Origin of the sequence: Corynebacterium sp. c25Ua_47, assembly GCF_039907205.1 — a bacterium.
GTDB classification, from domain to species: Bacteria; Actinomycetota; Actinomycetes; order Mycobacteriales; family Mycobacteriaceae; genus Corynebacterium; species Corynebacterium hiratae.
In genome coordinates, this window is record NZ_JASBOH010000018.1 from 1 (window position 1) to 41,924 (window position 41,924).

A 41,924-nucleotide genomic window follows, 5' to 3' on the forward strand; every position below is an offset into this window, starting at 1 on the left:
AGCAGAAAAGAAATAGCTGCCTAACCCCTAGGTAGCTCCACTACGTGTCCACAATTTGCGGGCAACCCCAAACCGCTTAGCCAAACTCCGGACTTAATATCGAGCCGAAAGCACAAACGGCTACACCACTACACGGGCTTAACCTTTACTGCTGCAGTCCACCACACCCGCATCATCTTTGCTGATTGGCTTAAACAGCGCACCTACCGCAGTGCTATACCGGCAGGCCAAGTACCGAAATGGGTCAGCGCTAACCAGAAATGGTGGTACACCCACCGCAACGCCCGCAGGGCTCTAAAACGTTTGGAAAAACTCATCCACGCCGGACAATTATTTACCTTCCTTGACCCGCCTGAAGGTGTCACACAGGACTTAAAAGCCACCACAAACCTATTAGAAGGCGGCATCAACAAACAGCTCAAAGACTTAGCCGGAAACCATCGTGGCATGTTCGATGAACATCAGCGCATCACCATGGACTGGTGGCTCTACACCCACACCGAAGACCCGGTAGCGCCGCTGGAGTTAGCCAAGCAACAAGACTTCGGACGCCAAGGAGAAAAAGCAGCACGCGCAGCCTGGGCAAAAGAAGAACTTAAACGACGCGGCCACCCAGACGGGCGACCCGTCACATTCGACACCGGCATCGACAACGAATGGAACCCCAGCTTAGGCATAAGAAAAGGCTGGGCCGGACGCTCCTAAATCCACACGAAATGTCCCTTAGCGCGACACGCCGCAAATCCACACGAAATGTCTCTTAAGCCTCTTAAGCCGGCTTAAGGGACACAGAAACGCAAAAGCCGCCTGCTATCAGGCGGCTTATTTGCTCCTCCAACTGGGCTCGAACCAGTGACCCTTCGATTAACAGTCGAATGCTCTGCCAACTGAGCTATGGAGGATTATGCGTATGCTGCCAAGCAAGTGACCTTGCTCTGTGCAACGAGATGTAACTATATAAGGTCTTCTCCAAAGAACACAAATCGCCTGCACAGAGCACATATTAAATGCGCTTAGCTCGGCACTTTTCCTTCCTGTTTTCAAGCAAAGGTAGACTGTCATCAGTTAACACTCGTAGGCAAGGGGTAGAGGTTTCTTCATGTTCGTTGGGCACACTCGCTTTAGTCTCTTCGTCCCGGATGCGGCGTCGTGGCGCGCGAGCAACGAACAGACTGGATTCTCGGAAGATGAATACCGCGACTACCTCTACGACGGTGCAGCCTGTCGCTGCGCACTGACATTTTCCTCAACCTCACCGTGCCAACACTTGCGAAGGCCGCCGAAGGCTTCGACGTGAAACATGTTTTCTCCTTCTCTGAATCTTGCCACAGAAATTCAAGGAGCAGCTGCAGAAGGCGGCTGACAGCTTCGGCGTATTGCACTTCGATGAGCTTCCAGATGGTGATAGTGGGTGAACAGCGGTGCGCCGCTACGCTCAAAAACTGGGTTTAAAGGCACGTTCGGCCGCTACCGCCTCGATGATGATGACGTTCTGTCCGCGCACTTTTCCGAACCACTGCCCCATATATCACCCCGGAGTTTGAAGGCATGCTGGTCAGCATGCCACTCGGCATTGAGGCAGTCTACGCGGACGGTCAGTTCTTCCACCTGCGTGATGCCCACACACCGATGAACTCGATGGGCTTAATGTCTATCTGCTCGGTGAAGGAAGATGGCACCGTTGTGGAACCCCAAAGCGGGCCACACGATAAATCAGGCCGCTATGCACCGGTGATTCTGGACGCCTCCCAGGTAGGGTACTTACGCGCTATCCACGCGGGGCAGGACAATGACATGCGCCACGAGCCAAGCGTGGTCATGGCGCGCCTCATGGAGAATATGGCGGCGCTCTCTCCTTCTACAGACGTGGCTGCTTTAGAAGCAGCTTTTCCGACAGTGACGAAGCAAATGCAAATCATGAGCACGCCATTGAGCATTGATGACACCGTTGGAAATGGTCAGCACTACCTTCTTCAGCCAGCTAGTGGAGACGTCAGCTTCATCATCCTTGGGGAATCAAAGGATGAACTCGACAACGAGCTCCTCGTGAGCCTATGGATTGAGGATTCCCGTGGTCGGCGCGTCCCCTCATACAAAGTAGTCGAGGGGTTTGCTGCCTCGACTAACCCGAGTATCGGGCATTTCATGTATGTTCCTACTAAGAGCGGAATCTTTCGGACCCTGGTGAGTCTTCATCTGGAGCATGGCTACATCCCTCGCGGCTTCCGTATTCTGGCGCAAATGAGCGGGCTGAGAGGGTTCGGGTCTTAAAAATTGTCATGCAACAGCAAGGCGGGAAGGCGCGTTTCGTTAGCACCGAGGACTGGGAATCAGCACGAAGCCAAGGCGTGCGTGGCCTAGTTGACCAAGCCATAGACAGTGTTTATCAGAACCGGACGAACATCGTGGCTAATGTTCGCAGCGTTCTCGGGGAGGACCGTGCCAACAAGGTCATCGCGCGCTTGGATCAGCTAAATAAGAAGATACGCAAGTAAAAGCCCCTTCTGGGAATAGGAACCATCAGCTTTAAGCTAACTCCTACCGCTTCACCACGTGCACATCTACCCCACCAAATAGGCTGAAGCAGTTCACCACTACTTCAGGGGCGCTGGCAGGCAGTTCTGCGGGGTCGATGGCGCCACGTTCGACCTTGATGTCATGGCCGCCAAAGAGGCCGACGCCGTTGACACGAACGCGGAATCCTTCCGGGACCCAAACATCGACGCCGCCGAATACCCCGACCGCTTGGATTGTCGTGACGCGTTCTTTGAGGGAGGCACCGCGAAGGTCTACATCGGTGCCGCCGAAGATGCCCATCGTGGTGTGATGAGCGGCGATGGGAATGCCGCGCACAGTGCTGCCGCCGAAGATGCCGAGGGAGAGCCCCTGCGAACCCTGCGCAGAGGGTTCTATTTGGGCTAAAGCCTGGTCAACGGCGGTGGAGGTTCCTTGGTTGGCGGCCTTGACCTCCTTCGACCGTTGACGCGCTACCTGGTGGCTGCCGAACAGGACTTGTTCTGGGGCTTCAATAAGGTCGGAAACAAGGTCAACCAACTCGCCGCGTGTCGTGGCATCGGCGCAGCGGCTAGAGCGCTCCTCGAATTCGGTGACGCTGAGCTGGCCTACCGACATCGCATCCGCCAACACCTGTGAAGCGGTGGTGCGCTCAGAGTTCGTGCATTTGATGTCTCGTGATTCCATGACTTGATTTTACGTGGAAGCACGCTTTTTAGCGCGGCGTAAAGTTCTGAAGACTTCGCCGCGCTTATTCGTTCGTTCCTGGGTTCTTGTTAGGACTCGATCTCGGGAGCGAAATCGGGCAGGCGCTCCCCTACTCCAAGGAGCTCAGCGATAGCTGCCACAGCGCGCTCAGCGGCCTTGCCATCGCCGTAGGGGTTGACAGCGTTGGCCATGGCCTCGTATGCAGCAGCATCATCAAGGAGCAGCTTAGCCTCCGCCACGATGAGGCTACGGTTGGTGCCCACAAGCTTCACGGTGCCGGCCACAACGGCTTCCGGGCGCTCGGTGTTCTGACGCATGACCAAGACCGGCTTGCCCAGAGCCGGGGCTTCCTCCTGAACTCCTCCCGAGTCGGTGAGGATAATGGTTGCACGATCCAGAAGCTTGGTGAACTGGTCATAGGGCAGCGGATCCGTGATGATGACGTTTGGCAGGGATTCAACCTCCGGAAGCACGGCCTCACGGACCTTGGGGTTGAGGTGCAGGGGAAGAACAAAGTTAATGTCTGGGTAGGCCTCCGCCAGATCCTTGACCGCCCCACCGATTTCCTTCATGGCTTCAAGGTTTTCGCGGCGATGGGTGGTGACCACCACGAGGCGCTTAGCTGACTGAGCTGCTTCCTGCACTGCGGGGTCTTCAAACTCGGTATCCCAGCTTGCAGCCTCAAGTAGCGCATCGATGACGGTATTGCCGGTGACCGCGATGTCCTTGGAACGAACATTTTCGCGGCGCAGGTTCTCCATCGAGCCTGCCGTGGGAGCAAGGTGCAGCTCCGCAACCTGGCCGATCAGCTTACGGTTGGCCTCTTCCGGGAAGGGCGAGTGAATATCGCCGGTGCGCAGGCCTGCTTCCAGGTGCACGATTTTCACACCGCGGTGGAAACCAGCAAGCGCGGCGGTCATGGCCGTAGAAGTATCGCCCTGGGAGATGATGACGTCAGGCTGTTCGGCATCGATGATCTCGTCTAGCCCCATGAGCGCGCGGGAGACAATCTCGTTGAGGCCCTGGCCCGGCTTCATCAGGTGCAGGTCCAGCTTCGGCTCAATCCCAAACATGGTGTTAACCTGCTCCAGCATTTCCTTGTGCTGGCCAGTGGAGACAGCAACCGATTCGAAGCGCTCGTCCTTCTCCAATGCCTTAATGACTGGGGCTACCTTGATCGCCTCGGGGCGGGTGCCGTACACGGTCATAATCTTCGGCTTAGACATAAATTTCCTTCATTTATTACCGGGAGAGAATCTCCACAAGAGTCTACAGTGCTCGTGCCACGTGCACATGGTCCGGTGATTGCGAAGAGTAGAACGCTAGTCCTCACTCACGGTGACTTCTCGTGGCTCTTCGAAAGCAGCCACGCGCGGCTCAGCTGCCGTCACGCTGGCTGTTAATAGCGCTGACATCGCCACGGCTGCCGAGACCGCGTGCGTACGCTTCGAACTCTCCACAGAACTTAAGTTAACCGAAGCGAATGGTCTTTGGGAAGAGTTCGCACAATATCTATTCGCCCCACGGCTGCACTGCCACCCACGCCGGTGGGCTTGGGCAGGTAGGCTGATCGTAAGAATTGCACGTTGCCCGTACGTTGTACGCAAACGCTGGCCGCTGCGCCGGCTTGAAGTAAGGGGATGACTAGTTTCCAATGATCCAATTTGTTGTGGGTGCTGCCGCCGGATACGTCTTTGGAACCAAGGCTGGGCGCAAGCGCTACCACCAAATTAAGGGCGCTTATGAAAAGGCTGTGAACTCCCCCGCCACCAAGGCCGCGGTGCGTTCAGCACGCAAGGCCGTGGCCAACCGCTTGGATCCGGAGCCACGTATGCGCGAGCTCAAGGACTACAACAAGGGGCGCCGCGGCAAGCGCGGCGCCGCGGATGGAGTGCAACCGGATCGGATCTACGAGCCGGACGAGGATTAACGCGCTGGTTAGCGCACGCCGCGGAAGGCACGGTCGTTGAGCTCGCGGCGGGCTTGCTCGAGTGCGACGAGGTCGGCGAAGAGTGAGTTATAGGACTCTTCGTCGTCGGAGGGGCGCATGCGGCCTAGTTGGGCCTTGAGTTGTGCTACTTGGTCGCCCACGCGGGCTTCTTGCAAGCGGGAGAGCACGGAATCGGCGTAGGCCTCAAGGTCGGTGTCGGGGTTGCCGGTCTCCCCCAGCTTGATGGGTTCCACGGCCAGCTCAGAAACGAAGTTGCGGGCCATGAGATCCGGCATTTCGCCGGCCACGGCGGCCAGCCATTCCACGCCGGGCTGCTCGGCCCCGGCGGTGACACCACCGAGGGTGGAGATGGCGCGGCGGATGGTGCGGTAGGCCTCGTTGGAGTAGGCGTCCTCCGTAATACCGTCGAAGTAGCTGCCGGCGATCTGCGGGTACTGCAGGGCCAGCTTGAGGGCTTCGCGCTGCGGCCACAGGTGCGGTTCGCGGGGGCCGGGGATGTGCATGACGGGGGCGTTGGTCTGCGCGGACACAGTGGAGGTCTGCTCCAGGGAAGCAAAGCGCGGACGCTGTTCCTTCTTCGGCTTGCGGGCTTCTTGGCGTACTTGGTGGAGTACTTCCTCCGGGTCGGGCCAGCCCACCCAGCCGGCCAAGCGGCGGGCGTATTCGCGCTGCAGGGGTTGATCCCGGATTTGGGCAACGACGGGCACGGCGCGGCGCAGGGCCTGGAGGCGGCCTTCGGCCGAGTCGATGCTGAACTCCGAGATGACGGAGCGGATGACGAACTCGAACATGGGGATGCGGTCCGCCACCAAGTCGCGCACGGCGGCATCGCCGCGCGCAAGGCGCAGATCGCAGGGATCCATGCCGTCGGGGGCCACGGAAACGAAGGACTGGCCGGTGAATTTCTGCTCGCCCTCGAAGGCGCGCATGGCGGCCTTCTGACCGGCCTCGTCACCGTCGAAGGTGTAGATGAGCTCGCCGTGGAAGTAGGAATCATCCAGCATGAGGCGGCGCAGCACCTGCAGGTGGTCCGGGCCGAAGGCGGTGCCACAGGAGGCCACGGCGGTCTTGACACCCGCGGCGTACATGGCCATGACATCCGTGTAGCCTTCCACCACCACGGCTTGGTGTTGCTCCGCGATGTTGCGCTTGGCCAAATCCAGGCCGAAGAGCACCTTGGACTTGTGATAGAGCATGGTCTCGGGCGTGTTCATGTACTTGCCCAGCTTGTCATCGTCGTAAAGCTTGCGTGCGCCAAAGCCGATGACGTTGCCGGACAGGTCCTTGATGGGCCACAGCAGGCGCCGGTGGAAGCGGTCGATGGGACCGCGCTTGCCCATCTTGGAAATGCCGGCGGCCTCCAGCTCCTCAAAGGAAAAACCCATGCGCAGCAGGTGCTTGGTGGCGGTATCCCAGCCCTCCGGGGCATAACCGCACTCAAATTCGTAGATGATCTCCTTGGAAAATCCGCGGTCGAGGAGGAACTCGCGCCCGGCGGCGGCCTGCGGGGTTTCCAGCTGCTGGCGGTAGAACTCGTGCGCGGCCTTGTTGGCGGCGATGAGCCGGCGGCGCGTGCCGGGCTTCTCGTCGCGCGCACCGGTGGAGCCACCCTGGTAGTTGATGTGGTAGCCAATCTTTTGGGCCACAGCTTCGACCGCCTCCGGGAAGGAGACCTGCTCCATCTCCATGAGGAAGCTGAAGACATCCCCGCCCTTGCCGGTGGAGAAGCAGTGATAGTAGCCGCGCTGCGGGCGCACGTGGAAGGATGGGGTCTTCTCATCCTTGAAGGGGCTCAGGCCCTTCAAAGAGTCATAGCCAGCGGGCTTGAGCTGGACGTATTCGCCCACGATCTCATCAATAGGCGCGCGTTCGCGGATAGCTTGGATATCGCTGTCCGGAATTCTGCCTCGTGCCATGCGTACAGACTACCCCGCCCACGCAAGGTACAGGTACCCACGGCTGGGTGGGCAAGAGCCGCGAGTCCCACATCCTGGAAGAACCCATATGTGGGAATCGGAATAGTACAGGTTCTTGATTTCTATTTCGGCCCCCGCACCTGCAATGATGGGGGCCATGGCCCAATCCTCCCCCTCCAAAAAATCGCTGCCGGCTCTCATCGGTGGCGCGGTTCTCGTCCTCGTAGCGGGTTACTTCGGCATCGACCTCGGTGGCTCCAGCGATGGCGCGGACCAGAAGGCAGCGTCCTCATCGGATACGCCTGATGCGTCCGCTGCATCGGGCGCATCCTCTGCCGCTGATGCGTCTGGTGGGGATGAGGGGGACGTCGCCAAGCAGGGCGGCTCAGACCTGCCCACCTGTTCGATGGATTCCTTGCCCCAGGAGGCGCACGAGACGGCCGAGGATATTCTGGCCGGCGGCCCCTATGACTACCCGGATAATGACAACGTGCGGTTTGGCAACTATGAGGGCGTGCTGCCGCAGCAGGACAGGAAGTACTACCGTGAATACACGGTGGAAACGCCGGGGATTGGGCACCGCGGGGCCAAGCGGATTGTCACCGGTGGCGGGAGCGAGACCGACCCGGATGTCTGGTACTACACCGATGATCACTACGACAGCTTCTGCAGCATCCCGGACGCGGAGGACTAAGACATGCAGCGCATCCTGATTACTGAACCTATCCGCACGCGCGAGGACTTTTATGGTGCGCTCGGCCGCCTGCGCGGCTGCCAGTCCGGTGCCCCGCGCAACCTTGATGCCCTGGCGGACTTCCTCCGCGAGCAGCACATCGTGGCGATCATCGCTGCGGATTTCGACATGGTGGAAGAAGACCTGGCCCCGATCAGCATGGTGCTGAAGGACCAGGGTGTCGCGCTCGTGCGCTAACTCTCAGGCGCTAGCTCTCCGTTCTAGCTAAGGAAACCAAAAAGGTCGGCGCTGCGCTGCGCCAGGCGCTCCAGGCGGGATTCTGTCATGGAGGCAATCTGGTCGATGATGGCGCGGTCACGCTCCAGATCGGTGTCGGCTTGCTTCCACCACAGGGCGAAGGTGGCATCCAGCGAGCCCGGCGCGCCGGCCACCAGGTAGTCGTAGACGCGGTAGATGCGCTCGCGCTGGCGGTCTTGGCGGGCCAGATGGGCGGGCTCATCCATGACGTAGAGCACGGCGATGGTTTTCAGCAGCGTTACCTCCGCCACTGCGCCGGGTGGGACGGCGAGGTCGCCGTGCATGCGGCCGAGGGGGCCGTCGTTGGCCGCCAGCGTGGCGGAGACGGTGGCGCCGACGTAGCGGCCGACAAGCTCCGAGGTCATCTTCTTTAAGTTGGCATAAGAGCGCAGGGAGTAGTCGAAGTTACCGATGGCGTTGATGACATCCAGCTGGCGCAGGCGGTCGGCTGCCTCGAGGAGCTCGTCGGCGGTACCGCCGAAGGCTTTTGCGCCCTTGTCCGCGAGGTTGGCCAGCTCCACCAGATCCCAGAGCACACCCAAAGAGATGCGGCGGGAGATGATGCCGTCTTCGACGTCGTGGACGGAATAGGCGATGTCATCCGACCAGTCCATGACCTGGGCCTCCATCGACTTGCGCTTATCGCTATGCCCCTGGCGCAGCCACTCCAGGACGTCTGTGTCTTCGTCGTAGGCGCCGTATTTGCGGTTGGTCGTGCCATCCGGGTTGGTCTTGGTCCAGGGGTATTTGCAGGCGGCATCGAGTGAGGCGCGGGTGAGGTTGAGGCCATAGCTGCGCGGGCCCGCCGGGGTATCCAGCACCACCTTGGGCTCCAGTTTGGTCAGGATGCGCAAGGTCTGGGCATTGCCCTCGAAGCCACCGAGCGCAACCTCGTTGAGGGCATTCTCGCCGTTGTGGCCGTAGGGCGGGTGGCCAATGTCATGCGTCAGGCCCGCCATATCGCACAAGTCCGGGTCCAGGCCCAAGCCTGCACCGATGCTGCGGGCAATCTGACTGACCTCCAGGGAGTGTGTCAGCCGCGTGCGCGGGGTATCGCCATCGCGCGGGCCCACCACTTGGGTCTTATCCGCTAGGCGGCGCAGCGCCGCGGAGTGCAGGACGCGGGCGCGGTCCCTGGAGAAGGCGCCGCGGTGTTCCTCGGTTTTTAGCAGGGCCGAGCCTTTCGGCGACTCGGAGGCGAGGCGGGCGACGTCTTCTGCGCAATAGGTATAGCTCACGGGTTTTAAGCTTAGGCGGAGTCCTGGTCTTCCTGGGTCTGCCTCGCGCCAATAACACGGTGGCGCAGGGCCTGGTTGGGGCGGATGAGGCGCTCGATGCGGTAGAAGGCCGCACGCACGCCCTCGGTGCGCTCCTCCCCCAGCAGGGTGCGCAGGCCCAGGTAGGCCAAACCACCCAGCTCGTGAGCCAGGTAGCGCCACCAGGGGATGGAAAAACGCGGGGAAGGATAATAGGGCGTGCCCAGCACGGTGGCGCGGATGTCTTCCTGGCGGGCGATGAGGAAAGTGCGCAGGCGGTGCAGCGGGTCGGTGACGATGACGGCCTCGCTCACACCAAGCTTTTCCCGCGCGGCGGCCAGTTCGCTGCGGGTGTCGAGGCCTTCTTCGAGGGCGGTGACTCTAAGGGGGTCGTCGTCAAGCATGCGCTTGGCTACGCCGGCCTCGGTGAACCTATCGCCGGGCAAGTTCCCGCCCACCGTGATGATGGGCAGGTTGTGCGCGGTGGCGTACTCGGCGGCGAAGCGCACACGGCCGCGAAGGATGCGGGAGGGGCGCCCGTCGTATTGCGCGGCGCCGAGGACAATAACGTACTTCACTGCCTGTCCACTTTAGCGTTGGGTGGCAGGTATCGTGGTGCGCATGACTACTGCTGCTCGTATTGGACGCGCCGCCCTCGCCGCCCTCGTGCTGGGGTTGGCCACTGCTAGCCCGGCCTTGGCTGCGGACTTCGTTGTTGCCGCGCCGGAGGCGGCCTCGCTCACGGATAAGGTGACGGATGAGGCGGGGGTTCTCTCGGACTCGGAGAAGTCCGAGTTGGAGGACAAGATTGCCGCGCTGCAGCAGGAGAACCACGTGGTGATTTTCGTGGTCTTTGCTTCTTCGCTGCCGGAGGGTGCGGAGAGCTATGCGGGTGAGATTGTGCAGTCCAAGGGCCCGAATTCTGCGGCCTATGTGGTGGGTGTGGATGATTCCACCGTGGGCGTGCAGACGGGCAATGACTGGCCGCGCGGGCGCCTGGATGTGATGTATGAGGCGGCCTACGCCAAGCTTGCCGACGGCCGCCAGTTCGGTGCTTCCGCACTCGCGCTTGTCGACGCTGCCGCTTCTGGTTCTTCTTCCTCTTCTGGCACGGGTGGTTCTTCTGCTGACTCCGATGGGTCGGGTGGTTTGTGGCTAGCTGGCGGCGCGGGTGCCCTGGCTCTTGCCGGCGGTGGCATCGCGGTGGCGAGCCGACGCAAAACCAAGAAGGACTCGGCGGCCACTCTGGAGTCCGCGCGCCAGATTGAGCCGAGCAATACCGCGCAGCTCGACCGCCTGGATATGGCGACCTTGGAGAAGCTGGCCCAGGAGGAGCTGGTCTCCACCGATGAATCGATTCGCCGCGGTAAGGAGGAGCTGGATATCGCGGTGGCCGAGTTCGGCCCCGAGCGCACTCGCCCGTTCACGCGCGCGATGAACCATTCCACGCTGACCCTGCAGAAGGCGTTCCAGCTGCAGCAAAAGCTGCAAGATAACCTGCCGGAAACCACGGCGGAGCGCCGCCAGATGCTGGTGGAGATTATCTCCTCCTGCGGGCAGGCCGACGATGCCTTGGATGAGCAGGCGGCGGACTTTGCCAAGATGCGTGACTTGCTCATTAACGCCAGCTCCAAGCTGGATGAGCTCACCCGCCGGGTGGTTGACCTGCGCGGGCGCTTGCCGCAGGCGCGCGCGACCTTGTCCACTCTCCGGGGCTCCTATTCCGAGGAGGTGTTGTCCTCCATTGCGGATAACCCGGAGATGGCGGAGGTCTCGCTCAATGAGGCAGAGAAGCTGTTGGAGCGCGGCCGTTCTCTGCAGTCCCAGCCCGCTGGCCAACAGGGCCCTTTGGTGGGCTATATCCGCGATGCCGAGCACGCACTGGAGGTCTCCGACCGCCTGCTGAATGGCGTGGAGAATGCGGAGAACTCGATCACCGCGGCTCGCGATAACCTGCCTGCGCTCATCGATGAGGTCGAGGAGGAAGTCGCCGAAGCCCAGCACCTCGAACAGCGCGGCAAGGCCCAGGGCTCGACTGCTGATTGGGTCGCCTTGGAGGAGTTGCTAGCCCGCGCCCGGGAGGCTCTGCGCGCAGCCCGCGAACACGGTCAGGGCGATCCGCTGGGTCAGTACACGGCGCTGACGGCTATCGATGGCGAGCTTGACCAGCAGCTGGATACAGTCCGCGAAACCAACGCCACCCGCGAGCGCCAGATTGCGCTGTACCGCCAGCAGATTGCCGCGGCCGAGTCCGCCATCCAGGCAGCTGAGGACTTGCTCTCCTCGCGTGGTCGCGTGGTGGGCCCCGATGCGCGTGTGGCTCTTGCCGATGCCACCCGCCTCTTCGCCCAAGCCCAGAACTCCGCCTCGAAGGACTTGCGCGCGGCGCTCAACTACTCCCGCGATGCCGCGTCTGCCGCACAGACCTCGCTCAACCGCGCGAAGGAAGACCTGGAGGCCTACCGCCGCCAGGAACAGCGCCGCCAGGCCACCGATGCCGCAGGCAACATCCTCACCGGCATGGTTATTGGCCAAATCCTCGGCGGCGGCAGCTCCCGCGGCCACGGTGGCGGCTTCGGCGGTGGCTTCTCCGGAGGAGGCGGCTTTGGTGGCGGTGGCTTCTCGGGCGGCGGCGGTGGAGGCGGCTTCCGCGGCGGCTCCTTCTAGCAGTCCTCTCCCCCTTCCCCGCGCTAGCCCCTCCCAGCCGTCTTCACCCACTTCTCCATCCTCTCTCCCCGCACCAGCTCCTCCCAGCCGGCTTCACCCACTTCCCCGCGCGAGCCCTCGAGACCCGCGGCCCACACCCGGCATCTCATAACCAGGGCGGTGCCACATGGCATCTCGCACAAGGCGCCTTGCAAAAGGCATCTGGCAAAAGGCATCTTCTAGAAGGCGTTTTCACAGCTAAAAACGCCTTTTGCACCCTCTACATGGCGTTTTCAGCCCCAAAAGCGCCTTTTGACAGACGCCATTTGCCAGATGCCTTCTGCCGGACTGTCGGTTGCCGTTTGCGAGATGCCTTCTGCCGGATGCCCTTGCACACATCGGGCGGTTGGATACCGACTCGGTTGTCGGCCAAGTAGATCCACGGATACGGGATTGGTGCACGTACATGGTTGGGTCAACCGGTCATGCACATGGTTCTAGTCAAACGGTTCGCCTCAGATGGTTGCAGTCAAGCGGCTTACTTGGGGGCAAGTAAACCTTCTGCAATGCGCTAGATGGTTCGTTTGGGGGCAAGCAAACCTTATGACTGCAACCATCTGACTCGAACCCTCTACCGGCGTACCAGCCCGAGCAAGCACACTCAGAGAGCTCCTCTTCGAAGACAAACTCCACTACTCGCATGTCGGTGGAGGTTATATCGCGGAAGGTCCTTTTAGTTTGGTGCCTTTATTCTGGTCCCTTTGCCCAGTAAAGGGACCATCTATCAGGCGAAAAGCTGCGCCACATGGTCCCTTTGCACTCATAAAGGACCAGAGTAGAGGGACCAAACTAGAAGGACCGTCTGTGGGAGAGCGGAAAGTAGGGCCGGTCAGGCAGGCAGCAAGAAGGCGAAGTGGGGTTAAGTGCGGAAGGGGCGGACGGAGCCGTCGAGAAGCAGGCAACAGTAGCTGGTGAAGGCGGCGTCCGTGAGGGGTAGTTCGCCCACCGCAACTTCGAGGTCGCGGCCGCGCGGGGTGGTGCGGGCGACCTCGGCAGCGGGGCCAGACAGAGCGAGAATGCGGCGCTCGCGGCGGAATGGATTCGTGCGCTCAAGCAGGTACTCGCGGCCCTGGCAGATCGCGCGCAGCTTGTTGACCGTAAAGCTGGTTTGTTTCGCCGAAAAGTCGGGCCCGCGCACGGTAAAGCGGCGCGCGCCCGGGATGTGCTCGAAGGCGATGGTGGTGCCCGTCCCGGGCAGCAGCAGGCCCGTCGGTCTCACGCGGGCGATGACCTCGCCCGCGCCATCCACCAGCGCCCCATCGCGCCACACCCAGCGTTGCATCAGAGGAGCACCGCAATGATGGCGACGATGGTCATGAGCAACAGCGTGGCGATGATCGGGATCGCGGTCTTTTGCGTCCGAGCCTCCAAAATGACGCGGGTAAACCAGCTCAAAGCCGCAATCTCCGAGTGGTTGAGATCATCGGAGTCATCGCTGTTCTCGCCCTCGAACTCGAGGATGGCCTTGCGCACGCCAGAGTTCTTGGAGGAGAACTGGGCGATCTTCAGCCCCTCGTGGTCCTCAACAATCCAGTCACCGCCGGCCTCGTTGATGAAGGCAAAGGTGCGCCCGTCCAGCGAGGCCTCCAAGCGCTTATCGCGCTTGGGGTTGCCCGCTAGGCGGTAGACACGGTCATCTTCCAAGGTCACCGACGCGCCCAGGTCATCGAGGCCCAAGCGCCAGTGCTCGCCTTCCACATCTGCCGAGCGTTCCTGGAACATGCCCAACGACGCCGGACCCTCCCCCACGAGGAGGACCGGGTTCTGGCGGTCGCTGCGGTCCCAGCTGGTGTAGTGCATTAGCAGCCAGCCAGGCGGGCAGCCAGGTAAGCCTCAAGCTCGTCGAGCTTGACGCGCTCCTGCTCCATCGAGTCGCGCTCACGCACGGTGACCGCGTTGTCCTCGAGGGTGTCGAAGTCATAGGTCACGCAGAACGGCGTACCAATCTCGTCCTGGCGGCGGTAGCGGCGGCCGATGGCGCCAGAGACATCGAACTCCACGTTCCAGTTGGCGCGCAGCTTGTTGGCCAGCTCGCGGGCCGGTGTGGACAGCTCCTCCTTCTTCGACAGCGGCAGCACGGCCACCTTGACCGGCGCCAGACGGCGGTCCAGGCGCAGCACGACGCGCTTATCGGTACCGCCCTTGGCGTTCGGGGCCTCCTCTTCGTCGTAGGCATCGATGAGGAAGGCCATCATGGCGCGGCCCAGGCCGGCAGCCGGCTCGATGACGTACGGGGTCCAGCGCTCGCCGGACTCCTGGTCAAAGTAGGACAGGTCCTCGCCCGAACCCTTGGTGTGCACGGAAAGGTCGTAGTCCGTACGGTTGGCCACGCCTTCCAGCTCGCCCCACTTGGAGCCCTTGAAGTTGTAGGCGTACTCCACGTCCACGGTGCGCTTGGAGTAGTGGGACAGCTTCTCCTGCGGGTGCTCGTAGAGGCGCAGGTTCTCTTCCTTGATACCGAGGTCGATGTACCAGTTGAAGCGGTCATCGATCCAGTACTGGTGCCACTCTTCATCCTCGCCCGGCTTGACGAAGAACTCCATCTCCATCTGCTCGAACTCACGGGTGCGGAAGATGAAGTTGCCCGGGGTGATCTCGTTGCGGAAGGACTTACCGATGTTCGCGATACCGAACGGCGGCTTCATACGCGCCGAGGTCATCACGTTCTTGAAGTTCACGAAGATGCCCTGCGCGGTCTCCGGGCGCAGGTAGTGCAGACCCTGCTCATCGTCGACCGGGCCCAGGAAGGTCTTGAGCAGACCGGAGAAGGCCTTCGGCTCGGTCCAGTCACCCGGCTGGCCCGTCTCCGGATCGTTGATATCCGCGAGGCCGTTGGCAGGCTCATGGCCGTGCTTTTCCTCGTAGGCCTCGATGAGGTGGTCAGCGCGGTAGCGCTTACCGGTGTGCTTGGATTCCACCAGCGGGTCGGTGAAGACCTCGACGTGACCGGAGGACACCCACACCTGGCGCGGCTGGATCACGGACGTATCGACACCCACGACGTCATCGCGGGACTGCACCATGTGGCGCCACCACTGGCGCTTGATGTTTTCCTTGAGCTCGACGCCAAGCGGACCGTAATCCCACGCAGAGCGGGAACCGCCATAAATTTCACCTGCCTGGTAGACCAAGCCGCGGCGCTTACACAGGCTGACGACGGTATCAATGACGGATGCCATAGCTAATGGGACTCCTCTGGTAGGGGACAGTCTTTATACAGTGCGGCCTAGTCTAGCGTGCCCCTCACCGCCGCGTGCCGTCACCCCAAAAGTGTGGTGCATTTTATACACATTTCCGCATTCTTCGGCTATAGTACCGATAGCTCTCTTTTTAACTCTCCATCAATAGATATGACTGAAGGTGAATGGCGTGACCAACACCCAGAGCGAAGCTCTCCCTTTCGATCGTGCCGCGGCTGCCACCGTGATTAGCGCTTTGGATTCACCACTGCGCATCGATATCATTCAGCGCCTCTCCGAGCGCGACCATTACGTCCACGAGCTGGTGTCCGCGACCGGCAAATCGCAGCCGCTTATCAGCCAGCACCTGCGGGTTCTCAAGCGCGCGCAGATCGTCGACAGTGAGCGCACCGGCCGCGAGGTTCGCTATTCTCTGGTGGCGCCTAAGGTGCTGCCCTTGCTTCGCGACGCCTCACTGGCCACCGCTTAATGGAAGTGTGTTGATAAACTAGGCGCCATGTCCATCCACGACAGTATTCCCAAACTCGGTGCTCGCAATACCCGCCAGCGCACCGCCGTCGTTGAGGTCCTGCGTAGTCTCGACAAGTTCGTCTCTGCCAAGGACATTCACCAGGCGCTTATCGACGGTAACCAAAAAGTCGGCCTCACCACCGTCTACCGCACGCTCCAATCACTCTCGGAGATCGACGCTGTCGACGCGCTCCACATGCCCTCCGGTGAAACTCTCTACCGCCACTGCGAAAGCGATGCGCACCACCACCACCTGGTGTGCACGAAATGCGGCCGCACCGAGGAAATCGACGGCGGCCCTATTGAAGAGTGGGCCTCCTCGGTAGCCAAGAAGCACGACTTCGAGCTGACCGGGCACGATGCCGAAATCTTCGGCATCTGCGCCAACTGCTCCGCTGCGTCATAGAAGCTTTTTACCGCGCCTAGCCTTTCCCGTGTAGGGAGTCTTTCTTTCGCAGAAAACCTGTCCCCTCAGCCAGCCCTAAACTAGCGGCGGCTGAGGATTTTTCTTTTGCCCACTACCAGCGACAACCCCTTTCCCGTCAGGCAAGCCAGGTAAAGCACCCTTTACAGTAAAGGACACTTGACATATAGTGTCAGTAAAGCACGCTTTACAGACATCGCTGACAGGAGAACCATGCGCACCACTCGTTTTGGCCGCCCCAAATTTGGCGGCACCCAAGCCAAACTCATCGTCCTTTCCCTAGCCGCGGGCCTAGCTCTCGCCACGACAGCCGGAGCTGCCATTGCTGCATTCGTGCATCAAGAAGCGCCGTGGCTCGCTTTTGCGGTCTACGCTTTGTGCCTTCTCCCAGTAACCACGGTGGCTAGCTGGGCATTCATGGTGGATCGCTCCACTATCGACGGGGCCACGCCAGACCCAGAGAACTCCATCGAGTCCCACTGGTATTCGCAGGCTTCCGAAAACACACTGCACGCCATGCTTTTTGCCATCGGTGGACTAGGCGTCATCTCCTCCTTCTGGGAGTTCCACGTTTCCGGCACTCTGCTCACTATCATCCTGGGCGTTTTTGTTACTGGCACCTTTGGTATCAGCTACGCCGCGCACAAGAAGGCTGCGAGTTAAGCCGTGGATAATCGGCTCAAGGAAATACGAGAAGAACACGGGCTCTCACAGCAAGGTCTTGCCACCGAATTAGGAGTCTCGCGCCAAACCATCATCAGCATTGAAAAAGGGCGCTACGATCCATCGCTTCCCCTCGCTTTTCAGATCGCGCGTCACTTTTCCTGCCGCATCGAGGACATTTTCATCCCAGATGCCTAAAAGCGCGCGGCAACCCCCCCGCGCGCTCCTTCGCTCCCCAACGGCGCTACTTGACGCCGCCGAAGCGGCGGTCGCGCCGCGCGTACTCCTCCACCGCGGCAAACAAGTCCTCCGGAGTGAAATCCGGGAAGAGCTTGTCCTGGTAAATCATCTCTGCATAAGCCGACTGCCAGAGCAGGAAGTTGGAGGTGCGCTTCTCACCGGAGGGGCGCAAGAACAGATCCACGTCCGGCATATCGGGGTCATACATCACCGAGCTCACCGTCTTCTCGTTGATGGAGCGCGGGTCCAGCTCGCCGCGGGAGACTTGCTCGGCGAGTTCCCGGATGCCGTCGACAAGCTCGGCGCGCCCACCGTAATTCACGCACATCACCAGGGTCATCGTGGTGTTGTCCTTGGTGAGCTCCTCGGCGGCCTCGAGCTCCTTGATAACGGAGCGCCACAGGCGCGGGCGGCGGCCGGCCCACACCACGCGCACTCCTCTCTCGTTGAGCCAGTGGCGCTGGCGGCGCAGCACGTCGCGGTTAAAGCCCATGAGGAAGCGGACTTCCTCCGCGCTGCGGCGCCAGTTTTCCGTGGAGAAGGCGTAGGCGGACAGGTAGGGAACGCCGAGGGAAAGACAGGCATCGACGACATCGAGAAGCACGGCTTCCCCGCGCCGGTGGCCTTCGGTGCGCTTCATGCCGCGCTCCTCCGCCCAGCGGCCGTTGCCGTCCATGACCAGTGCGATGTGGCGCGGCAGGAACTCCTGCGGGATAGCGGGCGGATGAAGGACTCGGTTCGGGTCAGGCGTAATCACGGGTTACAGTCTACTGTTCCATGATCCCCAGCGCGCCAACGGAGCGCTCGAGGTGCCATTGCAGGTGGGCGCGGGTGAGGCGATGGGCCTCTTGGGCTTGGGCATTGGTCGGCTGGCTGGGGTGGTCGTGGGCGATGAGCCACATGTGGTGCAGGGTCTCCGGGTCCACCTCCGCGGCGCCTGGTGGGCGGCATTGGTGGCAGGCAGCACCCCCGACGGCTGGGTGGAAGGCGTGGTGGGGGCCGGGCCTTTGGCACTGGGCGCAATCGAAAAGGCTGGGTGCCCAGCCGGCGTGGGACATGGCTTTGAGGAGGAAGGCGTCGAGAAGCATGAGCGGATCGCCGTGCTGGAGTTGGTTGAGGATATCGACGCAGGCCTCATAAAGATAGGGATCCCCGGGGGCATCGGCAGCGGCGAGGCGCTCGGCGGATTCGAGCGCAGCACACGCGGCGGTGTAGCGCTCGTAGTCCTCGATGATGCGCGCGCCGAAGTAGTCCACGGTATCGGCCTGGGAAATGGTGTAGAGGTTGCGGCCCGGATAAAGCTGCACGTCGAGGTTAACGAAGAGCTGCAGGCGCGAGCCGAAGCGCGATTTGGCGCGGCGAACGCCCTTGGCCACCCCGCGCACGAGGCCGTGGTGGCGGGTCAAGAGCACGATGATGCGATCCGCCTCGCCGAAATCATAGGTGCGGATGACGAGGGCGCGGTCGCGGAAATTCTCGCGCATGTGGAAGCTCGCCAGCTCTTAGAAGCCCAGGCGGCCCAGCGCCTTCGGGTCCGACTGCCAGTTCTTCAAAACCTTCATGCGCAGGTCAAGGTAGACGTTTTGGCCGAGCAGTTGGATGATTTCCTTGCGGGCGGTGCCCACGATGCGGCGGAAGCGGCGGCCGTCTTTGCCCTCGATGATGCGCTTTTGGCCGGGGCGCTCCAGGTAGAGGATGGCGTGGACGTTGAGGACGTCGGGGCGTTCCTGGCTAGGCAGGATCTCATCGACCTCGACGGCGACCGAGTGCGGCAGCTCGTATTTCAGGCCGGACAGCGCGGACTCGCGGATCAGCTCTGCGATGCGCTTGGACTGGTCTTCGTCGGTGACATGGTCATCGGGGTAGAACTTGGGGCCTTCGGGGAGGTGGTCCACGATGACCTGGGTCAGCTCATCCAGCTGCACGCGCTCGGTGGCGGAAACTGGGATGACCACGGCATCGGGGTTCTCTTCGGCGAGCAGCTCATGCAGGGCGAGCAGCTGGGCGCCAACCTGGTCCTTGGAGGCTTTGTCCAGCTTGGTGACGACACCAAGGATTGGGGTCTTCGGGGCGACCTTGCGGACGTTCTCGAGGATCCAGCGGTCACCGGGGCCAATCTTCTCATCCGCGGGGATGGTCAGGCCGATGACGTCGACGTCCGCATACGTGTCTTTGACAACCTCGTTGAGGCGCTCGCCGAGCAGAGTGCGCGGGCGGTGCAGGCCGGGTGTGTCAACGAGAACGATTTGCGCATCCTCACGGTGCACCAAGCCGCGGATGGGGTGGCGGGTGGTTTCCGGCTGGTCGGCGGTGATGGCGATCTTCTGCCCCACCAGCGCGTTGGTCAGGGTGGACTTGCCGGTGTTGGGGCGGCCGACGAAAGACACGAAACCGGAGCGGAAGCCCTCAGGCGTGTCGGTATATTGCGAATAGTCGGCGGCGTTGGCTTCGCCCTCGGCTGGCAGGTCGGCGAAGGCGGCATCGAAATCAGTGCTCATATTGCCTCATATCATAACGCACGAGCTGTCGAGTCCCGTTCTTCCTGTATGGCCCTGCTCTGACTCTCGACGTGCGGCCCCGAGAGCTTCCTGCCGATGCGCCGGCAGATGGTCCTTGTAGTTTGGTCCTTCTACTCTGGTCCCTTCTCTGTGCAAAGGGACCATCTGGTGCCGGTTTTCGCGTGCTAAATGGTCCCTTTAGTGTGCGAAGGGACCAGACTAAAGGGACCTTCTGTGCTCCTCCGGGGGTCATCCGCCCTGCAGATGGTTCGAGTCAGGCGGTTCTAGTCATAAGGTTTCCTTGCCCCCAAACGAACCATCTAGCGGCCTCCAGAAGGTTTGTTTGCCCCCAAGAGAACCTTCTGACCCGAACCGTTTGAGTAGAACCTTATAGCTGGAAACGACATCGTTGAAGGTGGGCCGCGAAAGCAGCAACGAGGTGCGGGTGAAGGTTGGTGGCGCGAGGTTATCCGCCGCATGTTGACTGCGAAAAAGCTTGCGCCACATGGCATCTTGCAAACGGCATCTTCCGAAAGGCGTCTTTGGTAGGAAAAACGCCATCTGGACGCCGCAAAAGGCGTTTTCAGGAGTGAAAACGCCTTCTGACAGATGCCTTCTGCGGGATGCCATTTGCCGGACGCCTTTTGCGGGGCTAAGGATCAGACTGGCGCGCGAGACCAAGCAAAACCAAGGATCAGGCTGGTGCGCGAGACCAAGAAAACCAGACAGAGCCCAAGGCTGCAAAGGCGCGCGGGCAGCGAAAGAGGCGTGAAAGCTAGAGCTCCGTGACCTGGAACTGCAGCTGCGGGTGAGCGAAGACGTCCTGCGACTCGATGAGCAGCAGTTCCTGGGAATCCGCCTCGTAGGTGTTCTGCAGCAAGTCGAAGACGGAAGACGCGGTGCGCTTGAGCGCTTCCTTCGCATCATGCGTCTCCACGTAGTGGCCGGTGAAAAGCGAGGCCGTGACATCGCCCGAGCCGTTGCGCTTGAACGGCAGCTTGGGGGTGGTAACCAGGAAGGCGCGCTCGCCATCAACGGCGAGCATCTCAATCTCGTCCTCGCTGGTCTCTGGGCGCTGCACCGAGGTCACCAGCACAGTCTTCGGTCCGATCTCCTGAGCGCGCTTCACCGCGGCGAGGGTCTGCTTCAAGGTGCCGACCTCGGAGTCCGTCAAGTAGCCCAGCTCAAACTGGTTCGGGGTGATGATGTCCGCGACGGGAACGACCTTATCGCGCAGCAGCGGCGGGATTTCATCGGAGACGAAGCAGCCGGACTTGGCGTTGCCCATCACCGGGTCGCAGGCATAGAGGGCACTCGGGTTAACCGCCTTGATGCGGTTCACGGCATCCACGATGGCGCCGGCGATGTCCGGGCCGCCCTGGTAGCCAGACAAAATCGCATCAATGCGCGGAAAGGCGCCGCGCTTCTCGATGCCGTCCACAATCGCCGTGACCTCTTCCGCCGGGATCATCGGCCCGCCCCAATCGCCATAACCGGTGTGGTTGGAGAAGTTCACCGTGTGAATCGGCCACACCTCATGGCCAGCGCGCTGAAGTGGAAAGACTGCTGCGGAGTTGCCCACGTGGCCGAAGGTGACGTGGGACTGAATGGAGAGGATGTTCATAATCCCCTATTGTGCTACGCCCCACGCAGCACCTCAACGATTGGCCTCATTTAAGCAAAGAAACTGTTTTAGAGTGACCGTGTCTGGAGTGGCGCTAAACCCGCGCCGAGTCACTTTAGATTCCGCCGCCGGGGACTTCCTTGTCCAGTTCGGCACGCTCGGCCGCATCCGGGAAGGCCTTCGGGCCAGAAGGCTTGGGCTGGTAGCTCACGCCGCGTGCTGCCAAGTCCTCGTACCAGTCCGCCAGCAGCTCATTCTGCAGGCCGAACATTTCCTTTTCCTCCGCCGCAGTCGTGTGGTCATAGCCCAGCAGGTGCAGGCAACCATGCACGGTGAGCAGAGCCAGCTCGTGGCCCAGTGAGTGGCCGGCGGCCGTGGCCTGGCGCTGAGCAAACTCCGGGCAGAGCACAATATCGCCCAGCATCGCAGGTCCGGCCTCCACCGCGTCGGGGCGGCCAGCGGTAGCACCCGGGGTGAGCTCATCCATGGGGAAGCTCATCACATCGGTCGGGCCCTCTAGGTCCATCCAGCGCACGTGCAGCTCCGCGATGGTATCCAGATCCACCGCAGTAATCGTGCACTCGGCATCCGGATTCACGTCGAGGCGGCCGAGGGCGTAGGAGCAGACGTCGATCAGCATCTCCTCGTTGACGCCGTCATAACCGGACTCGTTAATAAACTCGATGCTCATTTCTTCTCCTCCTGCTCAGCAAAGTTATCGTAGGCCTCGACAATGCGCCCGACCAGCTGGTGGCGCACCACATCAGCAGAGCCCAGCTCCGCGAAGTGGATATCCGGCACGCCCTTCAGAATGCGGCGCACCAGGCGCAGACCGGAGACCTGGCCACCGGGCAAGTCCACCTGGGAAATATCGCCGGTCACCACGATGGTGGAGCCAAAGCCCAGGCGCGTCAGGAACATCTTCATCTGCGCCGGGGTGGTGTTTTGGGCCTCGTCGAGGATGACGAAGGCATCGTTGAGCGTGCGGCCACGCATATAGGCCAGGGGTGCGACCTCAATGATGCCGGCCTCCATGAGCTTTGGAATCATCTCCGGATCGATCATGTCCCGCAAAGCGTCGTACAGCGGGCGCAGGTAAGGGTCGATCTTGTCGTTGAGGGTGCCGGGCAGAAAGCCCAGCTTCTCCCCCGCTTCAACTGCCGGGCGGGTCAAGATAATGCGGCTGACCTGCTTGGCGCGCAGGGCCTGCACCGCTTTCGCCACCGCCAAGTAGGTCTTACCGGTACCGGCCGGACCGATACCGAAGACAATCGTGTTCTCATCGATGGCCTGCACATAGCGCGATTGGCCAAGAGTTTTCGGGCGCACGGCCTTGCCGCGGCGCGAGACGATATCCGCCGCGAGCGTCTCAGACACAGAGGCTGGGGCATCCACCGTGACCAGGTCCAGGGTGTGCTTCACGGTATCGGTGCTCACCGGGTGCCCACGGCGGGCAATCGCCTCGAGCTCTTCGAGGACCTTGCGCGCGCGGGCCACCTCATAGTCCGGGCCGGCGGCGGTGACTGTGGTGCCGCGAGCGAAAAGGTCCACGCCCACGAGGTTGCCCAAAACGCGCAGGTTATCGTCCGCCGGACCGAGCACCGTGGCGAGGTAGGCGGAATCGAGATCAAACTTGGTGGTGATAATAGGCACGCCCAAAAGGCTACCAGCGCGCGGTCAGGGTGCCGATGCTGGCCAACGCCACCATGCTTGCCGACGCCGTCCGCAACACCTCCGGCCCCAACTTGATCGCCGTCGCACCGGCGTCCTGTAGGCGGGCTAGTTCCTCCGCGCCGATGCCGCCCTCCGGGCCCACCAGCAGGTAGATGGTCTCGGCGGAGTCGAGGTCAGCAAGATCCTTGAGCCGAGCCTCGGCGTCCTCGTGGAGGACCAGCGCGCGAGCACCGGAGATTTCCTGGCACAGCTGGCGGGTGGTCAGCGGGCCGCGCACGGCCGGCACGCGCGCGCGGCGCGATTGCTTGGCGGCTGCCACGGCCGCAGATTCCCACTTGGCTAGCGCCTTCGGGGCCTTCTTGGCATCCCACTTGGACACGCAGCGGTCTGCCTGCCAGGCGATGATCTCATCCGCTCCGGCCTGGGTGGCCAGGTCGACGGCGAGCTCGGAGCGCTCCGACTTCGGGATGGCCTGGACCACGATGACGCGCGGGGAGGGTTCGGGGATGATCGCGAGGTCGTCGACAAGCGCGGCCAGCGTGTCCTTGCCCTGCGTATCGGTGATGGTCGCGGTGGCGCGGCGCCCGGACCCATCGATCAGGACTAGATGCTCCCCTGGTCCCATGCGCTTGACGGTGACCGCGTGGCGGCCCTCCGCGCCGTCGAGGCCCACGGGCTGGCCGACCTCAGCAAGGGACAGGTCCGGGTGGAGGAAAACAGGCAGAGACATTAGCGGCGGAACTTATCGCGGAAGCGGCTAAAGAGGGACTCGCCGTGGTCATCGTCGGCGCGGTGCACCTCGGTGCCGCCGTGGCCGGCAGCCCGGACCTTTTCGAGGGCCTCGCGGGTCTTCTTATCCAGGTCGGTCGGGACGACGACGTCGACGTGGGCAAAAAGATTGCCATAACCATCAGTGCGCAGGCGCGGCATGCCCTTGCCCTGCACGGTAATGGACTCGCCCGGCTGGGTGCCCGGAGCGATATCGATGGTGAGCTCTTCGCCGTCAAGCTGCTCGACGGTGCAGGAAGCACCCAGCGCGGCATCCACCATGGGCACGCGCACGGTCAGGTGCAGGTCATCGGCATTGCGCTCGAAGACGGGGTGCGGCTGGGTGTGCACCTCCACGTACAGGTCGCCAGCGGGGCCGCCGCCGTGGCCGACCTCGCCCTGGGACGCCATGCGGATGCGCATGCCATCGCCAATGCCGGCGGGGATGTTCACCGTAATATCGCGGCGCTTGCGCACGCGGCCATCGCCGCCGCAGTGGCCGCAGGGATCGGTGACCACTTCACCGAAGCCGTAGCACTTCGGGCAATCGCGGGTGGTCATCATGTTGCCCAGCATGCTGCGCTGGACCTCCTGGACCTGGCCCATGCCGCCGCAGTGATCACAGGTCACCGGCTTGGACTTGGACTCGGAACCGGTTCCCTCACAGCGGTCACAGACCACAGCGGTATCGACCTTAACCTGCTGCTTAACGCCGCTATAGGCCTCCTCGAGGGTAATGGTGGTGCGCAGGAGCGCATCATCGCCCGGCTGCACGCGGGAACGCGGGCCGCGGGAGGCTGCTCCCCCACCGAAGAACTCGGCAAAGATATCCCCGAGGCCGCCGCCACCGAAACCACCAAAGCCGCCGCCCTGGGCCGCGCGCTCCTCCATGGGGTCACCACCCATGTCCACAACCCGGCGCTTCTGCGGATCCAGCAGAACCTCCTGCGCAAGGGAAGCCTCGCGGAACTTCTCCGCGGCCTCGTCATCGCCCGGGTTCACGTCCGGGTGGTACTTGCGCGCCAGCTTGCGGTAGGCCTTCTTAATCTCGGCGTCGGACGCCGACTTTTCTACACCAAGAATGCCGTAGTAGTCACGAGCCACGTACTGTCATCCTTCTATATCTCGTTGATGCTAAATCTAATCCGACGGGCCAGCTTACTCGCCCGCCAGAATTTCACTCACATAGCGTGCAACGGCAGAGACCTTGGAGATTGTTCCCGAGTAATCCATATACGTCGGCCCCACCACACCGAGCCCGCCAAGTGCTGCGGCCTCCGAGCCGGTGCCGAATCCATAGCGCGTAGCCACGACGGAGGTTTGGCGCAGCTCATCGGCCTCGTTTTCCTCGCCGATGGAGACCGAAACATTGCCCAGGGCCGGCACGCGCGCCAGCAATTTCAGCACCACGACCTGCTCTTCCAGGGCCTCGATGATCAACGGCAGGCCCTCGGGCAGGGCCACGCGGGTGAGGTTAGAGGTTCCCGCCATGATCAGGCGATCGGAAGGTTGTTCCACGAGGGTCTCAATCAGCGTCGTCGCCGCCTTGAGGAGGTGGGGGCGGATGTCGGCCGGGGAGTCGTCGACAAGCGCAGCCAGCTCCGCCGAAGCATCGGTGAGAGTCTTGCCCTCCAGGGCGGTGTTGAGGATATCGCGCAGGCGGTGGGTCTGCTCGGGGTCGATGACGTCATCGAGCTCCACATTGCGCTGATCGACGCGCCCATTATCCGTAATCAGCACCAGCAGCAGGCGCACCGGTGACAAAGCTACGACCTCGCAGTGCTTGACGCGGGAGACTTTGAGGTTGGGCATCTGCACCACGGCAGCTTGCTTGGTCACCTGGGCCAGCAGCTGGACCGAACGGCGCAGGACGTCTTCCAAATCGACGCCGCCTTCGAGGAAGGTGAGCATGGCGCGGCGCTCGGCCTTGGAGAGCGGCTTGACGTCGTGGAGCGTGTCGACGAACTGGCGGTAGCCCTTCTGCGTGGGCACGCGCCCGGAGCTGGCGTGTTCTTGGGCGATGAGGCCTTCGGCTTCGAGCACGGCCATGTCATTGCGAATCGTCGCCGAGGACACGCCCAGCTGGTAGCGCTCGAGCAGGGCCTTGGAGCCGACCGGCGATTGCGAGGCGATGTAGTCCGCGACGATGGCGCGCAGGACTTCTTGGCGGCGGGCATCGGTGGAGCTAGACATGTCTTTAAGGCTATCCGTTCTGGCGGTCAGGGGTGGAAAAGCTGTGGAAATCAACGACTACGGGCAGGTAGTTCACCGCCGCTTCCAAGTGGTTCTACTCAAATGGTTCGGGTCATACGGTTTACCTGTGCCCAAACGAACCTTCTTGCAGCCCAAGGAAGGTTTGTTTGCCCCCCAAACAAACCTTCTGACTGGAGCCTTTTCACTGGAACCATCTACGAGGGTCGAAGCCAGCCGCTAGTGGGCCAGCTGATGCGGACTTGGAGGCCGGCCCGCAGGTGGGGCAAGCCGCTAACGAGCGGTGTCTTCAGCCACAAGGAGGTCGGTGATGATCCCGTCCGCGAGCAGGCGGCCCGCCTTGGTCACGCGGAGGCGGCCGTCACAAAGCTCGAGCAGGCCGCGCTCAATAAAGCGCGCGGCCACGGGCTCGGCGGCCGGCGCGAGCCAGGACGCCGGGATGCCCTCGCGCAGGCGCAGGCCCAGCATGATGCGCTCGGTGTGGCGGTCGGCGGCGCTGAGCTGCTCGCGCTCCTTGATGGGCAGCTCCCCCTCGCCGACGGCCTTGATGTAAGTCCGCGGGTTCTTCACGTTGAAGAAGCGCTCGTTGCCCAGGTGCGAATGCGCGCCCGGGCCCGCGCCCCACCAATTGCCGTCCATCCAGTAGATGCGGTTGTGCTGGCACTCCCCGCCCGGCTTGGCCCAGTTGGACACCTCATACCACTCGAAACCCTCGGCTTCGAGCGTGGAGGAGATCATCTCATAGCGCCGGGCCAGCACGTCCTCATCCGGGGCCGGAAGCAGACCCTTCGATACCTTGCGGGCCATACGCGTGCCATCTTCCACGATGAGCGAATACGCGCTGATGTGATCCACCCCGGTCTCCAAGGCACGCTCCAAGGTCAGGGCCACATCCGCATCTTCTTCTGTCGGCGTGCCATAAATCATGTCCAAGTTGACGTGCTCGAAGCCCGCATCGATGGCTTCGCGCGCCGCATCGAAGGCCCGGCCCGGCGTGTGGGCTCGCTCCAACACGGCGAGCACCCCCGGGGAGGCGGATTGCATGCCCAGGGAAAGGCGGGTGAAGCCGGCGTCGAGAAGCCCAGCGAAGTACTCCGGCGAGGTGGATTCCGGGTTGGATTCCGTGGTGACCTCCGCGTCCGGGGCGAGGCCGAAGGTGTCGCGAACCTTCGACAAGACACGGCCCAGGCCGTCGGCGCCCAGCAGGCTCGGCGTGCCACCGCCAATAAAAACCGTCTCGGCCTCGCGCCCCACCTGGGCCGCCGCCATCTCCAGTTCCTTCTCCAGAGCAGCCAGATAATCGCTGGTCAGGTCCCCTCCCAGCTCACCCGGGGTATAGGTGTTGAAGTCGCAGTAGCCGCAACGGGAGGCGCAGAAAGGAACGTGAATGTAGAGACCAAAGGGATCCATGGGAACAAAGTATCCGACAGCGCCGTTAAAGCGGTAGTCTATAGTGCAGATTTGCAACCCCGATAGTGAAGAAAGGCCTCTTTTAAGTGGAACCTCCGAGTCGATGTCCCCGCCGCCTCCTTAAGGCGGTGGGGTAAGCCGTGTTATCTGCCATCCTGATGATTGTGGCGGGTTTCGCCGTCATCGCTCTCATTATCGTGGCCAACGCCTACTTCGTGGCGCAGGAATTCGCCTTCATGTCGGTGGACCGCACGCAGCTGCGCCAGCGCGCAGCGACTGGGGATAAGCCCGCGGAGCGCGCCTTAAAGATCACGCAAAAGACATCCTTCATGCTCTCCGGCGCGCAGCTGGGTATCACGATTACCGGCCTGCTCATCGGTTATGTGGCCGAGCCCCTCGTGGGCCAAGGCCTGGGCCAGCTGCTGGGCGGCGTGGGCGTGCCCACGGGTGTATCCGTCGCGGTAGGCACCGTGGCGGCGCTTGCTATTTCGACGGTTCTCACCATGCTCTTCGCCGAGCTCTTCCCGAAGAACTACACCATCGCCGCCCCCATGAAGTCAGCGCTGTGGCTGTCCGCGTCCACCATGTGGTACCTCAAGATTTTTGGCTGGCTCATCCACTTCTTCGAGTACTCCTCCAATGCCCTGCTCAAGCTATTCGGCATCGAGCCGGTGGAGGATGTCGATTCTTCTGCCACCACCGATGACTTGGAGTCCATCGTGGATGCCTCCCACGAGGCCGGCGACTTGGATGAGGACACCTACCTGGTGCTCGACCGCCTCCTCGACTTCCCCGAACACGACGTGGGACACGCCATGATTCCGCGCTCGCGCGTGGATGTCATCGAGCCGGAGACCACCATCGGTGAGGTGCGCGAGATGATGTCGGAGAACCACACGCGCTACCCCATCATCGACGATGAGCACAATCCCATCGGCGTGGTGCACCTCTACGACGTTCTGGGCACCGAACTGCCCGCGGCCACCCCGGCGCGCGAAATCATGAAGGAACCCGTGGTGGTGCCGGAGCTCATGCCGCTTCCCGACGTCGTCACAGAGCTTCGCGACGCCGACGAGAAACTCGCCTGCGTCATCGACGAATACGGCGGCTTCGTGGGCATCGTGACCATGGAGGACCTAGCCGAGGAAATCCTCGGCGATGTCACCGACGAGCACGACCTCGAAGAAACCGAGGAAATCACTGAGCAAGACGAGACGCACTGGATCGTCGACGGTGACACGCCCATCGACGAGGTGGAGCGCGCCATCGGCCACGACCTGCCGGAGGGCGATTTCGAAACCGTCGCCGGCCTGCTCATCGCGCACTCCGGCACGCTGCCGGAAGAAGGCGAAGAGCTTTCCATCGAGCTTGAGGCCGAGCCGGAAGACTGGGTCGACGGCGACGAAGCCCCCATCCGCACGCTCAACGTGCGCGTCGAGGAAATCGACCGCCACGTCCCCTCCGTCCTGGCACTCGAGCTGGTGGAGGAATTCCCGGAAGGAGAGAATGACTAATGACTGATACCTGGTGGTTCAACCTCCTTATCACTGTTCTCATCATCGCTGCTTCCGCGTTCTTCGTGGTCATCGAGTTCTCCCTCATGGGCGCGCGCCGCAACCGCTTGGAGGAAACCGCGGAATCCTCGGCAGCTTCGCGCGCGGGCCTGCGCTCGCTCAACGAGCTGACCATCATGCTGGCCGGCGCCCAGCTGGGTATTACCGCCGCGACCTTCGTCCTGGGTGCCGTGACCAAGCCGTGGGTCCATCACCTGTTGATGACGCCACTGGAGGCCCTCGGCCTGCCGCTGGGCGTTGCCGATGTCATCTCCTTCCTGCTGGCCCTTTTCGTCGTGACCTTCCTGCACCTGGTCATCGGTGAGATGGCGCCGAAGTCTTGGGCCATTGCTCACCCGGAGACCGCCCTCCAGCTCATCGCGGTGCCCGCCCGCGGCTTCATCTGGCTCTTCCGTCCGCTGCTGATTTGGATCAACAAGATGGCCAACAAGCTGGTGACGATGGCCGGCGAGGAACCCGTCGATCGCGCCGGTGCGGCCGGCTATGACGCGGAGACCCTGCGCCACCTCGTCGAGCACTCGCGCCTGACGGGCACGCTTGACGACGACTCCGCGAACCAGATCACCGGCGTCATCGAGCTGGAAGCCTCCACCGCGGCCCAGTTGGCCCGCGAGCACGGCTCGGAAATCTTGCCGCTATCCTCCGATGCCACCGTGGCCGAGCTCCACGAGCTCGTGGTGCGCAAGTCCATCATGCGCGTGCTGGTCTACCCGCGTACCTCGCGCATCCCCCGCATCGTCCATGTGCGCGACACCCTGTTGGCGGACCCGGAAACTCCGGTGCTGGATTTCTCCCGCCCCGCACTGGCGGTGGGCTCCTCCTCCACCGTGCAGAAGACTCTGGACCAGATGCGTGCTCGCAATGAGCAGCTCGTCGTCGTGGGCAAGCCCACCAAGGACAAGACGGTGTGGATCTTGACCTGGGATGACATCATGGGCCAGCTGTGGCCGCAGATTACGGAGCAGCTGGACCAGGCCGTGCCGGCGTCGAAGAACCCGGGGGCCTAGCGCGTACGCGCTAGGCGGTGGCACGGAAAGCTGGGTGTGGCACACGAAGCTAAGCGGTGACACGCAAAGTTGAACGTGCCACGCTAACAACGAAGAGCGCCACCGAGAGAGGGAATCTCGGTGGCGCTTTTCTTAGATAATCCTTGTGTGTTGGCAACAAGGAAGTCTGTGATGCGGCTCCTTAAGCGGTCGTGGCGGCCTTCTTCTGCCGCTTGGCGCGCACGCGGGCAACAACGGCGTCGATACGCGCGCGCTCCTCCAGGAAGGGCGGCGGGTTATGCCCGCGCATGGTGCGCACGAAGGCGGGGTGTGCCTCAACGACGGTGTGGCGCCAGGCCTGCACTGCGATGAGCGCGGACTCGCCGGCGCGCTTGTACAGGTTCGGCAGGGAGACCACGTCGAGGTTGCGGGCCACGGCGTCGGTTTGCGCCAGCACGTACTCGACCAGCTCGCGCAGGTAGGCAGCTACCGCGGCGGTGCGACCGCGCAGAGTCTCTGCCAGCTCCGAGACCACGACGGGCGGGCCGGAGATGGGCAGGCCCTCAGCGAGTGCGCGGGCGGTAAGCTGCTTCGGTTCCTCAACGTCGTTGTCGCCGGAGGAGGCAGCCGAGATAGTGCCGGACTTCAGCCCGGAGACCAGCGCGTGGCGCAGGCCGATGAGCTCGCCGACACAACGCCCAGAATCCACGCGGGCGTCCTCGACGATGTCCCCCAGCTCAGCCAAGCAGTCGAGGGAAAGTTCATCATCCCAGTCCTCGATGGCCTCGATGAGGTGCTCGATGTAGTCAACGACTTCGTCGCCGATGTTATAGATTTCTTGGGTCAGCTCACGGTGGCGCAGCTCGGCTGCGATTTTGTGCATAGGCTGCCCTTTCCGCGAGAACCTCTAGTTGAGGTTTAGAGTTTTTCTGACCCCGCTGACTCTATTAGAGATTCTCCCGTGGGTCTGCGCGACACTCCGAAGGAATTCACAGACTCCGTCCAGCGGCTGCATGCCGCCGGACCGTACCTGCGCCGCCGTTACTTCTTGCCGGCGTAGAGGCGCTCGATATCCGCTGCGTAGCGCTGCGCCACGACATAGCGCTTCACCTTCATCGTGGGGGTGAGCTCGTTGCTTTCCTCGGTGAGGTCCTGGTCGAGGATGACGAACTTCTTGATGCCCTCGGCGTGGGAGACCGTAGCGTTGACCTGGTTGATGGCGTCCTGGATATCCGCGCGTAGTGCCGGATCCGCTGCCACCTCACGCATGCCCTTGGTCGCAGAAATGTTGTGATCGGCCTTCCAGCGCTTGAGCGCATCCTCATCGAGTGTGAGCAAGACGCCGATGAAAGGCTTGCCGTCGCCGACCACCATGGCCTGGGAAATCAGCGGGTGGGAGCGCAGGATATCTTCCATCGGCCCCGGCGAGACGTTCTTACCGCCAGCGGTGACGATGAGGTCCTTCTTGCGGCCGGTGATAACGAGTTTGCCGTCCTCATCAATCTCACCCAGGTCACCGGTGTTGTACCAGCCGTCCTGCAGGGAGTTCTCTGTGGCCTCCTCGTTCTGCCAGTAGCCCTTGAAAACGATATCGCCCTTGATCATGATCTCGCCGTCGTCGTTAATGCGCAGCGTCGTTCCACCCAGCGGCGGGCCAACGGTGCCGATGGACTGGTCCACGAAGTCCACGGCGGCCGCAGCCGCGGTTTCGGTCAGGCCGTAACCCTCGTAGATGGTCACGCCGATGCCGCGATACCAGTGCAACAGGTCCTGCGAGATGGCCGAGCCACCGGAGATGCAGTACTTGACTTCGCCGCCCATGGCCTGACGAATGGCGCCGTAGACCAGCTTGTCATAGGCCTTGCGCTTGGCTTTAAGAACTCGGTTGGGCCCCTCCGGGGTATCCAGTGCCTTCGAGTACTCGATGGCAACCTTTTCAGCGCGGTCGAAGATGGCGCCCTTGACTGCAGAAGAACCGTGGGCCTTGGCGGAGGCACCGTTGCGTACCTTCTCAAACACGCGCGGCACGCCCAGGATCAGGTTCGGGCGGGAACGCGCGAATTCAATGGTGATGGTGCTGAAGTCGGACCAGTGGTTCTGGGACGCGCCGCCGATGGTGACCGCGAGGGACACCGCGCGGCTAAAGACGTGCGCTAGCGGCAAAAAGGTCAGAACGTGGGAGCCCGGCACGGCGATAGCACCGATGGGGTTGGTCAGCAGGCCGCGGGCTTCTGCCAGCCAATTGCGGTGGGTCAGCATGCAGCCCTTGGGGCGCCCGGTGGTGCCAGAGGTGTACACCAGCGAGGCGACGTCATCGGTGTTCGTGGCTTCGATGCGCTGGTCGACGGCATCGTCGCTGACATCGCGTCCCTCAAACTTCAGCGTATCGATGGCCGAAGAGTTAATCTCCAGGACGCGGCGCAGCTGGGAGGGCGAGCCGTGCAGCTGCGGGGTGCCATCCTCCTGCAGCTTCAGGTGCTTGACCAGCTCGGAGTGCTCGCGGGTTTCCGTGATGGCGAGGATGGCGCCGGAGTCCTCGATGATCCACTGGACCTGTGACATCGACGAAGACGGGTACACCGGAACGGAGATGGCACCGGCCGCCCAGATGGCGTAGTCCAGCAGGGACCACTCATAGCGGGTGGTAGAAATAAGTGCCACGCGGTCGCCCTGCTCCACGCCGAAAGCGATGAGGCCCTTGGCCACCGCGTAGACCTCTTCCACGAACTCTTTGGCGGTGACGTTGACCCACTCGTAGTTCGCGGGGCGGGTAAACAGCACGCCATGTGGGCGGGCGTGTGCCGTAGCCATCATGGCGGTAAGGCAGGTCTCCCCGTCTTTGATCTCGAACTCCGCTTTCGTATGCGCTTCATTCAAAGTCACAGTTGTGTCCTTTCCCACAAAAATTAAATTCCAGCCCACTCTACCAACCGGATTTCTCCCGCGCGCGGGGAGGGCGTGGCACAATTGGGGGATGTGACTACCCGTGATCTGCTTCAAGAACTTGCCCAACGCCACGGCGTGGCCTGCGAGTACACCGCCCAGAACGGACAGCCCGTGTACGTCAGCGAGGAAACAATTACCTATACGCTGCGCGCACTCGGCGTCTCTATCTCCGACCGTCCGGACGATGAGGAGCTAACCCAAGCCCTGTTCGAGGATTATCTCGAGCGCGCCTCCCGCCCGCTGCCGCCGTGCGTGGTGGCCCGCGAAGGTGCCGAAAAGTCTTTCGTCGTCCACGTCCACGACGGCGACCCCGTCACCGTCACCATCGAGCTGGAAAACGGCGAGACGCGGCCGACTTATCAGGATCCGAACGACGCCCCGGCTGCCGACGTCGCCGGCACCATGTGGGGCGAGGCCGGCTTCCACGTTCCCGGGGACCTGCCCTTAGGTTTTCACAAGCTGCACTTGTCCTCGCCGGGTATCGGCGAGCACGAATGCCCGCTCATCGTCGTGCCGAACCATCTGAGCACAGCAGATCGCTTCCTCGACCGCCCCGCCGCGGGCGCGATGGCGCAGTTGTATTCGGTGCGCTCCGAGAAGTCCTGGGGCATGGGCGATTTCGGAGATCTAGCCGAACTCGCGGAGGTACTGGCGCCGGATTATGACTTCCTCCTTATCAACCCGCTGCACGCGGGCGAGCCAATCCCGCCTGTGGAGGATTCGCCTTACCTGCCCACCACGCGGCGTTTCATCAACCCGATTTACATCCGCATCGAGGATATTCCGGAGCTGCAACAGCTCAGCCCGGAGCTTCAGGAGGACGTCGCCGAGCTCGCCGCCGAGTTCCGCGAGCGCAACCGGTCTGCCGAAGAGATCGACCGCGATTCCATCTTCGAGGCCAAGCTGCAGGTGCTGCAGGAGCTCTTCAACCAGGGAATGACCCCGGAGCGCCGCACCGCCTTCAGCGAGTACCAGCGCCGCGAGGGCCGCGGCCTGCGCAATTTCGCGCTGTGGTGTGCAGAGACTGAACTCTCGCGCCACAGTGGTCGCCGCCACGCGCTGAGCCTCGACGTCAACGACTTAGCCGAGTTCTATTCCTGGCTGCAGTTCCTCTGCGATGAGCAGCTGGATGCCGCCCAGCGCCGCGCGCTCGACGCTGGCATGAGCATCGGCCTCATCACCGATATGGCCGTGGGCATCCACCCCGCTGGTGCCGATGCTGTCAACCTCTCCGAGTACCTGGCTCCCCAGTGCTCGGTGGGTGCTCCGCCGGATGACTATAACCAGCAGGGCCAGGACTGGTCGCAGCCGCCGTGGCACCCGGTCCGGCTGGCAGAAGCCGGCTACGAGCCGTGGCGCGATTTGCTGCGCACGATGCTGGGCAACGCCGGCGGTCTGCGCGTCGACCACGTGCTGGGCCTTTTCCGCCTGTACTGGATCCCGCGCCAGTCCACCCCACTCAACGGCACCTACGTGACCTATGACTGGGAAGCCATGCTCGGCATCCTCGCGCTCGAGGCCGAGCGCGCCGGCGCGGTCCTCGTGGGCGAAGACCTGGGCACCCTGGAACCCTGGGTCCAGAATGCCCTGCAGGACATGGGAGTACTTGGCACCACGATCATCTGGTTTGAGCACGCCAACGAAGGCCCCACCCCGCGCCCGCAGGATCAGTACCGCCACATGGCGATGTCCTCGGTGGGCACGCACGATCTGCCGCCAACGCTCGCCTTCCTGCGCGGTGACCACATCGCACTGCGCGCCCGCCTGGGTCTGTTGACCCGCCCGGTGGCGGAAGAAGAGGCCGAGGACCGCGCGTGGCAGGAAGAGGTCAAGGATAATCTGCAGGCCTATGGCATGTTGGAGAACCGCGAGAATGAAGAGGACGTGCTCGTCGCCCTGCACCGCTATGTTGCGGGAACTCCCTCGGCACTGACGGTGACCAACGTGGTGGACATGGTCGGTGACGTGCGCGCGCAGAACCAGCCGGGCACGACGAAGGACCAGTACCCCAACTGGTGTATCCCGCTGTGTAATACCGCCGGCGAGCCAGTCCTCTTGGAGGATCTACCGAAGCAGGAGCTCTACCAGCGCCTCGCCCAAGCCGCCAAGAGGCCAGGGGCCGAGCGCTAAAGCGTCGTCCCTTTAAAGGACGACGCCCACCACCGCTACCACGACGATGAGCGCGATCATCAGCCACAGGGTCACGCTCACTCGGGATTTAGGCAGTGCCCGCTTGCGGTGGACGTGTTCGGAGCGCTCAGGGTCCCAGAGGCCTTCGCGGTGATCATCGGGAGTCATGGTTCTTCATCCTAGTCACGGGCACAAGCCACGAATACACCCGGTCGATTGCCCACATCAGGAGCCACCCCATGACGGTTGCGGCCGGCACCGCCGTGACGGCGAGCACCGCCATTTGCACCCACACCGGCGCCTGCACGAGCCATTCCATGCCCTCAGGGTAGCCTGTTGTGCATGAGCCGTGCACCTTTCACCGTCACCTGCCCCGCGGGCACCATCACCGGCTACCTCGATGAGGACGTGGCCCATTTCCATTCCATCGAGTACTCCCACATCCCCGGGGATTTTGAGAACCCCGAACCCGCACCGCCACGTGACCAGGATGCGCGCACCCCGCACCCGGAGAAGACCGCGCTGACCATCACCGCCCCCGCGCCCGGCAGCCGCGCGACGTCCCTGGCGCCGACGTTGGTCTATATCCACGGCGGCCGCTATGAGCACGGTTCCCACGAGGATCCCCGCGCGGAGGGCACGCCGACCGCACAGGCGGGCATCGTCCACGTGCAACTGGGCTATCGCGTTGGGCTGCCGGGGCTTGCCCGTTTTCGTGATGACGAGCCCGACCGCTACCGCGCCATCGAGGACCTGCAGCTGGGGTTGGAATGGATCCAGAACAACATTGAGGCATTCGGCGGCGATCCCACCAACGTGACCATCCTGGGGCAGTCCGCCGGCGCCAACGCCGTGCTGTGGCTGTGCCGGCGCGATCACTACCGCGGGGCGTTTCGGCGGGCGCTAGCTCTGTCCCCTGGTTTCCCGCGAGAGAGCTTCGAGGAGCGCAGTGCCACTCTGCGCCAGGTGATGAAAAAGCCCATCACGCGTTCCTCCCTGGCGGCGATGAGCCAGGAGGAGCTCGCCGCCGGCTACGCCAAGTTCCGCAAGAAGTACAGCCTCGATATGGCGCTGGGCCCCACCCCGCTGGAGTGTGGGCAGCTTGCCGACGTCCCCCTCATCCTCGCCAGCACCCGCGACGAGTTCTACAACATCCCAGCCACGCAGAAGGTCGACCGCTCCCCTTTCCGTGCCCTCATCCTGCGCTATGCGGCGCCGCGCTTCGGCTTTCCCCGCAACGGCTTCACACCCTGGTATCAGGTGGCGCAGCACATGGACAAGGAGCGCCCGATGGGCCGGATGGTGGGAGATTCCATCATTCGCCGGTGGGCGGCCGAGGTGGCGGAGAAGGCTCCGGGGAAGACCTGGATGGTGGAATTTACCCGATCCTCGGGCCCGGCCCTGCACTGCGAGGAGCTGCGTCCGCTCTTCGGCAGGACGCCGCTAGCCCAGTGGCTGCAGGACTTTGTGCGCACAGGCGAGCCCGGATTCGAGGCCTACCGCCCGGAGCACGCTATCTGGGAGTACAACCTGGATAACGACGAGCATCGCGTGGCGTATTCCAGCTTGGATTATATTTCGGCGGCCTTTGCCCAGGACGGCAGCCTGCTCTGATCCGGGGGCGTTAAGCCAAAAGGGCCGCGCGCAGCGGTTCGTGGGTCAGCTCCTCCACCATCCACGGGCTAAAGGCGAACGGCGTGGCGTCGACGGCGGCGAGCACATCGCGCACCGGGGCCCACGCGAAGGAATCGACTTCGTCGGGATTGGGCGTCGGATCATCTTCGGTCTCGAAGAGGTAGACCGGGCAAATTTCATTCTCCACCACGCCGGAGGAATCCACGGCGCGGTAGGCAAAGTCTGGCAGTACCAAACGCGGCGTGCCGCTCAGGCCAAGCTCGAAGCGGCCACGGCGCACGACGGCGTCGGCAGTCGGCTCATCCGGGCCCGGGTGCCCACAGAAGGAATTGGTCCACACGCCGGGCCAGGTCAGCTTGGACAGGGCGCGGCGGGTCAGCAGCAGCTGGCCATCGCGTACCACCCACGCGGAAAAGGCAAAATGCAGCGGGGTATCTGCGGTGTGTACGGCGGTCTTGTCAGCGGTGCCGGCGGGCTTGCCCTCCGGCGAGGCTAGAACGACGAGTTCCGTCATAGATTGAGGTCTCCTACATAGCGCACGTTGCCGATGCTAAAGCGCGCGTTCCAGAGGTTGCCTGGGGCAACGTTATAGACATATTGAAGGTTGGTGGACGCACCGGCGCCCAGCGGGTGATCCAAGCCCGGCGCGGCTAGGTCCACGTTGACCTCCGGGTCATAAGGAACGGGATCCACGGTGGCCCAGCCGCCGTTGCCGTCGGCGCGCTCCAAGGTGGGTTCCGCGAGGGCGTCGGCAGGCAGGGGCACCTCGTTGAGGTTGTGAATCTTCACCGTCAGCACCGTTCCACCGCCGCCGGAGTACAGCCCCTGGAGCTCGAACTCCACGTTGAGCCCCTCATCTTTGACGGGTGCCGCCAGGTTGGAGGTGACCTCATGAGCGTCTACGTCCTTGGCCTCAAAGGTCGGCGGCTCCGAGCTAGACACCACGATGTTGTCCTGCGGGCCCACGTCCGGCGGCTGGAGGATGCTGCAGCCTGACAAGGCAGCCAGGCACAGCGGGGCGCACGCTAAGGGGAGGTATTTCTTCACCGCGGATCCTTTTCCATCACGACTTCGGTTTCTCCCCTACCTTAGTCGACGGGTTGGATATTCCTATTAAGGGCGTAACATCGGCCGGCGATGAACTCTATTCTCCGCATCGTCCGCAGCGCATCCGCCCTGTGGCCGTTTTATCTTGGCGTCCTTATCACCGCGTCAGTCACCGCGATTCTGTCGCTGCTGACCCCGTTTATCCTCCGCGAGGCCACCGACACCGTCGTCGCGGGCGGCCCGCTGCGCACCATCCTGTGGTGGGTCGTGGCACTCTTTGTGGCGGATGCGCTGGGCAACGTGGTGAAGAATATCGGTGGTTATATCGGCGATGTCATGGTCGCACGCCTGCGCCAGATTCTTTCGACGCGCTACTTTGCCAAGCTGCTTTCCGTGCCGCAGGGCTACTACGATAACCAGGTCACCGGCACCATCATCGCGCGCTTGGACCGCTCGATTGCGAATATCACGCAGTTCCTGCAGTCCTTCTCCAATAACTTCTTCGTCATGCTCATCCAGGCGGCAGCGGTGCTGGTCATCACCGCGGTGTACTACTGGCCGCTGGCCATCCTGTTGGCCGCGCTCTTCCCTATCTATATGTGGCTAACCGCACTGACCTCGGAGCGCTGGCAGGAGTTTGAGGCCATCAAGAATGAGAACATCGACGTGGCCAACGGGCGCTTCGCGGAGGTCATCAGCCAAGTGAAGGTGACCAAGTCCTTCGTCGCTGAGGCCCGCGAGTTGGCCTCCTTCGGTTCGCGCTACCGCACGGTGGTGGATACCACGAAGCCGCAGTCGCGCTGGTGGCATTCCATGGATACCGCCCGTGGCGCGGCCATGGCGCTGATCTTCTTAGGCATCTATGGCCTGATCTTCTGGCGCACCTTGGAGAGACACTTCTCCATCGGTGACATGGTCATGCTCCTGCAGCTGGTAAACATGGCTAAGCAGCCGGTGTTCATGATGAGCTGGATCGTGGATGTCAGCCAGCGCGCCATCGCCGGCTCCAAGGACTACTTCAAGGTCATGGAGGAAGTCCCGGAGCCCACGGTCAACCCGCAGCTGGTCGCCGCCGCTGAAACCTCCGACGTGCCGGAGCTCGACCTCACCCCGGCCGAGCCGCTGCGCCCGACGGAAGGCCCGGTCTTCGCCTTCGAGGACGTGTCCTTCTCCTATGAATCGGATAAGCCGGTCGTCGCCGACATCACCTTCACCGCCCAGGAGGGCCACAAGGTTGCCCTCGTCGGTGAGTCCGGCGGCGGCAAGTCCACCCTGGTCAACCTCCTGTTGGGCCTCTACCAGCCCACGGAGGGAAAGCTGACGGTACTGGGCCACGACACCGCGGAACTTACTGCGGAGCGCCTGCGCGCCTCGGTCGGCGTGGTCTTCCAGGAGTCCTACCTCTTCTCCGGCACCATTCGGGAAAACATCGCTTATGGCAAGCCGGGGGCGACGATGGAGGAGATCGTGGACGTCGCCAAGCGCGCCAATGCACACGGCTTCATCGAAGAATTCCCCGATGGTTACGACACCGTCATCGGCGAGCGCGGCCTTAAGCTCTCCGGCGGGCAGAAGCAACGCGTGGCCGTGGCGCGCGCCATGCTGAAAGACGCCCCCATCCTCGTCCTCGACGAGGCCACCTCGGCGCTGGATACCAAGGCCGAGCGCGCCGTGCAGGCGGGTCTGGATGAGCTCATGAAGGACCGCACCACGCTCATCATCGCGCACCGCCTGTCCACCATCGCGGACGTGGACACCATCATCACCCTGGACCGCGGCCGCATCTCCGAGATCGGCGCGCCAGCGGAGCTAGCCCAGTCCGGCGGCATCTACGCTGAGCTGCTGCGCCTGACCCAATCCGCCTCCGCCGCCGACCGGCAGCGATTGAAAAAATACGGATTCGTCCAAGCCACCGACGAGTAAGGTGGGACGCATGCGTTTCCCTAGCCTGAAAGAACTCTCCGCCCGCGGCACCCGCAAGTGGACCGTCTATGACGAAGACGTCATCCCGCTGTGGATCGCCGAATCAGACTTCCTCACCGCGCCAGCGGTCAAGGAGGCCATCCAAGAGGCCGTCGACGCCGAATCCTTCGGCTACACCCCAGCGCCCAAGGCCTCCGAGCTCAACGCGGCAATAGCAGATTTCTACGAATCGCGCTACGGCTGGCGCCCAGAACACGTCTTCTGGATCGGGGATGTGGTGCGCGGCTTGTTGCTCGGCGTGCAGTACTTCACCGAAGGCGCGGTGGCCGTGCCGGTTCCCTCCTACCCGCCGCTGCTAGAGCTGCCGGAGACCGCCGGGCGCGAGAAGATTGAAACCACGCTGGAGCTCGACGATATCGAGCGCGCCTTTAAGGCCGGCGCCGGCTCCATCCTGCTCTCCCACCCCTATAACCCGCTGGGCATTGTCTTTGATGAGGACTGGCTGCGAGGGCTGGTGGAGCTGGCGGAGAAGTACGATGCCCGCATCCTCTCCGATGAGATCCACGCCCCGCTGGTCTACGAAGGCCGCCACATCCCGCTCGGCGCTTTGTCCGACCGCGTTATTACCGTCACCGCCACGTCCAAGGCGTGGAACACCGCGGGCTTAAAGTGCGCGCAGGTGATCTTCTCCAACACCGCGGACGTCGAGCGCTGGAACTCGCTGACCGGCGTGGCCAAGGACGGCACCGGCACGCTCGGCGTCTTGGCAGCAGAGGCCGCCTACCGCCACGGCAGCGAGTTCCTTGACGAGGAAATCGAGTATCTGAAGAAGACCCGCGACTGGCTGGTGGAGGAGCTGCCCAAGCGCGTGCCGGGATTGAAGACCTCCCACCCGCAGGCCACCTACCTGCTGTGGTTGGACTTTAGCGAGACCGCCATTGCGGATAACCCGAAGCCCGCGGCCTGGGTTCGCGAGCACGCCAAGGTAGCCCTCAACGAGGGTGTCACCTTCGGTACGGGCGGTGAGCATCATGCCCGTCTTAACTTTGCAACCTCCCGTGAGCTGCTGGAAGAGGCACTCGACCGGCTGGAGAAAGCATTTAGCTAAAATTTACATCTCATGCCATGGGCATTATCCTTAGAAAAATGTCCATAAATGACGTTCAGGCCCCCGCCCAGTCCACTTCAAAGACGAGCTCGCCCATCGGCATCGTGATCGTTGCCTCCCTCATGCTCTTCTCCATGTTCTTCGGAGCGGGCAACCTCATCTTCCCACCGGAGGTCGGTGTCTCCTCCGGCACCAACTTCTGGCCGGCCACCTTGGGCTTCCTCGCCGCCGGCGTGGCACTGCCGGTCTTAGCGGTGATCGCGGTGGCCATTTCCGGTCAATCCGTGCGAGACATCGGAAACCACGGCGGCAAGATCTTCGGCGTGGCCTTCTCCGTCATCGCCTACTTGGCCATCGGCGCCTTCTACGCCCTGCCGCGCACCGGCGCGGTGTCCATGGAGACTGCGATTACCCCGCTGCTCGGGTGGGAGGGAACCTTTGCCAACGGCGCCTTCAACGTCGTCTTCTTCCTCATCGCTTTGGCCTTGGCATGGCGCCCCAATGACATCATCGACACCCTGGGCAAGTTCCTGACCCCGGCACTGGTCATCCTGCTCGCCGTCCTCATCACCCTGGCCACGCTGGCGCATTCCCGCATGCCCGGCACTCCGACCGAGGAGTACGCTTCCGCGCCCTTCGTCACGGGCCTTTTCGAGGGCTACAACACCATGGACGCCATCGCAGGCCTGGCTTTCTCCATCGTCATCGTGACCTCGCTGCGTTCCAAGGGTTTTTCCAAGAACAGTGAGCTGCTGCGCGGAACCGTTCTCTCCGCGGTCATCGCCGGCGCTCTGCTCGCCGCTATTTATCTGGGCCTGGCGTGGATCGGCCAAACCATGCCGAACGGTGCCTCCTATGATTCCGGCGCCGCCTTGCTTGCCGACGCCTCCAATCTCACCATGGGAAACGTCGGCCAGGCCGTCTTCTCCGCCATCGTCATCTTGGCATGCATGACCACCGCCGTGGGCCTGATTTCCGCCACCTCGGAGTTCTTCGCCATGCTCGTGCCGAAGACCACCTACCACTTCTGGGCTTGCTTGTTTACCGCGCTGTCCATCGCCTTCGCCTTCCAAGGCCTGGACACGGTGCTTGCCATCGCGGTGCCCTTCATCGTGTTCTTGTACCCGCCGGCTATCTCGTTGATCGCGCTGACGCTTCTGCAGCCGGTAGTCAAGAAGTGGGTCACCTTCTACTGGGGCTTCCGCTTGGCCCTGTGGGTTTCCGTGCTGTGGTCCGCTGCCACCTCCTTCGGCGCCCCGCTCAGCTTCTCCCCTGGTCAAGACGTTGGCCTGGGCTGGGTAGTTCCTACGC

General features: G+C 62.7%; 42 protein-coding genes, 1 tRNA gene and 1 pseudogene. 18 read left to right on the forward strand and 26 right to left on the reverse strand.

The window, feature by feature from the left end:
* Positions 1–144: 144 nt before the first annotated feature.
* A pseudogene (locus tag QKE52_RS12505) lies at positions 145–705 on the forward strand (IS256 family transposase); the annotation flags it as partial.
* Positions 706–829: 124 nt separating this feature from the next.
* On the opposite strand, the gene QKE52_RS12510 reads toward QKE52_RS12505, so the two are convergent.
* A tRNA-Asn gene (locus QKE52_RS12510) sits at positions 830–902 on the reverse strand.
* Between the two features lie 658 nt (positions 903–1,560).
* Here QKE52_RS12510 and QKE52_RS12515 point away from each other — a divergent pair.
* Together QKE52_RS12515 and QKE52_RS12520 are read left to right on the forward strand one after the other, a co-directional pair.
* The gene (locus tag QKE52_RS12515; RefSeq protein ID WP_347948926.1) at positions 1,561–2,271 is read left to right on the forward strand and encodes a hypothetical protein; all 711 of its coding nucleotides are present in this window, start codon (positions 1,561–1,563) and stop codon (positions 2,269–2,271) included.
* A gap of 8 nt (positions 2,272–2,279) precedes the next feature.
* Positions 2,280–2,495, forward strand: a complete 216-nt coding sequence (locus QKE52_RS12520; protein ID WP_347948927.1) for a hypothetical protein — start codon at positions 2,280–2,282, stop codon at positions 2,493–2,495.
* A 43-nt stretch (positions 2,496–2,538) separates the two neighbouring features.
* On the opposite strand, the gene QKE52_RS12525 is transcribed toward QKE52_RS12520, so the two are convergent.
* The 3 genes from QKE52_RS12525 to QKE52_RS12535 all read right to left on the reverse strand — a co-directional run bounded on the left by QKE52_RS12525 (position 2,539) and on the right by QKE52_RS12535 (position 4,682).
* Entirely contained in the window at positions 2,539–3,201 is a 663-nt protein-coding gene (locus tag QKE52_RS12525) for a DUF1707 domain-containing protein (protein ID WP_347948928.1), read from the reverse strand.
* Between the two features lie 89 nt (positions 3,202–3,290).
* Entirely contained in the window at positions 3,291–4,448 is a 1,158-nt protein-coding gene (gene wecB, locus QKE52_RS12530) for a UDP-N-acetylglucosamine 2-epimerase (non-hydrolyzing) (RefSeq protein WP_347948929.1), read from the reverse strand.
* 96 nt (positions 4,449–4,544) lie between these two features.
* Positions 4,545–4,682: a hypothetical protein gene (locus QKE52_RS12535; protein ID WP_168162656.1), complete on the reverse strand. Its 138-nt coding sequence runs from the start codon at positions 4,680–4,682 to the stop codon at positions 4,545–4,547.
* A 194-nt stretch (positions 4,683–4,876) separates the two neighbouring features.
* Here QKE52_RS12535 and QKE52_RS12540 point away from each other — a divergent pair, with 194 nt between their 5' ends.
* Positions 4,877–5,152 (forward strand): hypothetical protein, encoded by a 276-nt coding sequence (locus QKE52_RS12540; RefSeq protein WP_070446667.1) that lies wholly within the window; start codon positions 4,877–4,879, stop codon positions 5,150–5,152.
* An 8-nt stretch (positions 5,153–5,160) separates the two neighbouring features.
* Here QKE52_RS12540 and dnaG read toward each other — a convergent pair whose 3' ends face one another.
* A complete protein-coding gene (gene dnaG, locus QKE52_RS12545) occupies positions 5,161–7,089 on the reverse strand; it encodes a DNA primase (RefSeq protein ID WP_347948930.1) in 1,929 nt (642 codons plus the stop codon).
* 157 nt (positions 7,090–7,246) lie between these two features.
* Between dnaG and QKE52_RS12550 the strand changes: the two genes are divergently transcribed.
* Both QKE52_RS12550 and QKE52_RS12555 read left to right on the forward strand, forming a co-directional pair.
* The gene (locus QKE52_RS12550) at positions 7,247–7,783 is read left to right on the forward strand and encodes a ribonuclease domain-containing protein (protein ID WP_347948931.1); all 537 of its coding nucleotides are present in this window, start codon (positions 7,247–7,249) and stop codon (positions 7,781–7,783) included.
* Between the two features lie 3 nt (positions 7,784–7,786).
* Positions 7,787–8,020, forward strand: coding sequence for a barstar family protein (locus QKE52_RS12555; protein WP_046649054.1), 234 nt, complete (start codon positions 7,787–7,789; stop codon positions 8,018–8,020).
* Between the two features lie 23 nt (positions 8,021–8,043).
* Here QKE52_RS12555 and QKE52_RS12560 read toward each other — a convergent pair whose 3' ends face one another.
* A complete protein-coding gene (locus QKE52_RS12560) occupies positions 8,044–9,318 on the reverse strand; it encodes a deoxyguanosinetriphosphate triphosphohydrolase (protein ID WP_102233699.1) in 1,275 nt (424 codons plus the stop codon).
* An 11-nt stretch (positions 9,319–9,329) separates the two neighbouring features.
* Positions 9,330–9,914, reverse strand: coding sequence for a YdcF family protein (locus QKE52_RS12565; protein WP_347948932.1), 585 nt, complete (start codon positions 9,912–9,914; stop codon positions 9,330–9,332).
* Between the two features lie 43 nt (positions 9,915–9,957).
* Between QKE52_RS12565 and QKE52_RS12570 the strand changes: the two genes are divergently transcribed.
* On the forward strand, positions 9,958–12,003 hold the full coding sequence (locus QKE52_RS12570; protein WP_347948933.1) for a TPM domain-containing protein: 2,046 nt from the start codon (positions 9,958–9,960) through the stop codon (positions 12,001–12,003).
* An 898-nt stretch (positions 12,004–12,901) separates the two neighbouring features.
* Here the strand turns inward: QKE52_RS12570 and QKE52_RS12575 are convergent.
* The 3 genes from QKE52_RS12575 to QKE52_RS12585 are packed head-to-tail and all read right to left on the reverse strand — an operon-like array spanning position 12,902 to position 15,221.
* On the reverse strand, positions 12,902–13,324 hold the full coding sequence (locus QKE52_RS12575; protein WP_347948934.1) for a hypothetical protein: 423 nt from the start codon (positions 13,322–13,324) through the stop codon (positions 12,902–12,904).
* Entirely contained in the window at positions 13,324–13,842 is a 519-nt protein-coding gene (locus tag QKE52_RS12580; RefSeq protein WP_158381599.1) for a hypothetical protein, read from the reverse strand. The genes QKE52_RS12575 and QKE52_RS12580 overlap by 1 nt, the downstream gene beginning before the upstream one ends.
* The gene (locus QKE52_RS12585) at positions 13,842–15,221 is read right to left on the reverse strand and encodes a glycine--tRNA ligase (protein ID WP_070545427.1); all 1,380 of its coding nucleotides are present in this window, start codon (positions 15,219–15,221) and stop codon (positions 13,842–13,844) included. Before QKE52_RS12585 ends, QKE52_RS12580 begins: the two co-directional genes overlap by 1 nt.
* 190 nt (positions 15,222–15,411) lie before the next feature.
* Between QKE52_RS12585 and QKE52_RS12590 the strand changes: the two genes are divergently transcribed.
* The 4 genes from QKE52_RS12590 to QKE52_RS12605 all read left to right on the forward strand — a co-directional run bounded on the left by QKE52_RS12590 (position 15,412) and on the right by QKE52_RS12605 (position 17,037).
* Complete coding sequence (locus tag QKE52_RS12590) at positions 15,412–15,711, forward strand: metalloregulator ArsR/SmtB family transcription factor (RefSeq protein WP_070517872.1); 300 nt, start codon at positions 15,412–15,414, stop codon at positions 15,709–15,711.
* A 27-nt stretch (positions 15,712–15,738) separates the two neighbouring features.
* Positions 15,739–16,158 carry a transcriptional repressor gene (locus QKE52_RS12595; protein ID WP_071406981.1) on the forward strand — a complete coding sequence of 140 codons (420 nt, stop codon included), beginning with the start codon at positions 15,739–15,741 and terminating at the stop codon, positions 16,156–16,158.
* A 231-nt stretch (positions 16,159–16,389) separates the two neighbouring features.
* Entirely contained in the window at positions 16,390–16,839 is a 450-nt protein-coding gene (locus tag QKE52_RS12600; RefSeq protein ID WP_071406982.1) for a hypothetical protein, read from the forward strand.
* 3 nt (positions 16,840–16,842) lie between these two features.
* On the forward strand, positions 16,843–17,037 hold the full coding sequence (locus QKE52_RS12605) for a helix-turn-helix transcriptional regulator (RefSeq protein ID WP_175973536.1): 195 nt from the start codon (positions 16,843–16,845) through the stop codon (positions 17,035–17,037).
* 46 nt (positions 17,038–17,083) lie between these two features.
* Here QKE52_RS12605 and QKE52_RS12610 read toward each other — a convergent pair whose 3' ends face one another.
* From QKE52_RS12610 to hemW, 11 genes are all read right to left on the reverse strand, one after another.
* A complete protein-coding gene (locus QKE52_RS12610) occupies positions 17,084–17,836 on the reverse strand; it encodes an isoprenyl transferase (protein ID WP_046649040.1) in 753 nt (250 codons plus the stop codon).
* Positions 17,837–17,846: 10 nt separating this feature from the next.
* Positions 17,847–18,563 (reverse strand): DNA repair protein RecO, encoded by a 717-nt coding sequence (recO, locus tag QKE52_RS12615; protein WP_347948935.1) that lies wholly within the window; start codon positions 18,561–18,563, stop codon positions 17,847–17,849.
* Between the two features lie 18 nt (positions 18,564–18,581).
* Positions 18,582–19,577, reverse strand: coding sequence for a GTPase Era (gene era / locus QKE52_RS12620; protein WP_347948936.1), 996 nt, complete (start codon positions 19,575–19,577; stop codon positions 18,582–18,584).
* 288 nt (positions 19,578–19,865) lie between these two features.
* Entirely contained in the window at positions 19,866–20,207 is a 342-nt protein-coding gene (locus QKE52_RS12625) for a hypothetical protein (protein WP_128081866.1), read from the reverse strand.
* A gap of 145 nt (positions 20,208–20,352) precedes the next feature.
* Entirely contained in the window at positions 20,353–21,201 is an 849-nt protein-coding gene (gene pdxY, locus QKE52_RS12630; protein ID WP_070513584.1) for a pyridoxal kinase PdxY, read from the reverse strand.
* Between the two features lie 115 nt (positions 21,202–21,316).
* Complete coding sequence (gene ybeY / locus QKE52_RS12635; protein WP_046649037.1) at positions 21,317–21,892, reverse strand: rRNA maturation RNase YbeY; 576 nt, start codon at positions 21,890–21,892, stop codon at positions 21,317–21,319.
* A complete protein-coding gene (locus tag QKE52_RS12640) occupies positions 21,889–22,854 on the reverse strand; it encodes a PhoH family protein (RefSeq protein WP_046649036.1) in 966 nt (321 codons plus the stop codon). Before QKE52_RS12640 ends, ybeY begins: the two co-directional genes overlap by 4 nt.
* A 10-nt stretch (positions 22,855–22,864) precedes the next feature.
* Positions 22,865–23,605: a 16S rRNA (uracil(1498)-N(3))-methyltransferase gene (locus QKE52_RS12645; RefSeq protein ID WP_070517877.1), complete on the reverse strand. Its 741-nt coding sequence runs from the start codon at positions 23,603–23,605 to the stop codon at positions 22,865–22,867.
* Positions 23,605–24,747, reverse strand: coding sequence for a molecular chaperone DnaJ (dnaJ, locus tag QKE52_RS12650; RefSeq protein ID WP_102233707.1), 1,143 nt, complete (start codon positions 24,745–24,747; stop codon positions 23,605–23,607). Before dnaJ ends, QKE52_RS12645 begins: the two co-directional genes overlap by 1 nt.
* A gap of 54 nt (positions 24,748–24,801) precedes the next feature.
* Positions 24,802–25,836: a heat-inducible transcriptional repressor HrcA gene (gene hrcA / locus QKE52_RS12655; RefSeq protein ID WP_347948937.1), complete on the reverse strand. Its 1,035-nt coding sequence runs from the start codon at positions 25,834–25,836 to the stop codon at positions 24,802–24,804.
* A gap of 291 nt (positions 25,837–26,127) precedes the next feature.
* Entirely contained in the window at positions 26,128–27,264 is a 1,137-nt protein-coding gene (hemW, locus tag QKE52_RS12660) for a radical SAM family heme chaperone HemW (protein WP_049157273.1), read from the reverse strand.
* Between the two features lie 140 nt (positions 27,265–27,404).
* Here hemW and QKE52_RS12665 point away from each other — a divergent pair, with 140 nt between their 5' ends.
* Both QKE52_RS12665 and QKE52_RS12670 read left to right on the forward strand, forming a co-directional pair.
* On the forward strand, positions 27,405–28,778 hold the full coding sequence (locus tag QKE52_RS12665) for a hemolysin family protein (protein ID WP_347948938.1): 1,374 nt from the start codon (positions 27,405–27,407) through the stop codon (positions 28,776–28,778).
* Positions 28,778–29,845: a hemolysin family protein gene (locus QKE52_RS12670; RefSeq protein ID WP_347948939.1), complete on the forward strand. Its 1,068-nt coding sequence runs from the start codon at positions 28,778–28,780 to the stop codon at positions 29,843–29,845. The genes QKE52_RS12665 and QKE52_RS12670 overlap by 1 nt, the downstream gene beginning before the upstream one ends.
* A 181-nt stretch (positions 29,846–30,026) precedes the next feature.
* On the opposite strand, the gene QKE52_RS12675 is transcribed toward QKE52_RS12670, so the two are convergent.
* Complete coding sequence (locus QKE52_RS12675) at positions 30,027–30,707, reverse strand: hypothetical protein (RefSeq protein WP_070513599.1); 681 nt, start codon at positions 30,705–30,707, stop codon at positions 30,027–30,029.
* Positions 30,708–30,865: 158 nt separating this feature from the next.
* Positions 30,866–32,707, reverse strand: a complete 1,842-nt coding sequence (locus QKE52_RS12680; protein ID WP_347948940.1) for a long-chain fatty acid--CoA ligase — start codon at positions 32,705–32,707, stop codon at positions 30,866–30,868.
* 93 nt (positions 32,708–32,800) lie between these two features.
* Between QKE52_RS12680 and malQ the strand changes: the two genes are divergently transcribed.
* Positions 32,801–34,900 (forward strand): 4-alpha-glucanotransferase, encoded by a 2,100-nt coding sequence (gene malQ, locus QKE52_RS12685; RefSeq protein WP_347948941.1) that lies wholly within the window; start codon positions 32,801–32,803, stop codon positions 34,898–34,900.
* Between the two features lie 12 nt (positions 34,901–34,912).
* On the opposite strand, the gene QKE52_RS12690 is transcribed toward malQ, so the two are convergent.
* Entirely contained in the window at positions 34,913–35,068 is a 156-nt protein-coding gene (locus tag QKE52_RS12690; RefSeq protein ID WP_168162657.1) for a hypothetical protein, read from the reverse strand.
* 174 nt (positions 35,069–35,242) lie between these two features.
* Between QKE52_RS12690 and QKE52_RS12695 the strand changes: the two genes are divergently transcribed.
* Positions 35,243–36,514: a carboxylesterase family protein gene (locus tag QKE52_RS12695; RefSeq protein WP_347948942.1), complete on the forward strand. Its 1,272-nt coding sequence runs from the start codon at positions 35,243–35,245 to the stop codon at positions 36,512–36,514.
* Between the two features lie 10 nt (positions 36,515–36,524).
* On the opposite strand, the gene idi is transcribed toward QKE52_RS12695, so the two are convergent.
* On the reverse strand, positions 36,525–37,049 hold the full coding sequence (gene idi, locus QKE52_RS12700) for an isopentenyl-diphosphate Delta-isomerase (protein ID WP_347948943.1): 525 nt from the start codon (positions 37,047–37,049) through the stop codon (positions 36,525–36,527).
* The gene (locus tag QKE52_RS12705) at positions 37,046–37,582 is read right to left on the reverse strand and encodes a hypothetical protein (protein WP_046649026.1); all 537 of its coding nucleotides are present in this window, start codon (positions 37,580–37,582) and stop codon (positions 37,046–37,048) included. Before QKE52_RS12705 ends, idi begins: the two co-directional genes overlap by 4 nt.
* 90 nt (positions 37,583–37,672) lie before the next feature.
* Between QKE52_RS12705 and QKE52_RS12710 the strand changes: the two genes are divergently transcribed.
* From QKE52_RS12710 to brnQ, 3 genes are all read left to right on the forward strand, one after another.
* The gene (locus QKE52_RS12710; RefSeq protein WP_347948944.1) at positions 37,673–39,505 is read left to right on the forward strand and encodes an ABC transporter ATP-binding protein; all 1,833 of its coding nucleotides are present in this window, start codon (positions 37,673–37,675) and stop codon (positions 39,503–39,505) included.
* Between the two features lie 10 nt (positions 39,506–39,515).
* Positions 39,516–40,613, forward strand: coding sequence for an aminotransferase class I/II-fold pyridoxal phosphate-dependent enzyme (locus QKE52_RS12715; RefSeq protein ID WP_347948945.1), 1,098 nt, complete (start codon positions 39,516–39,518; stop codon positions 40,611–40,613).
* A 38-nt stretch (positions 40,614–40,651) separates the two neighbouring features.
* On the forward strand, positions 40,652–41,924 hold a 1,273-nt coding region (brnQ, locus tag QKE52_RS12720; RefSeq protein ID WP_347948946.1), incomplete at its 3' end, for a branched-chain amino acid transport system II carrier protein.

Bases quoted from the DNA above. Each gene is read 5' to 3' on its own strand.
- QKE52_RS12515 (WP_347948926.1), top strand. From the start codon at position 1,561: ATGCCACTCGGCATTGAGGCAGTCTACGCGGACGGTCAGTTCTTCCAC.
- QKE52_RS12520 (WP_347948927.1), top strand. From the start codon at position 2,280: ATGCAACAGCAAGGCGGGAAGGCGCGTTTCGTTAGCACCGAGGACTGG.
- QKE52_RS12525 (WP_347948928.1), bottom strand. From the start codon at position 3,201: ATGGAATCACGAGACATCAAATGCACGAACTCTGAGCGCACCACCGCT.
- wecB (WP_347948929.1), bottom strand. From the start codon at position 4,448: ATGTCTAAGCCGAAGATTATGACCGTGTACGGCACCCGCCCCGAGGCG.
- QKE52_RS12540 (WP_070446667.1), top strand. From the start codon at position 4,877: ATGATCCAATTTGTTGTGGGTGCTGCCGCCGGATACGTCTTTGGAACC.
- dnaG (WP_347948930.1), bottom strand. From the start codon at position 7,089: ATGGCACGAGGCAGAATTCCGGACAGCGATATCCAAGCTATCCGCGAA.
- QKE52_RS12550 (WP_347948931.1), top strand. From the start codon at position 7,247: ATGGCCCAATCCTCCCCCTCCAAAAAATCGCTGCCGGCTCTCATCGGT.
- QKE52_RS12555 (WP_046649054.1), top strand. From the start codon at position 7,787: ATGCAGCGCATCCTGATTACTGAACCTATCCGCACGCGCGAGGACTTT.
- QKE52_RS12570 (WP_347948933.1), top strand. From the start codon at position 9,958: ATGACTACTGCTGCTCGTATTGGACGCGCCGCCCTCGCCGCCCTCGTG.
- QKE52_RS12575 (WP_347948934.1), bottom strand. From the start codon at position 13,324: ATGCAACGCTGGGTGTGGCGCGATGGGGCGCTGGTGGATGGCGCGGGC.
- QKE52_RS12580 (WP_158381599.1), bottom strand. From the start codon at position 13,842: ATGCACTACACCAGCTGGGACCGCAGCGACCGCCAGAACCCGGTCCTC.
- QKE52_RS12585 (WP_070545427.1), bottom strand. From the start codon at position 15,221: ATGGCATCCGTCATTGATACCGTCGTCAGCCTGTGTAAGCGCCGCGGC.
- QKE52_RS12595 (WP_071406981.1), top strand. From the start codon at position 15,739: ATGTCCATCCACGACAGTATTCCCAAACTCGGTGCTCGCAATACCCGC.
- QKE52_RS12600 (WP_071406982.1), top strand. From the start codon at position 16,390: ATGCGCACCACTCGTTTTGGCCGCCCCAAATTTGGCGGCACCCAAGCC.
- recO (WP_347948935.1), bottom strand. From the start codon at position 18,563: ATGCGCGAGAATTTCCGCGACCGCGCCCTCGTCATCCGCACCTATGAT.
- era (WP_347948936.1), bottom strand. From the start codon at position 19,577: ATGAGCACTGATTTCGATGCCGCCTTCGCCGACCTGCCAGCCGAGGGC.
- QKE52_RS12625 (WP_128081866.1), bottom strand. From the start codon at position 20,207: ATGGCATCCCGCAGAAGGCATCTGTCAGAAGGCGTTTTCACTCCTGAA.
- pdxY (WP_070513584.1), bottom strand. From the start codon at position 21,201: ATGAACATCCTCTCCATTCAGTCCCACGTCACCTTCGGCCACGTGGGC.
- ybeY (WP_046649037.1), bottom strand. From the start codon at position 21,892: ATGAGCATCGAGTTTATTAACGAGTCCGGTTATGACGGCGTCAACGAG.
- QKE52_RS12645 (WP_070517877.1), bottom strand. From the start codon at position 23,605: ATGTCTCTGCCTGTTTTCCTCCACCCGGACCTGTCCCTTGCTGAGGTC.
- hrcA (WP_347948937.1), bottom strand. From the start codon at position 25,836: ATGTCTAGCTCCACCGATGCCCGCCGCCAAGAAGTCCTGCGCGCCATC.
- hemW (WP_049157273.1), bottom strand. From the start codon at position 27,264: ATGGATCCCTTTGGTCTCTACATTCACGTTCCTTTCTGCGCCTCCCGT.
- QKE52_RS12670 (WP_347948939.1), top strand. From the start codon at position 28,778: ATGACTGATACCTGGTGGTTCAACCTCCTTATCACTGTTCTCATCATC.
- QKE52_RS12675 (WP_070513599.1), bottom strand. From the start codon at position 30,707: ATGCACAAAATCGCAGCCGAGCTGCGCCACCGTGAGCTGACCCAAGAA.
- QKE52_RS12690 (WP_168162657.1), bottom strand. From the start codon at position 35,068: ATGACTCCCGATGATCACCGCGAAGGCCTCTGGGACCCTGAGCGCTCC.
- QKE52_RS12695 (WP_347948942.1), top strand. From the start codon at position 35,243: ATGAGCCGTGCACCTTTCACCGTCACCTGCCCCGCGGGCACCATCACC.
- idi (WP_347948943.1), bottom strand. From the start codon at position 37,049: ATGACGGAACTCGTCGTTCTAGCCTCGCCGGAGGGCAAGCCCGCCGGC.
- QKE52_RS12710 (WP_347948944.1), top strand. From the start codon at position 37,673: ATGAACTCTATTCTCCGCATCGTCCGCAGCGCATCCGCCCTGTGGCCG.
- QKE52_RS12715 (WP_347948945.1), top strand. From the start codon at position 39,516: ATGCGTTTCCCTAGCCTGAAAGAACTCTCCGCCCGCGGCACCCGCAAG.